We start from the raw sequence: 56,352 nt of genomic DNA, 5'->3' as shown, positions 1-56,352 counted from the left end.
GGAGTGACCACCCACCTGATCGACCGCGACCCGGACCGGCTACGGATCGCCGCCGCCCGTGGTGCGGGAATACCCGGCTTACCCTCGGCGCCGGCGGACATCGCGGTCATCGCCGTCCCGCCGTCGCACACCGCCAGGGCCCTGGCGGACCATCAGAAGGCCGAGCTGGCCCGGACGTACACGGACGTGGCGAGCGTCAAGGAGCTGGTGCACGCCCAGTGCCTGGCGCTCGGATGTGACACCACCAGCCTGGTGGGCGGGCACCCGCTGGCGGGCCGGGAGCGCTCCGGTCCGCTCGCGGCCCGCGCCGATCTCTTCGAGGACCATCCCTGGGTGCTCACGCCCACCCCGGAGACCGGTGAACTCGCCCTGAACCGCGCCCTGGAACTCGTCTCGCTGTGCAACGCGGTGCCGGTGCTGCTGGAGCCGTCCGAGCACGACCGGGCGGTGGCGCTGGCCTCCCATCTGCCCCGTCTGATGGCGAGCCTGACCGCGGCCCGGCTGCTGGAGGGCACGGACCACGCGGTGCGGCTCGCCGGCCGTGGCATGCGGGACGTCAGCCGGGCCGCGGCCGGCGAGCCGGATCTGTGGGCGGACATCCTCGCCGCCAACGCCGCCGCCGTCGGTCCGCTGCTCGCCGAGCTGGGCGCGGACCTGCAGACCGCGGCCGCCGCGCTGGCCCGCCTGGCCGGGGACGATCCGCGGCCGCAGGGCGAGGCACTGGCGGAGCTGACCCGATTGCTGCGCCGCGGCGCCGAGGGCCGGACCCGGGTCGCGGCTCCGCACGGCGGGCCCTCGGCGCAACCGACCGCCGTGCTCTCGGTGACCGTCGGCGCGGACCGGGACCGGGAACTGGCGCGGCTGCTCGGGGACGTGGACGCGGCGCGGCTGGAACTGGAGGACGTGGTCCTGCCGGACGGGGCGGACGCCCCGGCTCCACCCGGTGGCGCGGTCGTACTCCTGGTGGCCCCGGACGCCGCCGATCCGCTTGCCGAAGTCCTGCGCAGCCGGGGTTGGTCGGTCCGCCGCCGGCCGCCCGCTCACCCGACCGAGTCCCACTGAGGAGCACGCACATGCCGCACATCATCGTCGAGTACGACCGGGCGCTTCAGGAGGTCCTCGATCGCCGCCGCTTCGCCCTCGAACTGCACGCGCTGGCCGCCCGTACGGTCGACGGCATCACCGTCGAGACCTGCAAGACCCGCTTCCGGTGCGCCGAGGAGGTCGTCATCGCGCACGGTGACCACCAACAGGCGCTGATCCATGTCGAGTTGGAGATCCTTCCGGGCCGGACGCCGCAGGCCAGGTCGGCGCTGAGCGCGGCGGTCCTGCAGCTCGTGCGCCGTCACACCGCTTCGGCATCCGGCGTCGCGGTCCATGCGTCGGTGGACGTACGGGAGCTGAGCGCGGCGTACGCGAAGTACGTGGCGGTGGACGGACGATGAAGATCTTCGTCTCCTCCGACATGGAGGGCACCGCCGGGGTGGTCGACTGGGAACAGTGCCGGGCGTCCGGCGACCGGTACGCGTACTTCTGCGAGCTGCTGCAGGCAGAGGTGAACGCGGCGATCGAAGGCGCCATGGCCGCCGGTGCCGGCGCGTTCCTGGTCAACGACGCGCACGGGGCGATGGCCAACCTCCGGCCGGACCGGCTCGCGGGCCGGGCCCGCTATCTGTCCGGCCGGCACAAACCGCTCTACATGATGCAGGGCCTGGACGCCTCGTTCGACGGCGTCTTCTTCGTCTCGTACCACGGCTCGATGGACGGCGCCGCGTCCGCCCTGTCGCACACCTACAACCCCCGGGCGATCGCCTGGGTGCGGCTGAACGGGGTGTCAGCGGGCGAGAGCGGCGTCAACGCCCTGGTGGCGCTCGGGCACGGTGTGCCGGTGGTGCTGATCACCGGCGACCGGGCGACGGCCGAGCAGGCCGCACCGTTCTGTCCCGGCATCGGCGCGGCGGTCGTCAAGGACTCGGTGTCACGCTTCGCGGCGGACAGCCTGCACCCGGAGGAGGCACGCGAGGTGATCGCGGAGGCAGCCCGGGAGGCGGTGCTGCGGCTGCCGCACGCCGCCCCGCCCGCGATCGAGCTGCCGGCCACCCTCACCGTCCGGTTCCGCAACGCGGACCTGGCCGAGATGGCGACGTGGATCAACCGGGTGGAGCGCACCGACGAGTTGACCGTCCGGGTCACGGACGACGACCCGATCCGGCTGTACCGGACCTTCGTGGCCGTTGTGCTGCTCACCCGGGGGATCGCGGAGTGACGGCGCGCCGCGACCGGTTCAGCCACCCGAAGAGGACGCAGGACCCCACCGCCAGCAGCGCGCCCGTCCGGAGCAGGGCCGGCGCCCCGAAGGCGGTGGACAGCGCGGTGATGACGTACGGGGCGAACATGCCGAGATAGGCGAGGGTCCAGAACAACGAGGTCAGCCGGGCCAGGGCGGTCCGCGGGGCGAGGGCGGTGACCTCGGTGAGGGCGAAGCTGAGGGTGAGGCCGTAGCCCGCGCCGAGGATCGCGGTGGCGGCCAGTGCCCACCAGGGCTGCGCGGTGGCCGCGGCGGTCGCGGCCACCGCCAGCCCGAGCGCGATCGTCAGGGGTCCGGCTGTGCCGCGGGCGAGGCGGTGGCGGGCGGCCAGGAAGCGGGCCAGTGGCTGGACGGCCAGCCCGCAGCCCGGTGCGAGGGCGGTGGCGACGCCGGCGTAGACGGTCTGCCAGCCGGTCAGCCCGCCGGCGACCAGACCGGGCAGGGTGACGAAACCGATCGCCGGGGCGGCGAAGACCCAGGGCGCCAACGGCAGGATCGTCCGCCGGAAACGGGACCACGGGACCGGGTCCGTCGGCGGTACGGCCGCGCCGGGCCGGGCGCGCGCCGGCAGTGATTCAGGAGCCCGGTACGCGGCCGCGCCCGCGCCGACCGCCAGGGCGAGGTGCGGCAGATACGCGGTCACCATCGGGGCCGGCGCCCACTGGGCGATCAGTGCGGCGGCCAGGCCGCCGGAGGCGAAGCCCGCGGAGACGAACATCCCCGACCGCTTCGCGGCAGTGGCCGGCGCCCCGTCCGGGTCGTACGGCGGGGAGGACAGCTCCTTGACCCAGGCGCTGCCGGCGGCCAGCAGCGCGCCCGCGCCGACGCCGGTCACGAAGCGCCCCGGCAGCAGGCACCAGGGGGCTGCCGCGCCCGCCATCAGCAAGCAGGTGGACAGCAGGTTGAGGCCCAGCGCGGTGAGCGTCACCGGGCGGCGGCCGTAGCGGTCGGCGAGCGGGCCGCCGGCCAGCAGCCCGGGGATCAGGCCGACGACGTACACCGCGAAGAGGCCGGTCACCGCGGACTGCGACAGTCCCGTCTCGGTGCGGTAGGCGCCCAGCAGGGCGGAGAACTGGTTGGCGCTCCAGCCCGAGGCCGTCATCGTCCAGGCCACCCGCGGCCCGTACCGGCGCGGGGGTGGGGAGGTGGCGGTGGAAGTCCGGGCGGTGACGGGGGCTTCGGGCCGCCCGCGACGCTTCGTCGTGGTGCTCATGGCGGTCAGTTTTCGCGCCGGGGGCCGCCGGGCGCAGCACGCGTTCAGCATTCCTGAACGCCGCTCCGGCCGGTGGGGAGCGGGCCAGTAGGGTGCTCGGCATGGATCTGCGCCTGCTGTCGTCCTTCCTGGCGGTGGTCGAGGAGGGGCACTTCAAACGGGCCGCCGCCCGGCTGTTCCTCTCGCCGCCCGCGGTCACCCAGCACATACGGCAGTTGGAGAGCCAGTTCGGCACCCAGCTGCTGCACCGCAACCCGGTCTCCCCCACCCGCGCCGGGGCCCGGCTGGCGGGGCACGCCCGCACGCTGCTCGCCGCCGCGAACGCCGCGATGGACGACCTCGCCGACGTCGTACGGGAGCCGCGGCCGGACGCTCCCCGCCCGCTGCGGGTCGGCATCATGGGCCACGGCTCGGCGGAACTGACGCCCGCCGCGGTCAACGCCTTCCGCCGGGCCCGCCCCGAGGTGCCCGTCGAGCTGCGGATCCTGGATTTCACCGAACACGTCACCGCGCTGACCGAGGACCGGGTCGATGTCGCCTTCGTACGGCCGGCGCCGGACGATCCGCGCATCGCCGTGGACGTGCTCACCACGGAGCAGCGCGTCGTCGCGGTGCCGGCGGCCTCCGCGCTCGCGGACGCCCGGGACGAGGGGGTGCGCATGGCGGACATCGTCGACCTCCCGTTCGTCCGGGTGCCGGGCCATACCCCGTCGCCGTTCACCGATTACCTGTATTTCCAGCACGTGGCACGGCGGCGCGGCCCCGATGTCGCGCTGACCCCGCAGGACGTACTGACCGGTGTGGTCGCGGGACGCACGGCCGGTTCGGGCCTGAAGTCCTTCGCCCGCTACTACGCCTGGCCGGGGGCGGCGTTCGTCCCCGTACTGGACGCCCCCTGGGAGAGCAGCTATCTCGCGGTGCGCGCGGACGACGCCGATCCGGAGGTGACGGTCTTCCGCGCGCTGACCACGGCTCTGGCCCCGGAACTGCGCCCGTTGATCGCGCGGTGACCGGGGCCGGTCCGGCATGGCCGGCCGCGGTGCGTCAGGCGTTGCGGGTGGGCCGCAGGGCCTGCCCGGGAGCGGTGCCCAGGTATCCGTAGGCGGAGAACGCGCTGGCCACGAACGCCTCTTCCGGGCGGGCGAGTTCGGCCGGGGAGTCCTGGCGGCAGGCGGTCTGCGGGGCGGTGGTGCTCTGTCCGAAGCGGCAGGCCACCGCGACGAGCTTGATGGTGATGAAGTCGGCGATCTGGGCGCCGAATTGGAGGGCACGGCCGTTGATGGTGATGTCGCCGACGGTGAAGCCCTTGTTCGCGGGGACCTCGTACACGGCGCGTACCCGGTGCTCCGCGTCGCCGCGCTCGTAGCTCCAGTAGCTCTGCGGGTCGGAGCCGTCGGGGGTTTCCCAGCCCTCGGTGGACAGGCCGTCGAAGTAGAGGCCGACCGGGTCGGCGAGGCTGATGTCCGCCTTCTGGCGGGCGAGGGCGTTGACCGAGCCGCCGATGTGGGGGTCGCTGTTGCGCTCGGCCTGGCCGTAGCGGCTGCACTTGATGAGTTCTTGTTCGGCGGTGAGTTCGGTGCCGTCGATGACCCGGCGGAGGGTCGCGGCGGCGGCCAGTTCGATCTCCGCGGCGAGGGTGTTGTTCTTCTGGATGAGGTGCATCGCCCCGTTGGTCGTGGTGCTGTTCCACTTGTTGAAGCGGTCGTAGGCGCCGTTGACGAAGAGGTCGCCCTCCTGCACGTCGGGGCTGATGTGCCGGCGGTAGAGGCGCAGCACGGTTTCGGGGCTGGTCTTCGCGAGGACGTCCCAGTATTCGGGCCCCTCGCAGGTGAAGGTGGCCCGGGTGATCTTGCCGTTGGTGCGGGTGACGCTCCACTCGCAGTACTCGTCCTGGACCTTGCGGCTGGCCTCGGCCTTCTTCCAGCGCTGGAGGTCGGAGGTGGAGTTGACCTTGAGGAGGCGCGGGAACGCCGTCCAGCTGACGGTCGCGGTCTGCGCGTCGGGGGCGGTGTCGGTCTTGGTGAGGTTGTAGAACTGCGACCGCGGGCCGTCGTTGAGCACCTCGGCGGGGTCGGGGCCCTTGATGGCGGCGTCGATGTTGTCGGAGACGAAGACGTCCCACGCCTTGCGGCCGAAGTCGCTGAGGTCGGTGAGCCCGCCGGGTGGCCCGTAGCTGCTGAGGGTGGTCATGGTGGTGCTCCTCGGTGGATGGGCGCGCGAGGGCGCGTTCAGGGCTGGGCGGTGAGTGCGGTGACGGTGGCGTCCTCGCGCATCCGCAGGGTGGGGGCGGTCTCGGGGATGTCGGTGACCGGCAGGGTCAGCTCGAACTCGTGGAGCTTCATGGCCTTGAACTGCCGGCGGCGGGACTCGGCCAGCCGGACGTAGTCGTCGAAGCCGTCCGCAGTGGTGATCCGCTGCTGGACGTGCTCCAGGTAGGCGGTCAGCCGCTGCGCGAAGTCGGCGCGCCAGGTGTCCTCGGGACGGCTCCAATGTGCGGCGAACCGCCCCTCGGGGCTGTCGGCGGGCAGCTGGCCGGCGGCGGCCACGATCCGCTCGGCGATCCGGTCGCCGAGCCCGGCGGCGGCGGTGGCCTCGGTGGGCACGTACCGCATCAGCCGGGCGCGGTCGGCGCTGAAGACCGGGTTGGGGAAGTCGACCATCAGCGCGGCGGCCGCGAACTTCGGTGTGATCAGGCCCTGTTGCCACAGGGCCCGGATGACGGCGTTGTCCTCCAGGGCCGCTTCGGGCACCACGAAGGCGAAGAAGGTGTCCCCGGGCCGGCTGAAGCCGCTGGCCTTCTCCTCCAGCCGGAAGCCGAAGCGGTCGAGGCCCTCGGTGTAGAGGGCGGCGGGCGCGGCCGGGACGGCGGCGTCCACCTCCAGTTCGAGGTCGTCGAGCAGCGCGTCGTTGTTCAGCCAGAAGCCCATGGGCAGGTGCAGCGGGTCGTCGTCGGGGCGGACCGCGGCGCTCTGGGTGGCGGTGCTGGTGAGGTTGACCGTCGTCGTGGTGAACAGCTGGCGCAGCAGGTGGTCCGGGTGCTGCACGGTGCCGCCGTCGGTGACCGCACGCAGCCGGCCCCGGGTCCACCGGGTGATCTGCGAGCGGACCGTCGGCTCCAGGTTCTCCGCGCCGATCACCCTCCGGTACAGCGGGTCCTCGCGCAGCGGGTCGTCCTCGGCGAGCTGGATGGCGGCCGACTGGGACTGCCAGTTGAGCCAGGGCTGCTTGAGTTCCTTCATCACGACGCTGCCGTTGATGTGGCTGTCGAAGCATCCCTTGCCCCGGGACGGGGCGGCCAGCGCGTCCCAGGAGCTGCCGGTCCACACCCAGCTCGGGGTGACCCGCATGTAGTAGTTGAAGACCTCGTTGCGCTCGTCCCAGGAGGCGACCTGGAGGAAGGTCGTCCGGGGGTCGCTGTTGGCGCCGGTGCTGATCAGCAGGTCGGCTTCGTTGCCCTGGACGGCGTAGGTGATCGCGAAGCGGATGTCGCGCCGGAGGTGCGGTGCGGCGTCGGGCGGAATCGTGCCGGCCTCGCTCACCAGATAGACCTTGGGCTGGCCGGGTGCGGCGGGGAGGCCGTCGAGCAGCTCCTGCACGGACATCGGGAAGGCGTTCCGCCGGAAGAACAGGGTGGCCATGGGGTCGCCGAGGGTGTCGAGTTCCTGCGGGGTCACCTCCCGCGCGTGCCGGTCGGCCCCGCTCACCCTGCGGTAGAGCCGGCCGGGTCCCAGTGCGGGGTGCCCGGGCCCGAGGTCGTCGTCGAGGTGCTCTTCGGCGGGCCCCTCGGCACGGTCGTCGAAACTCGGCCCGGCGGTGCGCCGCAGCCAGGCCGTCGCCCGGCGCCGTTCCGAAAACTCCTCGGGCATTCCCGTCCTCTCGCCGCTCGCCCGGACCGGGAGAAGCGCATTCCCGCCGGTCACGGTTCCGGTATCCGGCGGCAGTATGGAATGCTTTCGACAGAAGATCGGATAAGCCTCGCCGTTGCCGGCGTGATGCCATGCGAATGCTCCGATGGTTGACGGGGAAACAGACTTCCCGGTGGACACCGCGGCACGGAGCGTCGCCGCGGCGGAACCCGCACTCCGGGACCGTGATCACCCCGCGTAAGCTCGCCCCGTGCGCCCACTTCGTCCTTTTGTCGCCATCACCGGTGTCCTGGCCCTCGCGCTCGGCACGGCCTGCTCCCCCGCTCGATCCCCCAAGGAATCCGACGGCTCGGTGCGGCTCCCGGCCGCGAACGCGATGTTCGACTACCAGCTCGGCGGCGCCTATCCGCCGCCGGCCGACGTGCGGGCGGTCTCCCGTGACCGCACGGCGAAGCCCGCCGCCGGCCGCTACAACGTCTGTTACGTCAATGCCTTCCAGGCGCAGCCCGACGCCACCGGCTTCTGGAACGCACACCATCCGGATCTGCTGCTGCGGGACGGGCACGGAAAGCCCGTCGTCGACGAGGACTGGCACGAATCGCTGCTGGACATCTCCACCGCCGCCAAACGCACCGCCCTCATGGACGTCGTCGGCCCGTGGATCGACGGCTGCGCCACGGCGGGATTCGACGCCGTGGAACCGGATAACCTCGATTCCTACGAACGGTCCCACGGCCGGCTCACCGCCCGGCACGCGGCCGCGTTCGCGCAGCTGCTGGCGCGCCGCGCCCATCAGCAGCGGCTGGCCATCGCCCAGAAGAACACCACCGATCTGCTGCCGCGCCGCGGCGCGATCGGCTTCGACTTCGCGGTGGTCGAGGAATGCACCCGCTACGACGAATGCACCGACTTCGCGGACGCCTACCACAACCGCATCTTCGTCATCGAATACACCAGGAAGGGCTTCACCGCCGCCTGCCGCGCCTGGGGCAGGAAGCTGTCCGTCACGCTGCGGGACCGCGAGGTCGTTCCGGCCGGCGCCGAGGGGTACGTCGACGAGCGCTGCTGAGGCACGCCCGGGGGCCGGAGGTGTCAGCGCTCGCCACTGTGGTCCGGTTCGGTGCCGCGCAGATCGGCGTCCGAGAGCGGCTCCAACTCGCCGTGCGTGTCGAGCCAGTACAGGAGGCCCACGGCCGGCGCGATCAGCACCACGGCGACGAGGATGACCAGGCCCAGCCAGCGCAGCGCCGAGGGAGCGCCCGCCCCCTCGGCCACCGTCAGGGAAGTGGGGATGAGGTAGGGCCGCTGGGCGACGCCCCAGGCGAGCACCGCCGCCGCGACCACGCCGACCGCCGTGGCCCGTGACCACGCGCCGGACCTGCGCACCAGCAGCCACCCGGTGACCAGGGAGCAGACGCCGGCCAGGAGAACGAGGGCGAGGCCCGCGCCGTGGGTCAGTCCGTGCCAGACGTGCGGGGCGTCGGTGCGGGTGACGGTCAGCATGACGGCCGTCAGGGCGACGAGCGCGACGAGGCTGCCGAGCGCCCGCCGCCGGAAGTAGCCGACGAGGTCGGGCGCGTCGAAGCGGTCGGCGTCGCGGGCCAGGAAGACCGCGCCGAGAAAGGCGGTGGTGACGACGGCGAGCAGCCCGAAGAGCACGGAGGTCGGGTTGGACCATGCCTCCGCCGACGCCTCGGTGCCCGGAGCCGCCCGGCCGGAGGCGATGCCTCCGACGGCCGCGCCCAGGAAGAAGGGGGTGAGGAGGGAGGCCAGCGCGAACACCGCGCCGTAGAGCCGGCGGCCGGCGATCCGGCGTACGGGCTTGCGCAGCGCGAAGCCGGCACCGCGCAGGACCATGCCGACGGCGGCCAGCGCCAGCGGGACCCACATCGCGGAGAACACCGTCTGGAAGAGGACCGGGAACCCGGTCCACATGATGACGAAGACGAAGACCAGCCAGACGTTGTTGACCTCCCACACCGGAGCCATGGCGTGGTCGATCAGCCATCGGGGCCGCCGCCCGCGCTCGGCTCCGCCGGCGGTGAGGTCCCAGAACCCGGCGCCGTAGTCCGTTCCGCCGGCGCAGGCGTAGGCGGCGACCACGAGCAGCAGCAGGACGGCGATGAGGTCGGCGATCATCCGCCACCGTCCCGGTCGGGACCGGCCGGCACCCGGGAGCGGGGCCCGTAAGGGGTGTCGCTCTCCGGCCCCTCGTCCCGCGCGGTTCCGGTGCGTCCGTCGGCGGCCCGCCAGCGCGTCCGCATCTTCAGCAGTACGGCCAGCAGCGAGCCGAAGATGAAGACGTACACCAGCAGCACCAGGCCGAACATGATCCACAGGGTGAGGGCCCGGGTCGGGGTCACCGCCTCGGCGATGCGCATGTGCCCGTAGACGATCCAGGGCTGGCGGCCCACCTCGGCGGTGATCCAGCCGCATTCGACTGCGACGACGGAGGCCACGCCGGCGCAGGCCGCGCCGCGGAAGAACCACGGTGAGGCGGGCAGCCGACGGTGCCGCAGCCGGCTCCAGGCGAACCAGAGCGCGAGCAGGACCAGCAGCGACCCGATGCCGACCATGAGGTCGAAGGCCCAGTGGGCGAGGGTGGCCTGGGTGGCCGTCGGGCGGGCGTCCGCCGGCACGGAGGTCAGCCCGGTCACCTTCGTACCGGGCGTGAACCCGGCCAGCATCGAGTCGAGTTGGGGAATCCTGATGCCGCCGGAGACATGCCCGTCGGGGTGCAGCCGGCCGAAGATGTACTCCGGCACATGGGTGTCGGTCCGCCACACGATCTCCGTCGCGGCGAATTTCACCGGCTGTTCGTGGAAGACGGAGCGGGCGAGCGAGTCCCCCAGGACGAACTGCACCGGGGTGAAGACCGCGGCCAGGGTGAAGGGAACGGTGAAGCCGAGCCGGTGGTAGCGGTCCCGGCGGCCGCGCAGCCAGCCGACGGCGTAGACCCCGGCCACCACGTACCCCGCGGTGACCAGCATCGCCACGACGAAGTGCCAGTACTGCGGGCCGAGCATCGCGGTGAAGAGCGCCGCCCGGACGTCAACGTCCATGGGCTTGCCCTGCGCGTCGAGGGTGAACCCTCCGGGCGTGTTCATCCAGGCGTTCGCCGCCAGGATCCCGAAGGCACCCAGCAGCGCGGCGGCGGGCAGCGGCAGAGCGAGCAGGAAGTGCGTACGCGGCTTCAGCCTGCGCCAGCCGTAGAGGTAGACGGCGATCAGTACGGCTTCGAGGAAGAACGCCCACGCCTCCACGCCGAAGCCGATGCCGAAGACCGCGCCCCATTTGCCCATCAGCCCCGGCCAGAGCAGCCCGAACTCGAAGGACAGCACGGTGCCGGTCACCACGCCCACCGCGAACTGCACCGCCATGACGGCCGACCAGCGTCTGGCGAGGAGCAGGGCCACCGGGTCGTTGTGGCGCAATCCGCGCCGGTGCATGATCAGGGTGATCAGCGGCAGCGCCACACCCAGGGGCACCAGGGTGATGTGCGAGGCCAGAGTGAACGCCATGAGCTGCCTGGCCGGCAGCAGTTGGGCCGGGGCGGTGTCCGCCAGCAGTGCGCCGGTGATGTGCACGGGTGCCTGCCTCCTCGGTGCAGGGCCCCAGTCCTGCGGGACACAGCGCCGGTCGGGCCCGGCTCGTCACACAATCACCGGCGGACGGCCGGCGGCACGCTGCCTCGGCGGGCGTTGCGCCGTTGGGCCGATGATCTTCGCTCCGTCGGCCCAGCCGCCGTCCCGCTGTCCGGCTACGCCGTCTCGTGCCCGAGCGCGCTGCCGTTGATCTTCTCGATCGCCTGCCGGGCCTGTTCCTGGGGGGAGCGGGCGGGCAGCGGTGACACGGTGGTGGTGGCGGCCGCCACGGCTGGCTGCGCCCGCTCCTGCGCCACCGTCGTGGGATGGGGTGGCGCGGCCCGCCGGATGCGCAGCCGGTGGCTGGCCGCCTCATCGAGGCCGACCGGACGCTTGTAGCGGGCGGCGAGCCGGGACGCCTCCTGGCCGAGCGCGGCCACGTCCTCCCACTGAAGCCGGACCACCAGCGACAGTTCGGCGTCTCCGTCCGGCATGGCCTGGATCGGCACCGGGTTACCAGATTCACTCATGGGCCCTCCTCGCATCGTGGACGAACCCCCATGGGGCACGGCTACGAGGAGATACGGGCAACCACCCGCCGCCGTTCAACTCTTGTTCACGCGTCACAGGCCCCGCGGCCCCCACGCAGCCGACGGCTTCCGCGGTGCCCGGCCTCCGGCGCCCGGTTCCGCCGCACCACTCCTGCGGACAACGGCGCGCCACTGGCCCATGCCAGGGGCGCGTTCACCCCTGTCCCCGTGCGCCCTGCCGGGCGTCACACCGTGCGGCCACCATGGGTGCAGCAGCCCACAACCGGCTTGGAGGCCGACTGATGGACGCAGGTCACCTCACCCGACTCGACGACGCCGGCTACGAGCAGCTCGTCCTCGACAACGCCCACCCTCCCGCGCGTGACCAGGAGACCTGGGCGGCACTCATCGACCCCGCCCTCATCGACCGCACCCGCGACGCACTCAACACCCTCTTCCAGCGGAACTCCTCGGTGCTGCGCAAGCGTCGCGAGGAGCGTGAGCAGTTCCGGCTGGAGTGCTTCGCCCGCGGGCAGGCCGGCAAGGAGGAGTGGTTCGCCTCCAAGCGGGAGTACGACGCCTGGCGGCACCGGGCGGCGAACTTCAGCCGGACGGTGCAGAACGCGCTGGCCGAGATCAACCGCGTGAAGAAGGAGATCAACCGGTCCATCAATCACCAGGTGGCGCAGAACCACCGGGACCGCCTGCGCGACCTCGCCCTCGCCGTGCACAAGCACCAAGCGGCACACGCCAGGAGCAGCGGCGTCGCCGAGCAGGCGGACTACGAGCTGTGGCAGGCGCTGGACAGCATCACCGTCCCCATAGGGCCGATGAGCGAGCCGACGTCGCTGCGGACGATGCTCGACATCTACTGGACCGATGTGACGCCGGTGGACGAGGCCGCTGAGCGGCGGGCCCGCGCGGAACGCACGATGCGTACGGCTCCGGCCGGGCAGGCCGCGCGGTTCAGCGGCGTGCCGAAGGCCCGGCACGTGGACAACGGCAAGCACCTGGCCTGACAGCGGCCGGCGCCCCGCACACCGCCCTTCGGTACGCTCGCCCCCGTGCGCAAGGATCGTCAACTCCGCCGTCTCGTCGTGGGTGAGGACGTCTGGCTCTGGTCGGTCCGGCACCGTCACGAGCCGGGGCCGGAACGGGGGCCGCGGCGGCCGTTGGATCAGGCCGGATCAGGGAGCGGGGTCTGGTGCCGTGCATCGCAAGGCGGAGGAGGGAGTCAGGGCGGAGCCCTGGCGACCGACGACAACGCGGCGTGGGGGCACCCCCAGCGTTAGCTGGGGGAGTGCGGTGCCAGACCCCGCGAGCCCGGCATGATCCAAACGACAGCCCCTAGGCCACGGCGTGGAAGAGGGCCGCTGCCTCGCCCCGCGACGCGACGCCCAGTTTGGTGAGGATCTTCGCCACGTGGAACTTCACCGTCGACTCGCTGATGTGCAGCTCCTGCGCGATCGCCCGATTGCGGTGCCCGAGCGCGAGCCGCGCCAGCACCTCCAGTTCCCGTTCACCCAGGGCGATGAGCGGGTCGGGCGCCGGGTCCTGGGAGACCCGGAGCGGGATCGTCGCCGCGATCGTGGTCCCCCAGCCGGGCACGGCGTCGACGTCGAGCCGCCCGTCGAGCACGTCGAGCCGTTCCGTGACCCGGCCCGGCGCCAGGACGTCGTGGGTGAGGGTGCCGGGCCCGTCGTCCCGTAGGGTCGCGCGCAACTCGTCGTCGGTGAGCTGCCAGCCGACGTGCACCCGGGTCACCGTTTCCTGCTCCAGCACCTTCAGCAGCACGGCCCGGACGATCACCCGCGCGGTGTGCGCCACGTCCGCGGCGACCGTCCGGGTGGAGTCGGGCGCGCCCAGCTCCAGGCGGACCGGGCTGTAACGCACCAGCGGCCGGAGCGAGTCGGCGAGCCGGGAGAACGCCTGCCCGGCCGGCTCCTCGGCGATCTCCTGATCCCGCTCCGCCTCCGCGCGCAGCTCCACCAGGGCCGAGACCGCCAGGTCCGTGGCGGTGGCCCGGGCCGCCGCGTCGCCGAGGGTGCGGCTGCGCAGCACGCCCAGCAGCGCGGTGAGCGACGCCGAGTACGCCTCGCCGAGTTCCGCGATCACCCGCGCCCGGGTCCCGGCGGCGGTCCGCGAGCGAGCCAGCGCCCCGGGCATGGCCTCCGACGCCAGCCGGTCGAAGTGGCTGGTCACCACGTCCCAGAGGGTCTGGGCGAGCGCGGTCGCCGGCTCGTCGACGGGCGGCGCGTCGGCCTCGCGTACCAGCAGCAGGACCGCGCGCCGGGGCGTCGCATCGCTCGTCACGACGAGGACGGGCCGCTCACCACCGGCGAGGGGAAGTGTGCCCTGCCACGGTCGGCCCGGGACGCCCGAGGCGAGCAGTGGCGCCATGTCTGCGGTGGAGAGCCGGTCGATGATCTCCGGATCGCCGTAGGTCTTGAACGGTGAGTGGACGCAGTGCGTGGAGAGTTCGGCGGCGGCGCGGTGCGGGACCAGCTCGGCCAGGACGGCGGAGAGCCGCGGCAGGATCTCGCCCAGTGGCTGGCGGATCACCTCGTATGCGGCGGTCAGGGCGGGTACGGCTCCGGGTCCGGTCAACTCCATGTGCCTCAGCGTAGTCAGCGGCGCGAACGGCGGCGCTGGCCTTTCGGCCAGGCCGGACTGTCCGGATGGCCGGCGAGCGGTCAGCTCCCCGGCGACGAGGCTGAAGCCGTCGGCGGGAGCGGCCTGCCGGCCGGCTCATTCATTGCCTTCAGCGGGGAGTTCTGCCATGCGAGCGATCATGTACAACGAATTCGGCGGCGCGGACGTGCTCGCCCTCCGAGAGACCGGGAAGCCGGAGCCCGGCCCGGGGGACGTACGGGTGAAGGTGGTGGCCGTCGGCGTCAATCCGCTGGATTACAAGCGCCGTTACGGGTGGGTGGAGCAGTTCTATCCGACCACGTTTCCCGCCGTGCCCGGCCTGGAGTTCGCCGGGATCGTCGATGCGCTCGGCGAGGGGGTCACCGAGGTGGCGGTCGGTGACGAGGTCTTCGGCTGGACCAGAACCGGCGCCTACGCGGAGTACGCCCTCGCCGGGGACATCGCGCCCAAGCCCGCCGAGCTGTCCTTCGCGACCGCGGCGGCGCTGCCGGTCGCGGGTGAGACCGCTCAGCGCGTGCTCGACGAACTGGGCGTGGTGGAGGGCGAGACCATGCTGCTGCACGGGGCGGCCGGTGCGGTCGGCCAGGTCGCGGTGCAGCTCGCGGTGGCCCTCGGTGTGACGGTGATCGGGACGGCCTCCCCGGCCAACCACGACTTCCTGCGCACCCTCGGCGCGGTCCCGGTGACGTACGGGGCGGGCCTGGCCGACCGGGTCAGGGCGGCCGCCCCGCAGGGTGTGGACGCGGTCTTCGACGCGGCCGGGCACGACGCGCTGCCGGTCTCCATCGCGCTGCGCGGCGGAACGACGGACCGCATCGTCACCATCGCCGCCACGGACGCCGCCGAGCACGGTGTCCCCTTCTCGGCGGGCGGTACGCCGTCGGAGCAGGTCCGGGCGGGGCTGGTCAAGCACGCCCGGCTCGCCGTCGAGGGGAAGCTGACCGTGCCCGTCGCCGAGACCTTCGCGCTCGCCGACGCCGCCAAGGCCCAGGAGCTGAGCGAGGCCGGCCATGTGCGCGGCAAGCTCATCATCGAGGTCTGACGACGTGGTTGCCCGGGGCCGTCGGCGATGCGGCGGCCCCGGGCCCGAGCGCCGCCCCGTGCGCCTCAGCCTGAACTCAACCTTCCATTTTGTCACTTGGGCACCATCCGTTGCCTGGAGCCTCCGGAGCCCTTACGTTGAGCCCGCCTGAATCCGGCTCAACCCGCCGTCATCGCGGCGGGCTTCGGAAGGAAACCCCCCATGCACAGACGTACCTCCGAGCACACCCCCGAAGGCCGCGGTCCCGCGGACCCCGTCTCCGGACGCGGCACCCGGCGCGGGTCCCGTCGTCGTCTCTCCCTGCGGACCGCCGTGGCCGCCGGCGTGGCGCTGGCGGCACTCGGTGCGGCAACCGCCGCCGCGGCCACGGCCGACGGCGCGACTCCGGCCGCCCCCTCGCCCTCGCAGGCCCACCACACGCAGCGCGTCGAGTACTTCACCGGCACGTCCGGCCACCCCCGGCACACCACCGTCCCGGCCTCCAAGCCGCTGTCGCCGTCCGCCAAGGCAGCGATCACGGCCGGGGACGGCGACGTGACGCCGATCGTGCAGAACGGCCCCGTCGGCAGCAAGCTCGACGTGGTCTTCATCGGTGACGGCTACACGGCCTCCCAGCAGGAGGACTTCCACGCCGACGTGCGCGCCAAGTGGGCCAGGATCACCGCCGTCGAGCCCTACGCCTCCTACAGCGGTCTGTTCAACGTCTGGGCGGTCGACGCGGTCTCCAACGACTCCGGCGTCTCCGGCGACCCCACCAAGGACGTGGTCCGCGACACCGCCCTGGACTCCGCCTTCTTCTGCGACGGCACCGAGCGGCTGCTCTGCGTCGACACCGGCAAGGTCGAGTCGTACGCCTCCAAGGCCCCGGCCGCGGACCTTGTCGTGGTGCTCTCCAACTCCACCAAGTACGGCGGCGCCGGCTACAACGACATCTCCTCGCAGGTGGGTTACGACGGGATCGCCACCGCCTCCTCCGACAACGACCGGTCCGACCAGATAGCGGTGCACGAGACGGGACACTCCCTCGGCAAGCTCGCCGACGAATACGCCTACGGGGAGTCCGGCACGTACACCGGACCGGAGCCGGGAGAGGCCAACCTGAGCACGCTCTCCGCCGACCAGATGGCCGCTCAGCGGCAGAAGTGGTACCGCTGGCTCGGCCAGGAGTCGCCGGACGGCGGACAGGTCGGCGCGTACGAGGGCGGCGGCTACTACGAGCACGGGCTCAACCGCCCCACCGACAACTCGATCATGCGCACGCTGGGCCGCGAGTTCAACCTCCCGGGCCGCGAGGCGATGATCGCGGGCTTCTACCGCTTCGCGAGCGTGCTGAGCAGCCCGGTGGCCACCGACCGCGTGCAGCGCCGAGGGGACCGGATCCGTGTCGGCGTGCCGGCGTCCGCCCAGGTGAGGTGGTACGTCGACGGCCGGGAGCGGCGGTCCGCACGGGGCAAGTTGTCGGTCGTGCCACGCACCCTGGGCGTTCCGGCCGACGGCCGCCGGCACACCCTGACCGCCCGCGCCACCGACCGTACCGGCGCGGTCCGCGACCCGGCACTGCGGACCCGGCTGTCGACGTCGCTGAGCTGGCGTATCGCCCCGTAAGGCCCGGTGCCGCCGGCGTTCCGAGTGCCCCGGGCGGGCCGGGTACCGTAACCCTCCCGCCCGGGGCACTGCTCCGCACCGAGGGCTCACCTCGGGGCGCAAGAAGGTGAGGACGCCTGTGAGTTCGCGCAAGATGCACGCCGATGAGGCGGACATCGATGTCTCCTTGGTGCACCGGCTGCTCGGTGCGCAGTTTCCGCAGTGGGCGGACCGGCCGCTGACCCGGGTCGATTCCGCCGGCACCTCCAACGCCATGTACCGGCTCGGTGCGGACATGGCCGTACGGCTCCCGCGGATGGCGGGGGCCGCCGGTGACGTGGCGAAGGAGCACAGGTGGCTGCCGCGTCTCGCACCGGCACTGCCCACGGCCGTTCCCACGCCGCTGGGCAAGGGAGAACCCGCCGAGGGTTACCCCTTCCCCTGGTCCGTCTACAGCTGGCTGGCGGGCGAGAATCCGGTCGTCGGGCGCCTCGCCGAACCCGAACTGCTGGCCAAGGACCTGGCTGCGTTCGTCGTCGCGTTGCACGGAGTCGATCCGACGGGCGGGCCTCCTTCGTACCGCAGCGAACCCCTCCTGGCGCGCGACGACGCCACGCGGGACGCGCTCGGCTCACTGCGCGGCGCGGTCGACGCCGACGCGGCGACAGCCGTGTGGGAGGCGGCGCTGCGGGCCCCGGAACGGCACGGGCCGGCCGTCTGGATCCACGCCGATCTGCAGCCGGGGAATCTGCTGACCACCGACGGCCGGCTCGGTGCCGTCATCGACTTCGGCTGCCTGGGCGTGGGCGATCCCGCGGTCGACCTGATGGTGGCGTGGTACGTGCTGCCCGCCGAGGGGCGCCGGGTCTTCCGTGCCGCGGTGGCCGCCGATGACGCGGCGTGGGCGCGGGGGCGCGGCTGGGCCCTGTCGGTCGCGCTGATGGAGCTGCGTTACTACCGGGACACCAACCCGAGGATGGCGGCCATCGCGCGCCACGTCCTCGGTGAACTCCTCTCCGGCGACGGGGACGCCGGGTGACGGGGGCGGCGGGGGCCGGGTAACCGGGCCGGTTCGGCGGGCACTTGGCGCGGGCAACGCGGCGGCGGCCGGATGTCAGTGGTGCCTGCGACACTCGGCTCGTACCAGCCGTGACGGATTCAGGAGGCGAGCCGGTGGCCGAGCCAGGCGTTCCCCAGCACGCGACACCCCAGCACTACGCACCCCAGCTGAGCAGCGACAACCGTCGTCCGACACCCTCGCTCGGGAGTGAGCGGGAGACCCTCGGGGCGGTGCTGGAGTGGCACCGGGCGACGTTCGAGCTCAAGTGCGCCGGCCTGCCGCCGGGCCGTCTGTCGGAGCGCGCGATGCCGCCCTCGTCGCTGTCCCTGCACGGACTCGTACGGCACCTGGCCGGCGTCGAACGCTGGTGGTTCCGCATCCAGTTCGCCGGCGAGGACCTGCCCCTGCTCCATTACTCGGACGACGACCCCGACCAGGACTTCGACGACCTGAGCGGCGACGTCGAGGAAGCCTTCGCCCTCTGGCGGGCGGAGTGCGAGCGCTCCCGGCAGATCACGGCCGCGGCCGCGTCGCTCGACGAGACCGGGATCCGTAAGAGAACGGGCGAGCCGTTCTCGCTGCGCGCCCTCCTGGTGGACATGATCGCCGAGTACGCCCGGCACAACGGCCACGCCGATCTGCTGCGAGAGGCGATCGACGGTTCCATCGGCCGGTGACGGCCGCTGCACTGCCGTCGGCAGCTTGAGGGGCCAGCGGGTGTGGTGACGCGGCACCCGCCGTTCCTCAGGTCCGGCAGGCGCCCTGCGTCCTCAGGAGTGCGCTGCCGATCCCTCCCTCTCCATCAGGTGGGCCACGGTACGGACCACGCGTTCCAGCAACGCTTCGTCATAGGGCAGAAAGGGCAGCGGGACGGCCTGGCGGCCCGTGGGGAGCGCGATCTCGACCGGGTCACCGGACCTCGTGACCCGGCCGGTGGCCAGGTGGATGTCGTGTCCGTCGAGCCGCAGATGCCGGTCGTCCAGCTCCATGCGGCCGGACGTGAGGTGGTCGGCGAGGATGCGGCGCAGCGCCGCCCGCCGCAACTGAGCGGTCCGGCCGAGGGGTTGGGCGTACAGGCGGTTGAGTTGCCGCCGGCCTTCAGGACCGTGCGCGTGGGTGTCGTCGCACCAGGCGAAGCTGCCGGCGCTGATGAGGAGGTCGACAGAGCGGAGGACCTCCGACAGCCGGACGGCATCCAATTCGGCCAGTGCCTGGGGGCTGCCGTCCGCACGGCGGAGGGTGACCTCCCCGACCTCCGCCCAACCCGCGGCCCCCGGGTAGAGGCTCCCGGCGATGCCGAGCCAGGCGGTGAACCCGTCGAGCGGCAGGACGAGTATGTCGTCCTCGATGTTCCAGCCCTGGCGCACGGCCAGGCCGAGGACCGCTTCGATCCGGACCAGATGGCCCTGGAACATGGTGGTGGAGTGGCCGGACTCCGGGGCCCGGTAGTGCTCTCGGTATGCCTGGCGGAACGGCTGGTGCAGCCGTAGGTCCGCGATCCGGTCGCGCCAGAGGTCCCGCTCGGCCGGCGTGGCGCGGGCCGGGTGCCAGAGGCGGACGGCGGCGGACGGGTCGGGAGCCGGATCGGGGTGGTCCGCCGGACCGGCCGCGGGCAGGAACGCCCGCCAGTCCCCCGGGGCGTGCTCGACCTCCCAGATGAGGCGACCGGCGGTGCCTCGGGCCACGGGGTGGGTGGCCAGGGCGTCGCGCCAGCGGTCGTAGCGATACACGGCGCCCGCGAGGTAGCCGGCCTCCAGTGCGCGCGTCAGGGTGCGTATCTGGGCGCGGGCCTTCCCCAGCAGGTCACGCGCGGCCGTGACGTGGTCGGGGTGGTCACGGCGGGCGGCGGCCGGGAGGGACTTCAGGGCGCGGCCGTCGGCACGTTCCCAGGTGAGCGTGGCTTCGTCGGTGACGGTGAGCACGGCGGTGTGGTCGCCGCACGGGAGTCGTCGGCTGCCGTCGGGGCCGAGGCCGAGGTCCGGGAGGCGGAGCGCGGCCTCGGGCCGTCGGCCGAGGTTGCGTTCGGCGCGGCGCAGCAGGCGGTCGAGTTTCTTGGTGACTCCGGCGTGCCGGACGACGCGGCGGGCCTCGCGCAGCGCGGCGACGGATTCGGGGGTCGGCCATGCCTCGACGACTTGCGCCAGGGCGATACAGGCGCGCTGCGAGGGCAGGGTCTTGGCGGCGGTCGGGGCGACCGCGAGCTGGGGCAGCAAGGTGCTGAAGACCTCCCCGGCCCACGGCTCGTCGCGCCGCAGCGCCAGCCGGGCGGCGCGACGCAGGGTGTCCGCGTCGGCCGTGGTGAACGCCTGGTCGGCGGCGTACGGAAGCTCTCCGGCGTGCAGGGCGGCGAGGTGGGCGGCGGCGGAACGCAGCACGTGGCGGGCCAGTTCGGCGTGCAGTGCGTCGGCCGTCCGCTCCGCCACCGGATCCGTCAGGGGCGGCCAGTCGCCCGAGAAGGGGCCGTGCCACTGGTCCTCGGCGAGCACGGCCCGCTCACGTGGTCCGGTCGTGAGGATCACCTCGATCTCCGCGAGCCGCAGCGGGCTGTCCGCATGGACCGTCCGCAGCCGGGTGACGAGCGTCTGCTCGGTCTTCGGGCCGGCCACGGCGGCCACCGCCAGCGCGGCGTCGGCGTACTCGCCGGGCTTGCGCAGCGCCGCCGCCACCAGGACCGCCGCGGGGGCGGCCAGCTCCCGTTCGTCCCAGGGTTCGGTGCAGCGCAGCAATCCGCCCGCGGCGTAGCGGACATCGGTGGGGCGCGGGGAGGCGGCCAGCCCGGTGTAGAGAGCGGTGAGAGTGGCGGCGGTGAAGGACGGGGACACCTTGCTCCAGGTCACCTGGCGGGCGACGAGCCGGGCGTGGTCGGGAGCACTCTCGTCGGCGAGAGTGCGGTAGGCGTCCGGCAGGAGCGCGCCCAGTTCCCATGAGGTCAGCTGGTCACAGGCGGCCCAGAGGCCGCCGGGCCAGTCGGCGTCCTGCTGCGGCCCGGCCATCGCGGCACGCAACTGCGCGGCGTGTGGTGACAGTTCGTCCATACCGACCGACCGTAGCGGCAGGGTCTGACAATGCGGTCCGGGCGGATGCGAGGGGCGATCCGTCGCGGCTGCTCCCCGCGGGCGAGGGCGCCTTCCTGACGGCTGATCAGGTCGCCGACCGCGCGTGGGCCCTCCGGCAGCCCCGCGAAGTCGAGGCCGTCGACGAGGTGCTCCTGAGGCCGGTCGGCCGACCCGTGTGACAGCCGTGTCGGAGACGTCGTCCGGGCGAGGGGTCACGGTGTGCCGCGCTCGGGTGGGATCACCGCCCCTGCCTCGTCCGGGCCCCGGCGACCGCCGTGGCCCGGGTCAGCGGCGTCGCGTTCCCGGGGTTCGCCGCACGGCTGCCCCCGGCCGGCCGCGGCTGAAGGCTCCGGGCAGGGGCGCCGACGCGCGGGAGAGCACCCGCACCGGTGGGACGAGCCCCGATCCGCCTCCGGCCCACACGCCGACGCTGTAGGTGGTCGCCGCGGAGGGCTGGACGCGGCGCCCGCCGGATGCCGTGGCGCGCGGCCCGGACGGCAGCACCGGCCGGAGCCATGCCGCGGCCGCGCGGACCCGCGGGCCGGACACTGCGGTGCGCGGGCCGGACGCCGGGGCGCGCCCGCGGGACGCCAGCAGCCGCGCCCCGGTGAAGACCGCCGCGGTGGCCGCCAGATAGCCCAGTTCGAGGATCGCGGCGTGCACCGGAGACACGTGCGCCGACCAGCCCGCGTCCCGGCGGCCGCCCTCGAACACCACGCGGTTGACGCTCAGGAAGGCCACGTGCGTGCCGATGGCCGCCCACAGCGGGGCGCGCCCCGGAGCGGTCCGTGCCGCGATCAGCGTGAGGCCGAAGACCGAGAGCAGCACCGGATACGCGACGGGGTCCTGCCCGGCCGGCGCCAGGCCCATCGGCGGCGCGTCCACCCCCACCGCCTGGGCGACCCCGGCCTGCACCACGGTCGAGGCGGCCGGCACCAGCAGGAAGACCAGGGTGGTGCCCAAGGCGGAAAGCAGCCCGCCGAACCGGTCACGCAACGACGCCCAGGCGTACCCGCGCAGCGTCGTCTCCTCCGGCAACGCCTCCAGCAGCACGGCCACCAGGGCGTTGCCCACCAGGAACGACACCAGCGCCGCGGGGTCCGGCCCGGACCACCGGACCCAGCCGGCCGCCGTACCGCCGCCCAGTACGAGGGCGGCGCACGCCGTGGTGACGGCGAGGCCGCGGGCGAAGCCGTGTGCCGCGGAGGCGGGCGTCCCGAGGCCCAGTGGCCGCCCGCTGCCCGGCCGCCCGGTGCGTAACGCCAGCACGACGGGTACGGCCAGGGCGCTGACCAGCGCGGCGGGCAGCAGCTGCGCCGGGTAGCCGTCGAGGTCGAGCGCCCTGACCAGCGCTTCCCCCAGGGCGTTCCCCGTCCCCAGCGCGACCGCCATCACCGCGCCGCCGAGCAGCGCCCTCCCCCAGGCCCGCCACGCGGGCCCGGGCTCCGTCGTGCCCCTCTTCTCCTTCGTGGCCATCGGCTCCTCCTCCCGCCAGGTCTCCGGGCCTACGTGTGCCCGCAGCTCCGGCGCTGAAGCGACAGCCGCACCCGTCCGACACGAACGGCGCGCCAAACCCTCCTGGGGTACGAGGCGACACCGCCGGCTGCTCCCTCCTTCGGCCGTCCCCCGGTCGTCCCTGGGGTATGTCGCCAGGTCCGGGGGCGTACGCGGAAGGCCGGAGGTCACCCGAGGGCGGACGTCTCTCGCACGGGGCCGCCCGGCCCCGCGACGCGCCGCAGGAGGGCGTAGACCGCCACGGCCACGACGAAGGCCACGTAGTAGGCGAGGTCCGCGCCGTGCAGCGCCGCCGCCACCGGCCCGACGTACAGGGTCGTGTCCATGAAGGGCACGGCCGCGGCGAAGGCGGCGACGAACGCGGCACACGCCGGCCACCACGGCTGCGGCCGGGCGAGTTCCGCGGCGACGTCGAGCGGTGCGCCCCGTCTGGCCCTGGCCCGCAGCCGCGCGTCGACCAGCACGATGCCCACGAATCCGGGGATCCAGTAGCCGACGAACAGCAGCAGGTTCTGGAAGCGGACCGTGGTGTCCGCCGCGTGCAGCCACAGGACCAGCAGGAAGCCGAGGACGGCCGCGGCCGCGGCGGCGAGCGGCCGGGGAACCCGCAGGCCGGTGGCCTGGAGGGCGAGCGAGCCGCTGTAGTCGTTCATGGCGTTGCTGCACACCGCGGCGGCGGCGATGGACAGCAGCCCGAAGGCCCCCAGGGCGCCGCCGCCCAGCAGGCCGTGCACTCCCGCGGCGGTCTGGTCGGTGAACAGCCCGGCCCCCCACAGCCCCAGCGTCTGGACCCATGCGAAGGAGAGCACCATGCCGAGCAGGGAGTACCAGAACATCCGGGGCCGGGACGTGCCGGCCGGCAGATAGCGGCTGAAGTCCGAGGCGTACGGTGCCCACGACAGCGCCAGGCTGAGCGCGATGGTGCTGGTCAGGACGAAGGCGCCGAGGCGGTCGGCACCGTGCGCCGAGCCCGTCGCGGGCAGCGGGACACCGGACAGCAGCTTGGCGCCGATGACCAGGAAGGCCGCGCCCAGCACGAAGGTCATCACCGTCTGGAGGCGGTGCAGGACCTCGTAGCCGAAGACCCCGACGACGCCCTGGAGCAGCAGGATCACCAGCGCACCGAGCCAGAACGGCCAGCCGAGCAGCTGCGCCAGCGCCTCGCCGCCGAAGAGGCCGATGAGCGCGTCCCAGGCGACCGAGGAGAGCCACTGGGTGACGCCCGGCAGCACCACCCCGGCGCCGAAGGCCAGCCGGGACAGCGGTAGCTGCCCGGTCCCGGTGCGGCTGCCCCAGGTGCAGAGGTAGGCGGCCGGCAGCGCGCCGAGGAGGGTGCCGAGCACCATGGCGGTGAGGGCCGTCCAGAAGTCCAGCCCCAGGGAGACGCCCACGGTGCCGGTGAAGACCCCGGTCATGGTGAGGTTCGGGGCGAACCAGACGGTGAAAAGCCGGGCAGGCTTCCCGTAGCGGTTGCTTTCGGGCACCGGCTCTATCCCGTGCCGCTCGACCGCCAGGTCGCCGGCCCGGGCGGGCATCCGCCCACGGAAGGCGGACTCATCGATGATCATGACTCTCCAGACGTCAACAGACCCGCCCCACGGTAGGCCGGACGCCCGCGCCGCCCTCAGGGGCCCCCGCGACGGCTCGCCCTGGAGGCGGCGCGCAGAAGGCTGCCCTTCGATGTCTGCTCGTGTCCTACGAGGGCGCGCCGGCGGCGGCTGCCCCTCGTCCTGAGCGGCCGGGAGGAATCCCCGGCTCCTCAGCCCAGCGCCCGGTCCAGATTGAAGGCGGCGCTGATGAGCCCCAGGTGGGTGAATGCCTGGGGGAAGTTCCCCGTCTGTTCGCCGGTGCGGCCGATCTCCTCCGCGTAGAGGCCGAGGTGATTGGCGTAGGTCAGCATCTTCTCGAAGGCGAGCCGCGCCTCGTCCACCCGGCCGGCCCGGGAGAGCGCCTCGACGTACCAGAACGAGCAGATCGAGAAGGTGCCCTCCTCGCCGCGCAGCCCGTCCGGGCTCCGGCGCGGGTCGTAGCGGTAGACCAGCGAGTCGGACACCAGCTCCTCGCCCAACGCGTCCAGGGTGGAGAGCCATTTCGGATCGGTGGGCGAGATGAACTTGGCCAGCGGCATCATCAGGACGGCGGCGTCGAGCACGTCCTCGCCCTCGTGCTGGACGAACGCCTTGCGCTTCTCGGACCAGCCGCGTTCCATGATCCGCCGGTAGATCGCGTCCCGTGTCTCCGCCCAGCGGAGCACATCCGCCGGCAGGCCGCGGTGATTGGCGATCCGCATCGCCCGCTCGATCGCGACCCAGCACATCAGCCGCGAGTAGAGGAACTTCTGGGCCTTGCCCCGGGTCTCCCAGATGCCCTCGTCGGGCTGGTCCCAGTTGTCGCAGACCCAGTTCACGAGCATGCCGACGGTGTCCCAGTGGGCGCTGGACAGCGGCTCTCCCCACTTGTCGTAGAGGTAGAGGGAGTCGATGAGGGCGCCGTAGATGTCCAGTTGGAGCTGAGCGACCGCGTCATTGCCGATCCGTACCGGGGAGGATCCCAAGTGGCCCTGGAGGTGGGTCAGTTCGGTCTCGGGGATATCGCTGCGGCCGTCGATGCCGTACATGATCTGCAAGGGCCCGTCGGGGCCGGACTGCAGGCAGATGTTCTCGGACAGGAAGTGCGCGAAGGCCCGGGCCTCGTCGGTGAAGCCCAGCCTGAGCAGCGCGTAGATGCAGAATGCGGCGTCGCGCACCCAGGCGTAGCGGTAGTCCCAGTTCCGCTCGCCACCGATCTGCTCCGGCAGGCTGGTAGTGGGGGCGGCCACCAGGGCGCCGGTGGGCGCGTAGGTCAGCAGTTTGAGGGTGAGTGCGGAGCGGTGCACCATCTCCCGCCAGCGTCCCCGGTAGCGGGAGTGCGACAGCCATGAGCGCCAGTACCGCACCGTGGCCCCGAACAGCTCCTCCGCCTCCGTGACCGCGCAGGCCCGCGGCTTCAGCCCGTCGCCGATCCGGTCCAGCGCGAAGACCGCCGCCTCGCCCTCGTGCAGGGTGAAGGCGCCCCGGGCGTCCGGCCCGTCGATCTCAACCGGGACGCTGGAGGTCAGGGCCAGCGAAAGGTCCGGGGAGTCGAAGACCGTGTGGCCCTGCTCGGTCCGTACGGCGTGCGTCTGCCGGCCGTAGTCGAACCGGGGCGCCACCCGTACGGTGAACGGCAGCGACCCGCGGACGCACAGCACGCGCCGGATCAGCCGGTGACGGTCCGCCTCGCGCGAGTCGTCGACGATCGGCATGAAGTCCTGCACCTCACCGACGCCGTTGTCGGCGAAGAACCGGGTGATCAGGATGTTGGTGTCGGGGAAGTAGAACTGCTTCCTCCGGGCGGGCACGTCCGGGGCGAGTTCGAAGGCCCCGCCGCGGTCGGCGTCCAGGATGGCCGCGAAGACGCTGGGGGCGTCGAAGCGCAGGGGGCAGTACCAGTCGATGGTGCCGTTCGTCCCGACGAGCGCGGCGGTCCGCATGTCGCCGATCAGGCCGTGCTCGGCGATGGGCAGGTAGCGGGGCTCGTCCGCCCTGCTGGGGCGGAGGCTCTCGCAGGTGGTCATAGGACCTCCCCGGCGCTGGGGAGCAGGAGCACTGGGTTCAGATTACCTCCGGCCGGTTCCGGGCGGCGAACGACGACCGGAACGGCCCGGAGGTGGTGCCGGGCGCGGCCACGCCGTAGAGCCCGCTCACACCCGGCCCACACCCGACCGGTCCGCCGACCCGGCGAACCACGCCACTCCTTCCCCCGCAATTCCGCCCGGCCTCTCGCCACGCACCGGCCCGCCGTAGGACCATGGCTCGCTTGCCCTCTCCTGTCTCTCGCCCGCCGCAGCCGTCGCTCGCCCGTCACGCCTGCCCCGTACGTCTCTCGTTCCGTACGCCGTGCCCTCGGGAGGACCCCGGACCATGAGCAGACCCCTCGCCGTACGCGCCCGCCTCACGCTCGTGCTCACCACCTTGCTTCTCGGCCTGCCGCTCGCCGTCCCGCCCTGGTCGCCGGCCCGCGCGGCTGGCACGGACGCCCCGTCGCCCGCCTCGGCGGCGGAGGAGTACTGGAGTCCGCAGCGGATGCGGGCCGCCGAACCTGCCGTCGCCACCAGGGCTGCCGCGGCCACCGGCACGGCGCGGCCGGGCGCCGGACAGGGACGCAAAACGGACCTCGCGGCGGATCCGGTCCCGCCGAGCCATCCGTTCGACGGACTCCCGCAAGTCGGCACGTTCTTCTGGACGGACGGCAGCAACACCGGCCGGTTCTGCGGCGGAACGGTCATCCACAGCCCGAACCGCGATCTCGTGGTGACCGCCGGACACTGCCTGCGCTCGCCCGACCCCAAGCGCCATCTGTCGTTCGTGCCTCAGTACCACGACGGGCTGAAGCCGCACGGGATCTACCCCGTCGACCGCATCTACCTCGACCAGCGCTACTACGACCTCGGGACGGCGGCGGGTGCCCGCTGGGACTACGCGGTGGTACGGCTGGGGGCGCGCGCGGACGGCGCCGAGGTGGAGGAGGTGACCGGCGGCTTCGACCTGCTCCCCTACCCGGGCTACCGCCACCCCGAGGTACGCCTCATCGGCTACCCCGGCAGCAGCGACACCACCCATCCCAAACCGCTCGACTGCACCTCGTCCACCCACCGGTACACCAGCACCGACCCGGCGGCGCCCGGTGACTTCCTGGAGATCGCCTGCGCCGGCTACATCGGCGGCACCTCCGGCGGTCCTTTCCTGGTACGGGACTTCACCGGCTACGCGCTGATCGGCGTCATCGGCGGCTATCACACGGGCGGCGACTTCCCGGACGTCTCCTACAGCTCGTACTTCACGCTCGACACCCTGGCGCTCTATCTGCACGCCGTGCGCGGCGACACCCCCGCCGGCCCCCGTCAGGCCGCGTCCTCCTCGGACTGACCGCCGGCGTCGGAAATCCGGGAAGGCCGGAATTCGGTAAGGGGAATCCGGGAACAATGTGACGCCTCGTCACCATGCTCGCCGATATCGCCGGGCATGGTGACGGTCCCTGTTAATGTCGGCGGCGGGGGAAGGCCGGTTGTCCACCAGGTCAGCAGGAAAAGGTGACGCCCCGTTGGTGCCTTCGTTTCTCGTCTCCGTACTGAATCGCCTCTTCAGGAATGAGGCGTGGCGTCGACTGCACGCACAGGCGGTGTTCTGGGTCTCCCTCGTCATGACCGCGATGCTGCTGGGGGGTGCCGCGCTGGTCCTGGTCGCCGAATCGGGGGCGCCGCACGCCAATATCACGTCGTACCCGAAGGCATTGTGGTGGTCGTTCGAGACGGCCACCACGGTGGGTTATGGGGATTTCTACCCGGTGACGTTGTGGGGCCGCGTCGTCGCCGCCCTTTTGATGCTCAGCGCCATCACGGCGTTCGGTGTCATCACGGCCGCGCTCGCCACCTGGTTCGTCGGACAGGCGGAGCAGGACGTGGCCCGGCTGGGGAAAGCGGTGGGGAATCACGCACGTGAGGACGCGGAGGCGTTCCACTCGGAGCTGCACACCCTGCACGCGCGCTTCGACCATGTGGAGACCCTGCTCAGGGACCGGGGCTCGCACCCCTCCGCCTGACGGAAGAAAGCCGTGTCCGCGCAGGCGTCGGCGCCTCTAAAGTGGTGGCGTGATCGATTCCGCTGATGTCCGCCGTATTGCCCTCTCGCTGCCGGAAACGGTGGAGAAGGAAGCCTGGGAGATGCCCACGTTCCGGGTCGCCGGGAAGATGTTCGTCACGGTCCCCGACGACGAGACCTCGTTCGCGGTGCGGTGCCCGGTCCATGAGCGGAAGGAGCTGATCGCCGCGGAACCGGAGAAATTCTGGGTGCCGCCGCACGAGGCGGGCTCCGCCTGGGTGCGGGTCCGGCTGGCGGAACTGGACGACATGGACGAGCTGCGGGACATCCTCGTCGACTCGTGGAAGCAGGCAGCCCCGCCGCGGCTGTTGGAGACCTTTTCCGGGTGAGGGCGCGTTTCCCGGCCGGAATGCCCGAGCAGCCACCGTCACCGACGGAATCGCCACGCCGTCACTGGTGGCGACGTCGCAGATCGCTCCAGTCCAGGGCCTGGGAAGCCTTCAGCTGGGAATGCTCCGCGGCCTCGCGGGTTTCGGCGAGGACATCGCCGTGCTGCTTGACGAGCTCTTCGTAGATAGGGGTACGGCCGGATGTGTGTGTCGCAGTAGTCATGTCGCTGTTCCTGGTCCCAATCCCGTGTCTGTTGTGGCTGCGGCTCAGCAGTTTCGCCGCCCCGGGAAGAAGGGAGCACCTCAGTTGTCAGCTGAACTCTTGGTGCGCGAAGGGAGGTTGCCCGCCACTCGTGCGCCGCTCCCCCGCGCGGCCCGGACATCCTGTCATGGGCGTGCCGAGCACGCAAAAGATCATCCCAGAGCCTGAGACCGCTGAGCGGTATTGATGGCTATTGCAGTCCAATGAGGGTTAACGGCTTCCCTTTGGCGAGGTTCCCGACCGCTTGATGCGCGTATAGGACGTTGCGGCCGTCGATAAACCTAGGCAACATTCGCGCCCTGCAGTCACGTTCATGGTTTTGCTGGCCATTCACCGGTGAATGTGATGTTGCGTGCCGTCTCGCGCGCTTTGCCTGGGCCTGAGGTGCACCGGCTGTCGCGGGGTGGCTCCCGTGGCGGAACGGGCGGGGTGCGCCGCTGCGCTGGTCGGGGGACGGTGCGGCTCGGCATGCCGGGAGACGGCGGTCCGCTGCCGATACTGGCCGGATGCCGGAGATCACTGGGGCAGGTGCGCTGGTAGTGGGGGCCGGATGAGGGCGCGGGAGGTGGCCGTCACGGGGCTGGGGCTGGTCACGCCCGCAGGAGTGGGGGTGGCGGCCACCTGGCACGGGCTGCTGTCCGGCGAGTCCCCCGCCGCGCGCGATCCGGCGCTCGACGGGCTGCCGGTGGACTTCTGCTGCCGGGTGCCCGGCTTCGACGCCGCGGAGCGCCTGGGGCGGCGGCTGTCGTGGCGGCTGGATCGGTGCGCGGCGATGGCGCTGGTGGCCGCCCGCGAGGCGGTGGCCGACGCGGGCCTCGGCACGGACCACTGGGACCCGCTGCGGGTGGGCGTCGTCCTGGGCGTCGGCACCGCGAGCATGGAGCGGTACGAGGAGGAGTTCGCCAAGCTCACCAGTGGGCGGGCCACCGAGATCTCCCCGCTGGCCATTCCGCGCAGCGTGCCGAACATGGTCGCCGGCGAAGTGGGGATGGACCTGCGGGTCCGCGGGCCGAACCTGACGGTCAGCACGGCGTGCGCCTCGGGTGCCACGGCGCTGGGCACGGCACGGCAGTTGCTGCTGGCGGAGGCCTGCGACGTGGTGGTGGCGGGCGGCAGCGAATCGCTGTGCAGCCGCATTCCCGCGGCGTGCTTCCATCAGATGGGCGCGCTCTCCCGTCGTGGCGACGACCCGGCGGGGGCCTCCCGGCCGTTCGACGCGGACCGCGACGGCTTCGTCCTGGCGGAGGGGGCCGGGATGCTGGTGCTGGAGCGGGCGGAGCACGCCCGGGCCCGCGGGGCCCGGGTGCGTTCCTATCTGGCGGGGTACGGCGCCTCGTGCGACGCGTACCACTTCACCGCGCCGCACCCGGAAGGGCGCGGGGCGGCCGAGGCGCTGTCGGCGGCGCTGGGCGATGCCGGGCTGGAGCCGGGGGACATCGGCCACGTCAACGCGCACGGCACCTCGACGGTGCTCAACGACCGGGCCGAGGCGCTCGCGTTGCGGCAGGTGTTCCGCCGGCCGCCGCCGGTCACGGCGGTGAAGGGCGCGCTGGGGCACGCGGCCGGGGGCGCGGGGGCGATCGAGGCGGCCTGCACGGTGCTGACACTTCAGGAGCAGGTGGTCCCGCCGACGGCGAATCTGCGGTGCCTGGATCCGGACATCGAGCTGGACGTGGTCAGCAAGGTGCCGCGGCCGGTGCGGATGGCGGCGGCGGTGAGCAACGCGTTCGGCTTCGGCGGGCAGAACGCGGTCCTGGTGTTCCGCGCGGCGCAGTAGCTCCGTACGGCGGGGCGGTCGGGGCGGCCCCCGGAGACTTCACGCGAATGCCCGTCCGTCGCCTGTGCGCCGAGGAGCGCGTTCCCTGACGCTCCGACATACTGCAACGTACTGCACATAAATAGGACAATCATCCGTTGTGCGGGTGTTGTGGGGTGCGGCTCGGCGGCGCTGCCGCGTCCTGGCCGGCACGCCGTCGAAGGAGTGAGTCGTTGATCACGGTCACCGGTGCCACCGGCTTCCTCGGAGCCCATCTGCTCGCCGCGCTGCTGCGGAGGGACGACCGACCCGTCTGCGCCCTGGTACGGGGCGATCCGGAGACAGCCCGGGACCGGTTGCTGCGGGCCGTCCGCAGTACCGGTTCCCGGTGCGAGGAAACCGACTTCCGCCGGCGGGTGACCCCCGTACCGGTCGAACTCACCGCGCCCCGGCTGGGGCTGTCCGCCGCGGAGCACAGCGCGCTGGCGTGGCGGACGCAGGAGGTGTGGCACTGCGCCGCGGACACCAGTCCGCTGGGTCGGGCGGCGGCGCTCCACCGGACCAATGTGGAGGGCACCGGGCGCATCCTGGAACTGCTCGCCGCGGGTGCGCGCGGGACGCGGCTGTTCCACATCAGTACGGCGTTCGTGGCCGGGAAGCGGCGCGAGGGCGTGGTGCCCGAGGACGCGCTGGAGGAGCGGTACGGGTTCGCCACCGCCTACGAGGAGTCGAAGTACCGGGCCGAGGTGAGGGTGCGCCGCTGGGCGCAGGACACCGGCCGGGCGGCGGTGGTGTTCCGGCCGGCCCTGCTGGTCACGGGCCGGCCCGCGGAGCCGGGCGAGCCGCGCCACTGGCTGGCGGTGCAGGCCGCCCGGACCAGTCTGCTCGGTCAGCAGGACCGTGCGCTCGTGCTGCGCGCCGCCGGTCTGGCCGCCGAGGACCTGAGCTTTCCGTACACGGCGCGGATGCCCGGCCGGCCCGATGCCCTGGTCAACCTGCTCCAGGTGGACTGGGCGGTGGCCGCGATGCTGCGGTGTGCGACGCGCGAGGCGGCCGGGGTCGAGACGTTTCATGTGACCCACCCTCAGGACTGCTCGGTGCAGAGGCTGCTGCGTCTCGCGCTGGAGCCGTGCGACTGGCTCGACATCGAGCTCGATCCGGAGCTCGCCCCGGAACGGATGCGGCCGCTCGAACGGTCCCTGATGCGGCTGGCCGCCGGACTGACCCCGCACTGGTGGTCCCGGCGCCGCTACGACCGGACGCGGCTGGCAGCCGCGACGGCCGGCCTGGATCCGCCCGGGGAACTCACCGCGGAGTACGTGCGCGCCGGCATGAGCGACGCCGTGTCCGCCGCCCCGTCACCTGCCGGCTCCGCTCGGGCCGGTTCCGTACGGAAGGGAGCTGTGAACGCTCGTGTCTGATCCCGTGTCCGCCCCCCTGCCCGGTCCCGAGTCCGCCCCTGGCTCCCCGCCCGGATCCGCCGCGGTGTCTCCCGGCGCGTCCGAGGCGTACGCCGCGATCTGTACGGCGCTGACGGAGACGTTCGGCTTCCTGGAGAGCGAGCTGCGGCCCGGCGCGACGTTCGAGGAGCTCGACATCGACTCGCTCGCACTGCTGGAGTTCGCCCTCGTGATGGGCGCCCACCTCGGCGTGCACAGCGCCGACACCGAACTGCGCCCCGGGATGACCCTCGGCGAGGCGGCCGAGTACGTCGCGACGCTCCGGTCGGAGTCCGAGACGGCGGGCACGGCCGCGCGGCCGGAGCGTACGCCCACGGGGTGAGCGGGCCCCTCATCCGGCCCGGCCGGCGGCCGGCAGCTCCGGCGCGGCCGACGGCTCGCCTCCCGGGCACGGGTCCGCGGGCGCCGGTCCCCGGCCCCGCCCCGGCCGGACCCGGGCGGGCGCCCACCAGTTGGCGCGCCCGGCCAGCCGCATCACCGCCGGTACGAGCACACCGCGTACCACCGTGGCATCGACGAGTACGGCCAGCGCCAGGCCGAACCCCAGTTCCTTGAGCAGCAGGACCCCCGAGGTGGCGAGCGCGCCGGTCGCCACCGCGACCGCGAGGGCCGCCGCGGTGAACAGCCGGCCGGTGCGGGCGATGCCGTGGACGACCGCGGCCGTGTTGTCCCCGGTGGCCCGGTAGTGCTCCTGGATCCGGGACAGCAGGAACAGTTCGTAGTCCACGGACAGCCCGAACGCCACGCTGAACAGCAGCAGCGGAATGGTCATGTCCAGGGTGCCCGTGACGGTGAAGTCCCCCAGCAGCCGGTGCAGATGGCCGTCCTGGAAGACGTGGACGACACCGCCCAGCGCGGCGGTGAGGCTCAGTGCGGCCACGGCGAGGACCTTCAGCGGGATCAGGACGCTGCGGGTGAACAGGAACACCACCGTGAGGGTCCCCGCGGCGATCAGCGCGAGCGCCGGCGCGAGTCTGCTCGTCAGCGCCGCGCGGGCGTCGACGACCTGTGCGGCCCAGCCGGCGAGGTGCGCGGGGCCGGGGGACGGCAGGCGGCGCACCGCGCGGACCAGGCCGGCGGCCCGCTCGGACTGCGGGTCGGGCGTCATCGTCAGCGTCGCCACGGTGCCGCCCGGCCGGCTGCCGGCACCGGCCGGCACTCCCCCGCCGACCCGTCTGCCGCCCTCGTACCGTCCCGTCGCCGTGACCGCCTCGCGCACACCGGGCAGCGCGGACAGCCTGCGTCCGTACGCGTCCAGTGCGGCGCGCCCGGCCACCGGATCGGCCCGGGGCAGGACGACCGTCAGCGCCCCGTCGGCGGAGGTCCCCCACTCGCGGCGGATGAGATCGGCTGTCGCATGGGCCTCCACGCCGCCCGGCAGGATCCGCTCGTCGGCCAGTCCCAGGCGCCCGTGCCCGAACGGCACCACCAGCACCGCCAGCAACAGCAGGCAGCCGGTCCCCCACCGCAGCGGGCGCCGGGTGACCGCCCGCGCGACCGCGCGCCACAGGGTGCTGTCCGCGCCGATCGTCGGTGCCGGAGCCCACCGCAGACACGCGAACGGATCCGACGACTCCACCCGCGGACCCCAGCACGCCAGGACGGCCGGCAGCACGATCACCGCCGTCAGCGCCGCCAGCACCACCACCGCCATCCCCGCGTACGCCATCGAGCGCAGGAAGGAGAAGGGGAACACCAGCAGGGCGGCCAGCGCGGCGGTCACCGTGCCCGCCGACACCGCGACCGTACGGCCGGCGGTGCGCATACTGGCCCGTGCGGCATCCGGCGGTGTCAGCCCGCGCGCCCGTTCCTCCCGGAACCGCGCCACCATGAACAGTGCGTAGTCCACCGCGAGGCCGAAGCCCAGCGCCCCGATCAGGTTGACGGCGAAGACGGAGACGTCGGTGACGGCGGTGAGCACCCTCAGCACCGCCAGCGCGCCGACCGCCGACACCCCGCCGACCAGCACCGGCAGCAGCGCGGCCAACAGCGACCGGAAGGCCACGGCCAGGATCGCGAAGGTCAGCGGTGCCGCGATCAGTTCGGCCCGTACCAGGTCCGTGTGCGCCTGTGCGGTGGACTGTGCCAGGCTCCACGCGGCGCCGGTGGCCCGCACGTCGAAGGGGCCGCCGCGGGCGGTGTAGCGCGGCACCAGCCGCTGCGCGGTGCGGGCCGTGTCGGTCTCGCTGCCCCGCAGATCGACCCGTACGAGCGCGAACCGCCCGTCGGGCGACTGCAGTTGGCGGTCCGGGCCGGTCCAGTACGAACGCGCCCGCAGCACCCCCGGTTCGGCAGCGAGCCGCTGGGTCATCCGGCGTCCCGCCGCCCGTACCGCCGGGCTGTCCAGCGACTCACGGGCGTCCCGCGGGTGCAGTACCAGGAGGAGTTCCGGGCTGTCGGCCCCGAACCGGGCGGCCCACTCCTCGGCCCGGGCGGAGGGCGTCCCCGAGGCGACGAACCCCCCGACGGAGAGCCGCTGGTCCAGCCCGGACGCCGTCCAGCCGAACAGCACGCACAGCATTCCGGCCACGATCAGCACCCGGCGCGGAGCCCGTACGCACCAGTCCCAGGGGCCACGCCCCCGCCCCTGCCCGCTGTCGCCCGTTCCCGTCCGCATCGCCGCCATGGGCCCGATGTTCCAGCCGCCCTCCCGCCGGGCCGGGGTGACGCGCCGTCGGCGGGGACGGGCGTGGAACGGATGGCGGACGGCACCGCGCGGGCCGGGCGTTTTCGCCCCGCCGGCCACGCCCGGGTCGTCGCGGGCCTGGCAGACTCCCCCGGAAGACGGCCGGGTGAGGTGGAGGCAGACGCGTGGGTGAGACGGTGTACGTGCGGTTCCAGGGGACCACGCGCAGCCCTCGGGGACACTTCCCCGGGATCTTCGGGCTGGCCAACGGTCTGGCGCGGGACGGCAGGCTGAGCGAGGAGCAGTACCGGTTCTGGCGTGCCGGCAACGACTGGTACGACACCCACTACACCAACCCGTCGGAGGTCGACCCCTCGGTCTACGACCACGCGGTGAACCCGGGCGCGGTGGCGTGGTTCAAGTCCACCGCGGTGCATCTCCTCGCGCGCGTGGACGGCTACCTGGACCTGCTGGCCACGCACGCGGTGGACTGCGAACGGGTCGAGTCCACCGACCCCGGGCGGATCATCTACGAGGACGAGGACCAGGTCGTCGTGGTGCCCTGGCGGCGCGACCACCCGGACTCGTGAACCCTCCCGTCACCCCGTAACAGCGCCTCGCCCAGCGCGCTGAGCGTGTGGTGCACGCTGCCGCCCGTGCGGCACGAGGCGATCAGTCCGGCCTCGCGGAGTATGGCGGTGTGGTGGGTGGCGGTGGCCGGTGAGACGCTGAGCCGGCGGGCGAGCTCGGACGTGGTGCAGCCGCCGGCCACCATCTCCAGGGCCGCGGCCCGGGTGGGACCCAGCAGGGCCGCACACGGACTCTTCGGTTCGCTCCGCCAGTGGTGTCCGTCGCGGGCGTCGTCCGCCCAGTCCGTGCTGCGTTCGACGGGGTAGACCAGGACCGGCGTCAGGTCCGGGTCCCTGAGCATGATGGGGCTGCGCCAGCAGAAGAAGGACGGGATCAGGCGCAGCCCGCGCCCCTCCAGGTGGACGTCGCGGTCCACGCTCAGCGTGCTGAATTCCAGCACCGGCGACTGCCAGTGCAGCTTGGGGTGCAGGGTGTTGAGGAGCCGCTGCACCCCGCCGCTCTGCAGGTCGCGGCTGCGCCGGGTCCGGTCCGCCTCCAGATCGCCGCGCAGCCGGTTCTCGTACGGCTGGATGGCGAGGGAGTAGTAGGTGCGCACGGCGTCGGCGAGGTGCGGCAGGTTGCGCTGGCCGAACTGCCGTACCCACAGCGGAGCGTGGTGGGCGTGCGCGAACCGCGTGAGGTCGGTGCGGAGCCGGGTGCGGGAGGTGGACGCCAGGCTGTCGAGGCCCTCCTCCAGGCCGTGGGCGGACGCCTCGGGCGTGAGGAAGTCCGGGCTGTAGCCGCGCGGCGGGGCGAGGGCGAGCAGTGCGCGTGCCGGTTCGTCGAGCCGGGGCAGCGTGTTCCGGCGCCAGCGGGCGAAGGTCGCGGCCCCGTCCCGGTTCTGGAGCAGGTGCAGGCTGAGCAGGACCTCCCACAGCGGATCGAGCCGTTCGGCGATGTGCGTCCTGGCGAGATCTTCCAGACTGAAGTGAATGCGCACGGCCATCCGTGCCCCCCGTTTTCCCGGTCACAGAGCGCCGCCGAGCGGCGATGACGTACCCCCGGATGCAGCGTACGACGTGACTCTCCGCGGTCAAGGAACGTGTGCGCGCGTCGGCGGGTCGGGTCGTCGGCGGCCGATTCACGGGTGGCCGATTTCAGCCGGTGCGAGGGGAGTTGGGCAGGTCGGCCGGTGCGTCGCGGCCCCGGTCGGGGGCGCTGGTGCGGCTGTCGAGTGTTGGGCAGGATGCCGGTGTGGCGGAGGTGCGGGAATGTGAGGTGTGTGGGGCGCGGCTGGCGGAGCGTGCGCGGGGCGGCGGGGGCCGGCCCGCGCGCTACTGCTCCCGGGCCTGCCGGCAGGCGGCGTACCGGCGGCGTGCGGCACGGCAGGTTCCGGTTGGCGCGAAACCGCCGGACGTGGAAGCGGTGGAGGTGGAGCCGGCGGACGCGGAACCGGCGGGCCGCGGGCTGCCCGTCCCGCTCGACGCGTTCGTCGGACGCGAGCGGGAACTGACCCGCTTGCGCTCGCTGCTGCGGTCGGCGCGGCTGCTGACCCTGACCGGCCCGGGCGGAACGGGCAAGACCCGGCTGGCGGTGGAGCTCGCGGGCGGTGTGCGCGGCGGACGGACCGGCCGTGCGCAGCTGGTGGAGCTGGACGGGCTGGCGGAGGGGGCGCAGCTTCCGCAGCATGTGGCCGCGGCTCTGGGCGTACGGGAGCGCGGCGGCCGGGTGGGAGTGGAGGCGCTGGTCCATGCGCTGACCGCGCGGAGCACGCTGCTGGTCCTGGACAGCTGTGAGCATCTGGCCGCCGCCGCCGCCCGGCTCGCCGCGGACCTGCTCGCCCGCTGCCCCCGGCTGCGGATCCTCGCCACCAGCCGTGAGCCGTTACGGGTGCCGGGCGAGGTCGTCTTCCGCGCCGGTGAACTGTCGCTGCCGCCCGTCGCCGACGACCACGACCCGGCCGCGCTGCTGCGCTCGGAGGCGGTCCGGCTGTTCCTGGAGCGCGCCAGGTCGTGCGACGCGGGGTTCGATCCGGCGCCCGGTGACCTGCGTACGGTGGCCGAGATCTGCCGTCGGCTCGACGGATTGCCGCTGGCCGTCGAGCTCGCGGCGGGCCGGGCGGGGTCGCTCCCGCCGGCCGGCATCCTGCGCGGGCTGGACGACCAGCTGTCCCTGCTGACCGGCGGCAGCAGAACGGGGCCGGGCCGCCATCGTGAGCTGGCGGCCACCATCGACTGGAGCCACCGGTTGCTGGATGCGTCGGAGCGGGTGGTGTTCCGGCGGCTTTCGGTGCTCGGCGGCGGCTTCGACGCGGCGGGGGCCACCGCGGTCTGCGTCGACGGGCCCGGGGGGCACGAAGGCGGTGGGCCGGCGGGCGTGCGACGGGAGCAGGTGCTGCCTGTGGTCTGCGCCCTGGAGGCGAAGTCGCTGGTCGTACGGGTACGGGGGGACGGGCCGGGCGCGGAGCGGTTCCGGCAGCTCGGTGCCGTCCGGTCCTACGGGTTGGACCGGCTCGCCGAGGCCGGGGAGCTGGCGGGTACCTGGGACCGGGCGCTGGACTGGCTGGCCCGGCAGGCGGCGGGCGGGCTCGCCGGCCCGGTGTTCCCGGACACCGCGGAGCTGCCGCTCGGCGGTGAGCAGGAGAACCTGGCCGCGGCCGTTTCCCGTGCCGCGGCGCTGCGCGGTGACGGTCGCCGGTTGCCGCTTGCGGTGGCGCTGGCCCGATCGCGGTACCAGCAGGAGCAGTTGACGGTCGCGCGCGACCTCCTGGCGGGCGCCCTCCGGGACGCGCCGGCCGGCTCCCCGGAGCGTGGCGCGGCGCTGGCGCTGGCCGCGCGGTCGGCGTGTCAGCAGGCGGATCCGGCGGCGGCCCTCGCCCTCGCCGAGGACGCGGTCGCCGTCGAGCGCGCCCGGCGGCACCCCGCCGGGCTGGCCAACGCGCTGGACGCGCTGGCCGCCGCCCACCTGTGCCGCGGCGAATTCTCCGCCGCGGTGGCCGTGTTCACCGAGTGCCTCGACGTGGTCCGCGGGCTCGGCCGTCCGCTGGATCTCGCGCTGTGCCGCCACCATCTCGCCTGGGCGCTGCTTCAGTTGGGGCGTACCGGCCGGGCGGCCCGGCTGATGGCGGAGTGTCTGCCCGTACTGTCGGCGGGCGCCCCGCCCGGCCAACTGGCGGCCGCCCTGCACACCGCGGGCGCGGTCGAGCTGGCGCGGGGCGACACGGACGCCGCCGGGCGCAGGTTCGCCGAGGTGCTGCGCACCGCGCCGGACGGGGAGAGCCTGCATGCGCTCTACCCGGTGGAGGGCCTCGCCGTGGTGGCCGCCGAGCGCGGCGATGCGGAGCGGGCGCTGCGGCTGTACGCGGCGGCGGCCGCGGCCCGCCGCCGGATCGACACCGAGCCTGAGGCGCACTGGCGGGCGCAGGTGGAGGCGGCCGTGGCGCGGGCCGGGGAGCGGTTGCGCCCTTCGGTGGCGGACGCCGCGCTGGCGGCCGGTAGCCGGCTGCGCGGGACGCGCCTGGTCGCCCACGCCCTGGGCGGCCCCCTGGACGCCGGGGCACGCGCGGACCGAAGCGGTGCGGCGGTGCACCGTCCGCTGACCGGGCGGGAGTCGGCGGTCGCGCGGCTGGTTGCCGAGGGCATGACCAACCAGCAGATCGCCGCTCATCTGGGGCTCGCCAGGAGCACCGTGGCCAGCCATCTCGACCGGATCCGGGACAAGCTCGGGGTGCGGTCGCGTACGCAGATCGCGGTCCGGGTCGCGGGCGGACCGGAGCGGCACTGACGACCGCCGTGCCACGGCGTCGCGCAGGGGGTTTCGTCACACCGCAACGCGTCCGTCGTCCGGCCCATGTGCGCCGCGGCGGGGCATCGGAGGCTGGGCGCGGAGCACCGACCGACGACGCCATCCATGCGAGGAGATGCCATGCGGTACGCCGACGACACCAGCCCGGGGGCGGCACCCGGCCCGCAGCCCGCGGAGGTCCCGGGCGAGGAGCGCGGGAGGTCGCGGAGGTCCTTCCTCAGGTCCACGTCCGTGGGCGTGACGTCGGTGGCGCTGGGGGCGGGCGTGGCCGCCGCGGCCGGTCCGGTGGCCGAGGCCACGACGGCCGGCCGGCCCTCGGCGGCGACGCGTGCCGCTGCCGGGCGTCCGCTCGCCGTCACCCCCGCCTGCTCGGGGCAGGAGACCCCGGCGTCCATCGAGGGGCCGTTGTTCAAGCCGCACTCGCCCGAGCGCGGCGATCTGGTCACTCCCGGCACCCGCGGTGTCCGGCTCGACCTGGGCGGCGTGGTGTACGACACCTCGTGCACGCCGCTGCCCGGAACGCTCATCGAGTTCTGGCAGTGCGACGAGAACGGCGACTACGACACCTCGGGGTTCTCCCTGCGGGGCCACCAGTACACCGACAGCCGGGGCGGCTACCGCCTGCGGACGATCATCCCCCGTGACTACTGGGGCCGTTGGGGCCAGCGCGCACCACACATCCACACCCAGGTCCAGGTGTCCGGCGGGCCCCTGCTCGTCACCCAGCTGTACTTCCCCGACGACACCCGGGCGTACGGCCGGGACTTCGCCGCCCTCAACGCCGCCGACCGGCTGCTCAACCGCGCCTGCACCCTCGCCCTCACCGGCCCGGAGAGCGCCGACGGCCACTACACCGGCACCTTCGACTTCGTCCTCAGCACCACGGTTTAGGGCGCGGACGGTCAGGCGCGCAGCCGTACCCTCTCGAAGAGAAGGAATTCGTCATGCCTTCGCACCACCCCACCTCCCGGCCCGGCCGGACATCCCGCCGGGCGCCCCTGCTGGCGGTGCTCGCCGCCACCGTGGTCACCGGGGCGCTGGTCCTGGCCGGCCCGCCCGGCGGCCCGATGGCCTCGGCGGCCTCCGCCACCAAGCCCGGGGCCGTCGGCACTTCCGGCGCGGCCGCCTCCCGCGCCGGACAGTGGCAGCCGCTCCCGGTGCCCGTGACCAAGGGCGATCTGACCGCCGTGGCGGCGCTGAGCGACAGCCGGGCCTGGGCCGTGGGCTACCGGCTGAAGAGCGCCACCCAGCTCGAAGCGGTGGCGCTGCGCTGGGACGGCACGTCCTGGAGCCAGGAGTCCACCCTGCCGGCCAACAGCTTCCCGCAGGCGCTCGCGGTCCGCTCGGCCACCGACATCTGGACGGTCGGCAGCGCCTCCGCCCACTGGAACGGCTCCGCATGGACCACGTACAGACTGGATCGCGACCCGGCCGGGAACGTCGTCCCCGATGCCGTGGCGACCGCCTCGGACGGGACGGCGTGGACGGTCGGCCGCGCCATGGCCCGGTCGGTCAAGGACGGCGTACCGGCCGTCCAGTCGTGGGACGGCACGAGCTGGCACCGGCAGTCCCTCCCGAACGTCGGCAAGGGCGAGCTGAGCGCCGTCACGGTCGTCGCGCCGGACGACGTCTGGGCGGCCGGCGCCGCCTACGCGGCCGATGACACGTCACCGCAGACGGCGCTGCTGCTGCACTGGGACGGCAGCAGCTGGAAACGCGTCACCGCGCCCGGTCCCCAGGGGGCGGACGCCTGGCTGGGCGGGATCACCGCACTCGCCGCCGATGACATCTGGGCGGTCGGCGGCAGCACCGACGCCGGCGCGGAGCGGCCGCTCGCCGTGCACTGGAACGGCACCGCGTGGACGGAGGCGGAGACACCGAACGTGCCGGACGGCCGGCTGCGTGCCGTCGGCAAGGCCGGTGACGGCACGCTGTGGGCGGTGGGCGGCAAGGGGGCGGCGCCGGTCGCGCTGCGCCGGGACGCCCGGACGGGCCGGTGGGAGCGGGCGGCGTCCCCGGGGCTCGTCGTCCGGGGGTTCTCGACGGTGCCCGGGAGTGCCGGCCTCTGGGTCGCCGGTATCTCCGAGCAAGGAGACCTGGTCCCGGCGGTCACGCGCTGGAAGGGCTGAACGGCCGGAGGTGTGCCCGCCGCGGGGGCGGCAGCGGCCCGTCCCCGCGGCGGGCCGCTGCGCCTCAGTGCGCGATGCCGTCGATCAGTTCCCGCGCGCCCTGCCGCAGCAGCGCGACGGCGACGGAGGTGCCGAGCGTCTCCGGGGTGAGCGGCCCGGCCCATTCGTGGGCGTTGAGGACCGTCTTGCCGTCCGGGGTGAAGACGCAGGCCCGCAGGGAGAGTTCGCCGCGCCGGTCGGTCGTGGCGTAGCCGGCGATCGGGCTGTTGCAGTGGCCCTGGAGGACGTGCAGGAGCATCCGCTCGGCGGTGGTCTCCCGGCACGTCTGCGGGTGCCCGAGACCGCTGACCGCGTCGATGGTGGCGGTGTCGTCCTCGCGGCACTGCAGGGCCAGCACGCCCGCGCCGACCGGCGGGCACATCTCGTCGACGGACAGGATCTGGGTGATGACGTCCGTCCGGCCGATGCGCTCCAGTCCCGAGACGGCCAGCAGCAGCGCGTCCGCCTCGCCGGCCGCGAGCTTCTCCATGCGGCGGTTGGCGTTGCCGCGCATCGGCACGCACTCCAGGTGCGGGTGGGAGCCGGCGAGCTGGGCGATCCGGCGGACCGACGAGGTGCCGATCCGGGTTCCCGCGGGGAGTTCGTCGAGAGTGAGTCCACCCGGGTGGATCAACGCGTCGCGGACGTCGTCGCGCGCCAGGAAGGCGGCGAAGGTGGTGCCGGCGGGCAGCGGGCGGTCGCCGGGGATGTCCTTGACGCAGTGCACCGCGAGGTCCGCCTCACCGGCGAGCAGCGCGGCGTCGACCTCCTTGGTGAACGCCCCCTTCCCCTCGACCTGGGACAGCGCGCCCATCCAGCGGTCGCCGGTCGTCTTGACCGGGACGACCTCCGTGGCGATACCGGGGTGCAGCGCACCGAGTTCGGCGCGGACGCGCTCCACCTGGGCCAGAGCCATCGGCGAGTCGCGGGAGACGATGCGGATCAGTTCAGGGGCGGACATGCGCCCACGATAGACCGTCAGTTCCCGGCTACGGCCACCGGCAGGTTGCCCGGTTCCCCGGCGCGCCTCGCCTGCCGTGCCGCGTCGTACGGTTTCCGCAGGCCGGGCCCTCCCGCTCGGCCGCGTCGGCGATACTTCCCGGCATGTCCCCATCACGCGATACCGCCGTCCCGCCGTCGCCCGTCACCGCGGACGATCTCGACCGTGCCGTCCAGCTCTCCGTGGCCGTGCTGCGCCAGGCGCCCCCGGCTGCGTGGCAGGGCGCGGCAGGTTCACTGGAGTGGGACTGCTGGGAGACCGTCGAGCACCTCAGTGACGACCTGTTCGCCTACGCGGCCCAACTCGGGCCGCGGAAACCGCCGTTGGACGGCCTCGTGCCGTTCGTGTGGGAGAGCAGGCGGCCGGGCGGGCCCGCGAACGCGGTGCATGCCGACCGTGCCGCGGGGCCGGCCGGGCTGCTCCAGGTGCTGGAGGCGAGCGGTGCGCTGCTGGTCGCCATGGTGCGTACGACGCCGCCGGAGGTCCGCGCCCACCATGTGTTCGGGGTGTCGGACGCCGCGGGCTTCGCCGCGATGGGGCTGGTGGAGACGCTGGTGCACACGCATGATCTCGCGGAGGGGCTCGGGCTGGCCTGGGAGCCGCCGGCGGAGCTGTGCACCCGGGTGCTCGGCCGGCTGTTCCCCGACGTCCCCCTGGACGCGGATCCTTGGCTCACCTTGCTGTGGGCCACGGGACGTGCCGCGCTCCCCGGACGTCCCCGGCGCACCAGCTGGCGCTGGGACGCGACGGTCCGCCGATAGATCCCGGCGCTTGCGCCGACCGGGTGAGGGGGTGTCAGGGCCGTGTTCCGCCGGTGCGGCCCCTTCGCCCGTTCAGTGGTGCGACCAGGGGTGCCGCAGCCGCACCCAGAGATCCCTGGCCCGCCGCCCGGCCTCGGTGCGGCTCCGGGCGACCAGCTCCTGCGCCTGCTCCTCGGTCTCCACCATCGGGCCGGAGCCCCGCAGCGGCTTGCCCGCCGTCTCGTGGAGGAAGAACGTGGAGACCAGTCCGATGACGCCGGCGACCATCAGGTAGTAGGCGGGCACCATGGTGTTGCCGGTCGCCGCGACCAGCCCGGAGGCGATCAGGGGTGTCGTACCGCCGAAGAGCGACACCGAGATGTTGAAGGAGATCGACAGCGCGCCGTAGCGCAGCCGGGTCGGGAAGAGGGCGGGCAGGGTGGCGGCGGAGGTGCCCGCGAAGCACACCAGCAGCAGCCCCAGGATCAGGCATCCGCAGGCCGGCAGCAGGATGCCGCCGGTGCGGATGAGGAGCACCGCGGGTACGGCCAGGACGATCAGGGCGGCGCTGCCCGCCATGAAGAGCGGCCGGCGTCCCCACCGGTCGGAGCTGCGGCCCACGGTGGTGATGGTGAGCGCCACGACGATCATGGTGCCGAGGACCAGCAGCTGGGCGGTGAGCGAGTCCTGACCGAGGGTCTCGGTCATGTAGGTCGGCAGGTACGAGGTCACCATGTAGTTGGTGACGTTGTAGAGCAGGACCAGACCCATGCAGATCAGCACCGCCTGCCAGTGCCGGGTGAAGATCTCCTTGAGCCGGCCGTGGCCGGACTGCCGGGCCTCCTCGACCGGGTCCTCGCCGCCCGCCACGCGGGCCTCCTCCGCGTCCTGGTGGGCCGCTTCGGCCTCGCGCTGGAAGGCGGGGGTCTCCTCCAGCCGGAGGCGCATGTACAGGCCGATCAGGCCCAGAGGCCCGGCGAGGAGGAACGGCAGCCGCCAGCCCCAGGCCACCAGGCCGTCGTCGCCGAGCACGGCCGTGAGGAGGGTGACCAGTCCGGAACCGAGCGAGTAGCCGACGAAGGTGCCGAAATCGAGCCAGCTGCCGAGGAATCCCCGCCGGGTGTCCGGTGCGTATTCGGCGATGTAGGTGGTGGCTCCGGCGTACTCACCGCCGGTGGAGAATCCCTGCACGAGACGGCAGATCAGCAGCAGAATGGGTGCGGCGAAGCCGATCGTGTTGTAAGAGGGCAGAAATCCGACGGCAAAGGTGCTGATCGCCATCATGATCATGGTGGCGGCGAGTACCCGTTTACGTCCGATACGGTCGCCGAGCGGGCCGAATACGAGGCCACCGAGCGGCCGGACGAGAAATGCCGCGGCAAATGTGGCAAAGGCCGACACCACCTGGGCCCCGGGTGAACTCGACGGGAAGAACACCTTTCCCAGCGTCCCGGCGAGGTAGGCGTAGACGCCGAAGTCGAACCACTCCATGGTGTTGCCCAGCGCGGCCGCGGACACCGCCCTGCGGACCGCCGGGCGGTCGGTGACGGTGACGTCCTCGGCGCTCAGCGGCTGCTTGCGGCGGCGCAGCAGAATGCGGAGCATGCGGTCGGTGGCGGCGGTGCCTCCACGGGCCGGCTTCCGGCCCTTTCGCGGATTCGACGGTTTCTGGCGTCCGGCGCTCATTTCATCCCGTCAACTGGGCGGATTCGGTGCCTTGGGAAGTGGGCTTCACCGAGGGCCTTGGACAACCGGCCGAGGGCTGATCGGCCGTTGATCGCGGGCTCATTATTCCCGGCCGTTCCGTATCGGAGGATGAAGCGGTGAGCCGCGTGTCGTGGGGCCCGGCGGCATGACGAATGCCCGGGCCGGCGAGGTCCGGCCCGGGCATTGTCCGGTTGCGTCCGTATGGAATGCGGGGCACGCCCTCGCACAGCGAGGGCGGTCCGCTCAGGCGCGTCGGAAAGAGTCGAGGTGGGCGAATACCACGACGTTGTCGACGTAGTCCCTGACCTTCCTGTCGTAGGCACCGCCGCAGGTGATGATGCGGAGTTGTGCGGTGGGTACGTCGGCGTAGACCCGGTCGTTCGGGAACTTCGACTTGCTGAAGGTCTCCACGGTGTCGACCTTGAAGGACGCCACCATGCCGTCCTCACGGGTGATGTTGACGAGGTTGCCGGGCTTGAGGGCTTCGAGCTGCAGGAACACCGCGGGCCCGGTCTTGGTGTCGACGTGTCCCGCGACGATCGCGGAGCCGCGTTCGCCGGGCGAGGCACCGTCCTTGAACCAGCCGACGAGGTTCTTGTCGCCGGCGGGCGGCGCTTCGAGCTGTCCGGTCGGGCTGATGCCGAGCTGGGTGAAGGGCGCGTCCACGGCGATCGTGGGGATCTGGATCCGCTTCGGCACGGAGCGCGGCAGCGCCAGGCCCGCGGAGGCTTGGGAGGGAGTGGTGGCGGAAGCGTTCGCCCTGGGGGTGGCGGACGCGGCGGCCTGGTGGGCCTGCGGCTTGGGGTCTGCCGAGGTGTCCACCGAGTTGTAGACGAGCAGGGAACCCAGCAGAAAAGCCGCCGCGGACCACAACAGGCCACGCCCGACGGGACGGGACGCGGGGGCGGTTCGGGAGGAGTGCTGTTTCTGCTGGTGCGGCGACTGCTGGGCGGTCATGTGCGGGTGCCTTTCATGAGCGGTACGGCGGCGGGGCGTGGGAGGTGCGCAACGCAGTCGCCGCGGCCACCGTCCGCGAGGAACGGTGGCCGCGACGGCACTGCGGCCTCCGTACGGTCAGCCGGAATCAGGCCGCCGCAGAGCCCGCGGCGTTGCGACGGCGCAGCATGTAGGCACCGGCGCCGAGGCCACCGAGCATCAGGACGGAACCGGCGGCCATGCCGCTGCCGGCGGCCATGCCGCCGCCACCGGTGTGGATGCCACCGTGCGGCTTGCGGTGGTCGCCGTAGCCGCCGTACCCGCCGTCACGCCCGTAGCCGCCGTACCCGCCGTCACGCCCGTAGCCGCCACCGTCACGCCCATGGTCGCGGCCACCGCCGTCACGGCCGTGGTCCCGGCCCCCACCGTCACGGCCGTGGTCGCGACCGCCGCCGTCACGGCCGTGGTCCCGGCCGCCACCGTCACGGCCGTGGTCCCGGCCGCCGCCGTCACGGCCGTGGTCGTCGCCGTAGCCGCCGCCCTGGTCCCAGTCACCCACGACGGTCTTGGCCATGAAGCCGCCACCGGTGTGCACACCGCCGCTCGGCTTCCTCCGGTTGTCGCGGCAGTCCCTGTCGCGGCCGTAGCCGCCACGGCCGTGGTCGCGGTCCCGACCGTAGTCGCGGCCGTTGTCACGTCCGTTGTCGCGACCATCCCGGCCGTTGTCGCGTCCGTTGTCCCGACCATCACGGCCGTTGTCACGTCCGTTGTCCCGGCCGTCCCGGCCGTTGTCGCGACCGTTGTCGCGGCCATCACGGCCGTTGTCCCGACCATCACGGCCGTTGTCACGGCCGTCCCGGCCGTTGTCGCGACCGTTGCCGCGTCCGTAGTCCCGGCCGTGGTCCCGACCGTGGTCACGACCGTTGTCGCAGTTGTCGTGGTCGGAGGACGTACCACTCGGAGCGGCGATGTCCTCCATGATCATGGCGTGTGCAGCGGGTGCGGAGATGGCCAGGGCTGCCGTGATGGCAGCCGAGGCGAACAGGGTGCGAGCAGTGCGCATGGGGACAGGTTCCTTTCGGCGCGACTGCGATGGCTGACTCTTTGTCGGCACATCGGATCGCAGTAGCGACGTGATCACCGTCAGCCGAATCGCGGCGGCGCACCACCGGAGAACGTCGCATTCGAGGGAGCCGCTGGGCTCTTCGGGTGGTGGAAGACGACGGATTCACCCGTTGGACGGCGCGCGTCGTCGGCGTGTCGCGCAACGAGTGGGCTAGGGGGTCCACGGCGGGTGCGCACGCCGGATACTTCATCGCTCAACGAGGGCACGGCCCTCACGTGCGGCGGCTGCCCGGTGCGCTCCTTTCCGCGACACGCCGACGGACCGCCGTCGCCGCCAGGGGCCGGTCGCCACCCGGGGCCGGCAGCTGTCCTCGCCGGACCCGCTCGACTCACCTTGCGGATACGGCCGGTACCCGGTGCGCCGAGGCAAACTCCACGGCACGCAAAGGGACTTCATGAGCCGGATCACGAGCGAGGGCTACCGGGATTTCCCAACGGGCCGCCCGCACTGCCCTGTTCGTCACCAGGGGCCCCGGACGTTCACCTGAGGCCCATGCCTCCGCCGGGGGCCGCGCACCGCACGACCCGCGACCCCGCCCGGCGGACCCCGCCCCGAGGTCCCTTCCCACCCGGGCGGAGGAAAGGCGTACGGCCGTCGGGGTGACCGGGGTGGCGAGACGGGGGTCCACAGGTACCCTCACAGCGCCCACCCCCGTTCCGTACCCCGTACGGCACCGAACGCCCCGCTGCACCCACCGTCCCGCGTGTCAGGTGGTGCTGCCCCTGAGCGCCTCGTCGACGATCGCCTCCAGACGGGCGTGGTGCGCGCCGCGCCAGTAGACCCGGCCGCAGGCGGTGCACTGTGCGAAGACGTCGTAGGTGCGCTGCGTGCCGTGTTCGAGGTGCTCGCGGACGGAGTCCTTGTCGGCGTCCGCGAGCGGGCCGTTGCACGCGGTGCAGCGCGTCCACGGGGCGAGCGTGGGCGCGAAGCGCTCCAGTACGTCCCGGAGTTGGTCCTCGGGACGGTCGCTGTAGACGAACGCGCCCGCCCAGATCTCCCGTCGGCGCAACAGCCCGCGGTCCCGGGAGAGCAGCACCCGCCGTTCCTCCGCCGACAGCGCGGCCAGTGCGGCGTCGCCGGGGTCCTCGTTGGTGTACGCCGCGTCGACGCCGAGCAGCCGCAGCCGGCGCGCGAGCGTGCCGAGGTGGACGTCGAGCAGGAACCGCAGCGGTGCGCCGGGGACGCGCTGGGGGCGCTCGACGGCCCGCACCTCGACGCCCTCGCCCGCGCTCGGGACGTGGGCGGTGGAGACCTCGGCGCCGTCCACGACGAGCCGGCCGACCTCGGTGAGCGGGACGCCGAGCGACTCGACGACATGGCCGAGCGTCGACGACCCGTCGGTCACCACCGGCGTGCCGGGGGTGCGGTGCTCCGCCGCGACGAAGACGTGCAGCTCAGGCGCGAAGCTGATGGGGATCTCGGGACCGTTCACGCCGGCCAGCATGTCATCGTGCGGGCCGCGCCAGCCAGTGGATTCCCGCCGGTCACAGGCGTGCGGTGGCCGGCGCGGGACGGCGGCCCGCTGGTTCGCGGCCGGAGCGGACCGACCGGGCCGCGTACGGATCTGGCTACGTACGGACCGTAGCGGTGCCGGCGCCGGATTGTGCACGGTGGAGCAGGACCCGCTCCCCGACCGCCCCTAGCCTCACTGCCACCACATCACCAACATCACCAATGAGGGGCGGACCGGTGAACTGGCTCATCCACGATTACCGCGAGAAGGATCTCGCCGAGGTGGTCCACCTGATCGACTCCACGGCCGAGCTCGGGCAGGAGTCCGTGTTCTCGCTCGCCGAGTGCATCAGCGCGCTGACCTCCCGGCAGCCCGCCGTGGTGGCCGTCCACCAGGGGGCTCCCATCGGTGCGGCGCTCGCGTGTGTGGCGGGTGAGCGGGGCTGGGTGATGCGGATCGCGATCTCCTCGGCCTGGCGCGGGCGCGGGCTGGCGAGCGCCCTGCTGGTGGAGCTGGAGCGGCGGCTGATCGCCGCCCGGGTGAGCCGGATCGCGTACGTACTGCCCGAGGAGGACCTGCTCGGGGAGGGCCTGCTCAACGCGGGCTACACGCGTCAGCCCGCGGTGGCGTACTTCGAAAAGGTCGAGCCGCACCACGGGCCCGCGGCCAGCCTCCTGGAGGACCTCGGCGGCCGGTTCCTGCCGACCGACCTGTGGTCGAAGGTGGCCGGCATGGAGGCGGAGAAGGACCTCATCGAGCGGCGGGTGGTGCTGCCGCTGGCGGAGCCGGAGCGGGCGGCCCGGCACGGGGTCCGGCCGCCGCGGGCGATCGCCCTGTTCGGCCCGCCGGGTACCGGGAAGACCACCTTCGCGCGGGGCATCGCCGCCCGGCTGGGCTGGCCGTTCGTCGAGCTGCTGCCGTCCCGGCTGGCCGATGAGGGCAATCTCGCGAACGCGCTGCGCAGCGCGTTCGCCCGGATCGCGGAGCTGGAGCGGGTGCTGATCTTCATCGACGAGGTCGAGGAGATCGCGCCGGTCCGCAACGAGCCGGCGCAGCCCGGCGGACTGCACGGGGTGACCAACGAGCTGCTGAAGCTGATACCGGGCTTCCGGGAGCGCGACGAGCGGCTGCTGGTGTGCGCCACCAACTCCATCCGCTCGCTGGACCCGGCGTTCCTGCGGCCCGGCCGCTTCGACTATGTGATCCCCATCGGGACGCCGGACCCGGGGGCCCGCTCGGCGATCTGGTCCCGGTACACGGACGGGCGGGCCGAGGTGGATGTCGCGGCCCTGGTGGCGGCCAGCGAGCTGTTCACCCCGGCGGACATCGAGCACGCCGCGCGGATGGCGGCGCAGGCGTCGTTCGAGCGGGATCTGGAGGCGGTCGGGGTCGGTGCGGGCGTCCACGGTCGGCTCGGCGCGAGCACCGAGGACTACCTCGCCGCTCTCGACCGGTGCCGGCCGACGGTCACCCCGGCGATGATCGACGAGTTCACCGCGGACATCACGGCGCACGCCCGCTGCTGACGCCGGTGCACTGCGTACGGAGGACACCGCCGCCCGCGGCTCCTCCGCTGGGCCGATGCCGAGGACCGGGCTGTTACGTACGGTGCTGATGAGGGCCGGGGGACGGACTTCCCGGGAATCGTCGAGAGGGGCGGACCACACATGCCGGAGATTGTGGATCTGGGCGCTTACGGTGAGGACTTCACCGCGAACCCGTACAAGTACTACGCCAAGCTGCGGGCGCAGGGGCCGGTGCACCGGGTGCGTGTCCCCAACGGCCCGGACGTGTGGCTGGTCGTCGGCCACGAAGCGGTCCGCGGCGCCCTCACCGACCCCCGCCTGAGCAAGAACTGGCGGGCATCGGGCCAGCTCGGCCCGGCGGGCGAGGAGTCCGCGCTGTTCACCAACATGCTGGACGCGGACCCGCCCCACCACACCCGGCTGCGGAAGCTGGTGGCGAAGGAGTTCACCGCGCGCCGGGTGGAGGCGCTTCGGCCGCGGGTGCAGCAGATCACCGACGAGCTGCTCGACGCGATGCTCGCCGCGCCGGACGGCCGTGCCGATCTCGTCGAGGCCCTCGCCTTCCCGTTGCCGATGACGGTGATCTGCGAGCTCATCGGCGTCCCCGCCATGGACCGGGAGGCGTTCCGCGGCTGGTCGAACGAGCTCGTCGCACCGACCGGCGAGGAGGCGGCGTACGCGGCCACCGTCGCGATGTCGGACTACCTCGTCGGTCTCATCGAGGCACGGCGCAAGGATCCCGGCGAGGGCCTGCTCAGCGACCTGATCCGGACCAGCGACGAGGACGGTGACCAGCTCTCGCGGGAGGAGCTGGTCGGCACGGCCTTCCTGCTGCTGGTCGCCGGGCACGAGACGACGGTCAGTCTGCTGTCCAACGGCGTACGGGCGCTGCTCCAGCATCCGGCCCAACTGGCGGCCCTGCGCGCCGACTTCTCCCTCCTCGACAACGCCGTCGAGGAGATGCTGCGCTACGACGGGCCGGTGGAGACGGCGACCTGGCGGTTCAGCTCCGAGCCGGTCGAGATCGGCGGCACGCTGATCCCCGCCGGTGAGACGATCCTGGTCGCCCTGGCCTCCGCCTCCCGGGACCCGGAACGCTACAGCGCCGCCGACGACTTCGACATCACCCGTGACGCCCGCGGCCATGCCGCGTTCGGCCACGGCATCCACTTCTGCCTCGGCGCGCCACTGGCCCGGCTGGAGGCCCGGGTCGCCCTCCGGTCCCTGCTGGAGCGCTGCCCCGACCTCGCCCTGGACGTCGATCCCGGCGCCCTGACGTGGCGCACCGGGATGCTCATCCGGGGGACGGAGCAGCTGCCGGTGCGCTGGTAGAGCCGAGCCGGGGCCACCGGTACCGGCCGGATCCGCCTCCACAGGGGCCCGGCCGGTACCGCCGTCAGCAACTCAGGTTGTCGCCGGGGGTGGTCCCCAGGATCTGGACGAAGTTCTTGTAGTTGTCGATCCGGCTCTGCACCTGGCCGGGATTGCCGCCGTTGCACTCCAGTGAGCCGTTGATGCTGCGGATCGTCTCGCCGAAGCCCGCACCGGTGACCATCGCCGTGTGCGGCGTCATCCGGCCCGGGCCGGTCTGGGTGTTCCAGTACCAGAGCGCGGTCTTCCAGGCGACGGCGGCGTCTTGCTCGACGAGGTACGGGTTGTGCAGCAAATCGATGCCCAACGCGTCGCCGGCCGCCTTGTAGTTGAAGTTCCAGCTGAGCTGGATCGGCCCGCGCCCGTAGTAGGCGGCCTGACCGGCCGGGCATCCGTAGGGCTGGGTGGCGTCACAGTAGTGCGGGTAGTTGCCGGTGTTCTGCTCCACCACGTAGACCAGGCCACCGGTCTCATGGCCGACGTTGGCGAGGAAGGCCGCGGCCTCCTGCCGCTTGACGGTGTCGCTCCCGGTGTTGGCGAACTCCGGATAGGCGCTGAGCGCCGCGGTCAGCCCGCTGTACGTATAGAACGGGTTCCGGTTCGGGAACATCTGGTTGAACTGCGCCTCGCTGACGACGAATCCCTCGGCCCGCGTGTCGGTACCGGCCGGGGCCACGGAGCAGGACGGACAGTCCGCTGTCGCCGCGGCCGGGCCGGCCGGCACGACGAGGGCGAGGCCCACGGCAACGGTGGCGGCACTCAGCACCGCGGCAAGACGAGAGCGCATGGCGGAACTCCTTCGCACGGCCGGTCTCCGGGCAGGCGAAGGCAGGGCCGCTGTGGGGGGTAATTGCCTTACGGAACCCGCGCGTCGGGCATGCACGGGCGAGGACGGTGGCGGGGCACCGCGACCACCGAGGGCTGCGGTCTAGACCAACCTCAGGCTAGGGGCGGCCGGTTGAGGTTGTCCATACCAATGCGCCGCCCTGTTGCCGGAGTGCCTCGACGGGTCCGGGCGGGCATGTGCGAGAGTGACGCAATGATGCGAACGATCGGGCTCCTCGGGGGCATGAGCTGGGAGTCCACCGCCGAGTACTACCGCCTGCTCAACGAGCTGACGCGCGAGCGCCTGGGCGGTCTGCACTCCGCGCGCTGCGTGCTCTACTCGGTGGACTTCGCGGAGATCGAACGACTGCAGGCCGAAGGCCGCTGGGAGCAGGCCGCCGAGGTACTCGCCGAGGCGGCCAGGGCACTGGAGTCGGCCGGCGTGGACATGCTGCTGCTCTGCACCAACACCATGCACAAGGTGGCCGACGAGGTGGCCGCCGCGGTGTCCGTCCCGCTGCTCCACCTGGCCGACACCACCGCCGAAGCCGTGCGCGCACGCGGCCTGCGCCGCGTCGGACTGCTGGGCACCGCCTTCACCATGGAGCAGGACTTCTACCGGGAGCGCCTGGAACGCCACGGGCTGACCGTACTGGTGCCGGATGCGGCCGCGCGCAGCACCGTCCACCGGGTGATCTACGAGGAGCTGTGCCTCGGCGTGGTGCGCGAGGAGTCCCGTGCCGCGTACCGGGCCGTGATCGACGACCTCGTCGACGCCGGCGCGGAGGGCATCGTGCTGGGATGCACCGAGATCGAGCTGCTCATCGGCCCCGAGCACAGCCCGGTGCCGGTCTTCCCGACCACCAGACTCCATGCCGAAGCCGCGGTCACCCGAGCCCTCTCGTCTGCCCAGTTGCCGACGTCCTGACCCGCAACTGGTGTGCTTCGACAGATTTTTGAGTCAGGCCGAGGTTTGAAGTGACGGCAGGTACTCTGACGTGGTGTCGCGTACCGAGTTAGAACGACTGGCCAGAATCCGGATGCAGGTCACCGGAGAGACTCTCGAACGCGCCATGGCCGTGCTCGCGGGACACCCGACCACCCCCGACAGCGAACCGGAACCCGAGACCGCACCCCCGGCCGGACTCGGGGCCGACGCCGATGAACAGGGCGAGCAGCCGGACGGGGCAGACACTTCCGAGACCACCCCCGAGGGCGGGCCGGCCCCCGGCACCGGCCGGTCGGCCGGCCCCGACACGGGCCACCCCCCTCGCCGCCGCAGCCACCTGCGCGGCCTCTGACCGCCGGGCCGGTCGCCCTGCCCTGCCGGCCGGGAGATCACCTGACGCGCCCGGAAGGCCGCGCCCCACGCCCGGCCACCACCCCCATAGCTCCGTGAAGCCGGTCCACTACACCACGTAATCACCTTGACGCGTCCCGGACCCCCGACCGTGCGGGCGGTCCGGCGCCCGCCGCGGCCTCACGGTCCCGGGGCGAGCGGCCGCGCCAGCATCGGCGTGCGGAGCATCTGGTGGCCGCCGCTCGCCAGCATGCGGACCTCGCCCCGATCGCTGATCTCCGCGCGGACGATTCCCGACTCGTCCTCGTAGACCGGAAACCCGCCGGCTCCCGCCCGCTCGGTTCGCCGGACGACCACCACGTCGTCTTCCACGGCCGGAGCCTGAAATACCAGCTCATAGCGTTCCGGGTAATCCATCGGAGCCTCCCGATACGGCTCGGCGAGTGCTCCGGGCGACGCTCAGCGCCGCCGCCGCACACGCGTCGTTGCACCTCGGCTCTTCCATCGTGGCCCACCCTCGCCGAGCGCGCCTCAGGAGAATCCGGGCGGCTGCGCACAGCGAAACCTGACATTTGTCATGCGGACTCGGGATCAAGGTCGTTCTCAGGGTTGACGGCCCGGCGCGGTGCCGCCAGCAGAATCGGGACAGTCAAGATCAACGCGGGCCGCAGGCCCTCAACTGACGGAGATTCCATGTCCGTTCCTCCCACCGGCCACCGCCGAGTGCGGTTGGCCGCCACCGCCACCGCCGCCTTACTCGCGCTGACGGTTCCGACCGCCGCCTCGGCCGCCTCGACGGCCGGACGCCCCTCCTCCCCCGGTGCCGTGGCCCACCCCGACCGGGCCGGGCTCGACCGTGCGGCGCTGTCCCGGACGCTCAAGGCGTTCCACGACGCGGGGATGTACGGCGCCTACTCGGCGGTGCGGGACGGCACCGAGGAGTGGCAGGGCGCGGCGGGCGTCGCCGATGTCGACACCGGCCGCCCCGCCACGCCCCAGATGCGGCACCGCATCGGGAGCATCACCAAGACCTTCACGGCCGTCGCCGTCCTGCAGGAGGTCGCCAAGGGGCGCATCGCGCTGGACGCGCCGATCGGCCGCTACCTGCCCGACCTCGTCCCCGGGCAGCGGGGCCGGACCATCACGGTCCGGATGCTGCTCAACCACACCAGTGGCATCGGCGAATACTCCCCGGCGATCTTCCCGACGCTGGAGAGCATCGAGGCCAACCGCTTCCACCAGTTCGACCCGCGGGAACTGGCCCGGCTGGGCCTCGCCGCGAAGCCGACCGGCAAGCCGGGGCAGGCCCATCACTACGCCAACACCAATTTCGTGCTCGCGGGCCTGCTGCTGCGCAAGGTCACCGGCCAGTCCCCGGAGGCGTACATCACCGATCACGTCATCCGGAAGGCCGGGCTGCGGCACACCTCCTTCCCGCGCTCGCCGCACCTCACCGGGCCGCACGCCAAGATGTACGAGGCCGCGTACGGCTTCTTCCAGCCGCCGCGCGACTTCTCCGTCTACAACATGTCCTGGGCCGGCACGGCCGGCTCGCTGGTCTCGACGATGCCCGACCTGAACCGCTTCTTCCGTGCGCTGCTGGGCGGCGAACTGCTGCCCGCCGCCCAGCTGCGCCAGATGAAGACGACCGTGCCGATCGAGGGCAGCAAGATGCGCTACGGCCTGGGCCTGTTCGAGATGCCGCTGCCCTGCGGGAAGGTCTGGGGACACAACGGCCTGGTGCCCGGGGCCATGACCTGGTCCCTGTCCACCGCGGACGGCCGTCGGCAGATGTCCCTCGGCTTCAACCTGACGCGTTATCAGAAGCTGAACGCACACGGCGAGGCCCAGCTCGGTCCGATAGACACGGCCATGGACGCACACCTGCTCCAGGCGATGTGCGGAACCGCCGGCCACTTCCGACCGGAAGCCTTCGGCGACCTCCGACGCTGACCGGGCGGCGGTGCCCCGCTCCCGTGCGCTGTCACGGGAGCGGGGCGGGTCCGAGAAGCGCCAGCAGCTCGGATAGTTACGGGCACCACCGTAAGGGCCGCCACTGACAACGGCGGTCCGGCGAAGGCGACGGCCCACCCGCACGGCACCCCGGACCGCCACAATGGAGTGCCCCCCGGGGACGGGCCCTCACCCGATCAGGGGACGGCACCCCTGACGAGCGGCAAGACGAGACGGCGGAGAGTGTGACCCCATGAGACCTCGGTTCTCGCTGGCGACGGTGGTCCTGGACTGCCCCGACGCGCATGCCCTTGCGGGTTTCTACCGGGCGCTGCTGGGGTGGGAGGTGAAACTCAGCGAAGCGGACTGGGTGCTGCTCCGGAACCCGGAAGGGGGCACCGGGCTCTCGTTCCAGTCCGAGCCGGGCTACCGGCCACCGGTGTGGCCCGAACTCCCCGAGGAGCAGCAGAAGATGCTGCACCTCGACATCCGGGTCGACGACCTGGACGAGGCCGAGGCGTACGCCGTGGCACTGGGGGCCGTCCGCGCCGCGTGGCAACCGCAGGACGACGTACGGGTGTTGCTGGACCCGGCGGGCCACCCGTTCTGCCTGTTCCTCGCGTGAGGAGCGGCGTCCCGGCCCCGTGGGGCGGACTCCGTTCCGCGCGCGCCGCGGGATGACCGCGGAGCGTGTGGGACTGGACACATGCGGGTAGCGAGGGGCAGCGGGTGGTCCGACGGTCTTGGCTGGTCAGGGAGTTGAGCCGGAACCCGGGCGGCATCGCTGAAGCCGTCCGCCGGCCGGCGGACGCCGTATATGGAGAGGCATTGTCAGTGTCTGCCCCTAGCATTGCTCATATGTCCCCGACTCCTTCTGCGCATCCGCGCCTGCCCTCCCCTGCCTCCGAAGCCAACGAATCGATTCGCCGATTTGTGCGCGCCCGGCGCGGCCTGGCATGGACGTCGCAGGACATGGCGGAGTACGCGGTGCTGCTGGAGATCTGGACCCTCGCGGTCCGCGCCGAGGTCGTCGAGGCAGCGTAGCCGGAGAACGGGCCGCAGCCGGAGGGCGCGGCGTAGCCGGAGGGCGCGGCGGGGACCGGCGAAGACGGTGCCGACCGGGACCCCGGGCCGGGCCGGACCGGCTCGCCAGGGTGACGTCTGATTCCCGCCAGCCGTAACGCCGGCGAAGCCACACACTCGACGTACGACACCTCCTGTACGCCACCCCCTCCGGCCCCAAGGCCGGCCCTTCCCCTGCCTCCCCTGTCTCCCCCCGTCTCTCCTATCTCCCTCCCGCCTTCCGCGTTCGCACGGAGGCACCACCCCATGGCTGTCTCTTATACACATCT

Annotated in this window: 49 protein-coding genes (1 of these 49 only partly in view); 28 read left to right on the top strand and 21 right to left on the bottom strand. The window is 72.9% G+C overall.

Annotation, left to right across the window (positions count from 1 at the left end; translation table 11 throughout):
• The 3 genes in view from OO62_RS31440 to OO62_RS31430 are tightly spaced (at most 11 nt apart) and all read left to right on the top strand, a layout consistent with a single transcriptional unit that may run on beyond the window.
• On the top strand, positions 1-1,062 hold the 3' portion of the coding sequence (locus OO62_RS31440) for a prephenate dehydrogenase (protein ID WP_033271051.1). It extends 69 nt beyond the left edge of the window; 1,062 of the gene's 1,131 nt are visible here — the last part of the coding sequence; the start codon falls outside the window, past its left edge; it ends in the stop codon at positions 1,060-1,062.
• 11 nt (positions 1,063-1,073) lie between these two features.
• Entirely contained in the window at positions 1,074-1,445 is a 372-nt protein-coding gene (locus tag OO62_RS31435; RefSeq protein ID WP_033271050.1) for a 5-carboxymethyl-2-hydroxymuconate Delta-isomerase, read from the top strand.
• The gene (locus tag OO62_RS31430; RefSeq protein WP_033271049.1) at positions 1,442-2,266 is read left to right on the top strand and encodes a M55 family metallopeptidase; all 825 of its coding nucleotides are present in this window, start codon (positions 1,442-1,444) and stop codon (positions 2,264-2,266) included. Before OO62_RS31435 ends, OO62_RS31430 begins: the two co-directional genes overlap by 4 nt.
• On the opposite strand, the gene OO62_RS31425 is transcribed toward OO62_RS31430, so the two are convergent.
• A complete protein-coding gene (locus OO62_RS31425; RefSeq protein ID WP_228332343.1) occupies positions 2,244-3,521 on the bottom strand; it encodes an MFS transporter in 1,278 nt (425 codons plus the stop codon). The two genes, OO62_RS31430 and OO62_RS31425, sit on opposite strands and share 23 nt — an antisense overlap.
• 101 nt (positions 3,522-3,622) lie before the next feature.
• Between OO62_RS31425 and OO62_RS31415 the strand changes: the two genes are divergently transcribed.
• Entirely contained in the window at positions 3,623-4,531 is a 909-nt protein-coding gene (locus OO62_RS31415; RefSeq protein WP_033271103.1) for a LysR family transcriptional regulator, read from the top strand.
• A gap of 34 nt (positions 4,532-4,565) precedes the next feature.
• Here OO62_RS31415 and OO62_RS31410 read toward each other — a convergent pair whose 3' ends face one another.
• Positions 4,566-5,711: a hypothetical protein gene (locus tag OO62_RS31410; protein WP_033271047.1), complete on the bottom strand. Its 1,146-nt coding sequence runs from the start codon at positions 5,709-5,711 to the stop codon at positions 4,566-4,568.
• A 38-nt stretch (positions 5,712-5,749) separates the two neighbouring features.
• On the bottom strand, positions 5,750-7,387 hold the full coding sequence (locus tag OO62_RS31405) for a hypothetical protein (protein ID WP_051733774.1): 1,638 nt from the start codon (positions 7,385-7,387) through the stop codon (positions 5,750-5,752).
• A gap of 250 nt (positions 7,388-7,637) precedes the next feature.
• On the opposite strand from OO62_RS31405, the gene OO62_RS31400 reads away from it, so the two are divergent.
• Entirely contained in the window at positions 7,638-8,456 is an 819-nt protein-coding gene (locus tag OO62_RS31400) for an endo alpha-1,4 polygalactosaminidase (protein ID WP_033271046.1), read from the top strand.
• A 23-nt stretch (positions 8,457-8,479) separates the two neighbouring features.
• Here the strand turns inward: OO62_RS31400 and OO62_RS31395 are convergent, their stop codons facing one another.
• From OO62_RS31395 to OO62_RS31385, 3 genes are all read right to left on the bottom strand, one after another.
• Positions 8,480-9,526, bottom strand: coding sequence for a cytochrome d ubiquinol oxidase subunit II (locus OO62_RS31395; RefSeq protein WP_033271045.1), 1,047 nt, complete (start codon positions 9,524-9,526; stop codon positions 8,480-8,482).
• Entirely contained in the window at positions 9,523-10,908 is a 1,386-nt protein-coding gene (locus OO62_RS31390) for a cytochrome ubiquinol oxidase subunit I (RefSeq protein ID WP_078617461.1), read from the bottom strand. Before OO62_RS31390 ends, OO62_RS31395 begins: the two co-directional genes overlap by 4 nt.
• 239 nt (positions 10,909-11,147) lie before the next feature.
• Positions 11,148-11,501: a hypothetical protein gene (locus OO62_RS31385; protein WP_173675669.1), complete on the bottom strand. Its 354-nt coding sequence runs from the start codon at positions 11,499-11,501 to the stop codon at positions 11,148-11,150.
• A 302-nt stretch (positions 11,502-11,803) separates the two neighbouring features.
• Between OO62_RS31385 and OO62_RS31380 the strand changes: the two genes are divergently transcribed.
• Positions 11,804-12,520 (top strand): hypothetical protein, encoded by a 717-nt coding sequence (locus OO62_RS31380; protein WP_033271043.1) that lies wholly within the window; start codon positions 11,804-11,806, stop codon positions 12,518-12,520.
• Positions 12,521-12,848: 328 nt separating this feature from the next.
• Here the strand turns inward: OO62_RS31380 and OO62_RS41440 are convergent, their stop codons facing one another.
• Positions 12,849-14,114, bottom strand: a complete 1,266-nt coding sequence (locus tag OO62_RS41440) for a helix-turn-helix transcriptional regulator (protein WP_033271042.1) — start codon at positions 14,112-14,114, stop codon at positions 12,849-12,851.
• Between the two features lie 166 nt (positions 14,115-14,280).
• Between OO62_RS41440 and OO62_RS31370 the strand changes: the two genes are divergently transcribed.
• The 4 genes from OO62_RS31370 (at position 14,281) to OO62_RS31355 (ending at position 18,516) form a co-directional block, all read left to right on the top strand.
• Positions 14,281-15,195 (top strand): NADP-dependent oxidoreductase, encoded by a 915-nt coding sequence (locus tag OO62_RS31370; RefSeq protein WP_033271041.1) that lies wholly within the window; start codon positions 14,281-14,283, stop codon positions 15,193-15,195.
• Between the two features lie 201 nt (positions 15,196-15,396).
• The gene (locus OO62_RS31365) at positions 15,397-16,800 is read left to right on the top strand and encodes a M64 family metallopeptidase (RefSeq protein WP_078617453.1); all 1,404 of its coding nucleotides are present in this window, start codon (positions 15,397-15,399) and stop codon (positions 16,798-16,800) included.
• 133 nt (positions 16,801-16,933) lie between these two features.
• Complete coding sequence (locus OO62_RS31360; protein ID WP_033271099.1) at positions 16,934-17,818, top strand: aminoglycoside phosphotransferase family protein; 885 nt, start codon at positions 16,934-16,936, stop codon at positions 17,816-17,818.
• Between the two features lie 134 nt (positions 17,819-17,952).
• The gene (locus OO62_RS31355; protein WP_033271040.1) at positions 17,953-18,516 is read left to right on the top strand and encodes a DinB family protein; all 564 of its coding nucleotides are present in this window, start codon (positions 17,953-17,955) and stop codon (positions 18,514-18,516) included.
• 93 nt (positions 18,517-18,609) lie between these two features.
• On the opposite strand, the gene OO62_RS37210 is transcribed toward OO62_RS31355, so the two are convergent.
• From OO62_RS37210 to OO62_RS31335, 4 genes are all read right to left on the bottom strand, one after another.
• Positions 18,610-20,874: a DUF4132 domain-containing protein gene (locus OO62_RS37210; RefSeq protein WP_129322910.1), complete on the bottom strand. Its 2,265-nt coding sequence runs from the start codon at positions 20,872-20,874 to the stop codon at positions 18,610-18,612.
• A gap of 306 nt (positions 20,875-21,180) precedes the next feature.
• Complete coding sequence (locus tag OO62_RS37205) at positions 21,181-22,371, bottom strand: CPBP family glutamic-type intramembrane protease (RefSeq protein ID WP_051733772.1); 1,191 nt, start codon at positions 22,369-22,371, stop codon at positions 21,181-21,183.
• Positions 22,372-22,577: 206 nt separating this feature from the next.
• Positions 22,578-23,978 (bottom strand): purine-cytosine permease family protein, encoded by a 1,401-nt coding sequence (locus OO62_RS31340; RefSeq protein WP_051733771.1) that lies wholly within the window; start codon positions 23,976-23,978, stop codon positions 22,578-22,580.
• Between the two features lie 191 nt (positions 23,979-24,169).
• Positions 24,170-26,005, bottom strand: a complete 1,836-nt coding sequence (locus OO62_RS31335; RefSeq protein ID WP_033271039.1) for a glycoside hydrolase family 15 protein — start codon at positions 26,003-26,005, stop codon at positions 24,170-24,172.
• Between the two features lie 346 nt (positions 26,006-26,351).
• Between OO62_RS31335 and OO62_RS31330 the strand changes: the two genes are divergently transcribed.
• From OO62_RS31330 to OO62_RS31320, 3 genes are all read left to right on the top strand, one after another.
• On the top strand, positions 26,352-27,356 hold the full coding sequence (locus OO62_RS31330) for a trypsin-like serine peptidase (protein ID WP_033271038.1): 1,005 nt from the start codon (positions 26,352-26,354) through the stop codon (positions 27,354-27,356).
• Positions 27,357-27,534: 178 nt separating this feature from the next.
• The gene (locus tag OO62_RS31325) at positions 27,535-28,029 is read left to right on the top strand and encodes a potassium channel family protein (protein ID WP_248782306.1); all 495 of its coding nucleotides are present in this window, start codon (positions 27,535-27,537) and stop codon (positions 28,027-28,029) included.
• 49 nt (positions 28,030-28,078) lie between these two features.
• Positions 28,079-28,417, top strand: a complete 339-nt coding sequence (locus OO62_RS31320) for an MmcQ/YjbR family DNA-binding protein (RefSeq protein ID WP_033271036.1) — start codon at positions 28,079-28,081, stop codon at positions 28,415-28,417.
• Between the two features lie 61 nt (positions 28,418-28,478).
• Here OO62_RS31320 and OO62_RS40090 read toward each other — a convergent pair whose 3' ends face one another.
• A complete protein-coding gene (locus OO62_RS40090) occupies positions 28,479-28,640 on the bottom strand; it encodes a hypothetical protein (RefSeq protein ID WP_164993242.1) in 162 nt (53 codons plus the stop codon).
• 589 nt (positions 28,641-29,229) lie between these two features.
• On the opposite strand from OO62_RS40090, the gene OO62_RS31315 reads away from it, so the two are divergent.
• From OO62_RS31315 to OO62_RS37200, 3 genes are all read left to right on the top strand, one after another.
• Positions 29,230-30,456 carry a beta-ketoacyl-[acyl-carrier-protein] synthase family protein gene (locus tag OO62_RS31315; RefSeq protein ID WP_033271035.1) on the top strand — a complete coding sequence of 409 codons (1,227 nt, stop codon included), beginning with the start codon at positions 29,230-29,232 and terminating at the stop codon, positions 30,454-30,456.
• Between the two features lie 212 nt (positions 30,457-30,668).
• On the top strand, positions 30,669-31,856 hold the full coding sequence (locus OO62_RS31310; protein ID WP_051733770.1) for an SDR family oxidoreductase: 1,188 nt from the start codon (positions 30,669-30,671) through the stop codon (positions 31,854-31,856).
• On the top strand, positions 31,849-32,217 hold the full coding sequence (locus OO62_RS37200; protein ID WP_106974919.1) for an acyl carrier protein: 369 nt from the start codon (positions 31,849-31,851) through the stop codon (positions 32,215-32,217). The genes OO62_RS31310 and OO62_RS37200 overlap by 8 nt, the downstream gene beginning before the upstream one ends.
• A 9-nt stretch (positions 32,218-32,226) precedes the next feature.
• Here the strand turns inward: OO62_RS37200 and OO62_RS41435 are convergent, their stop codons facing one another.
• On the bottom strand, positions 32,227-34,521 hold the full coding sequence (locus OO62_RS41435; RefSeq protein WP_078617450.1) for an MMPL family transporter: 2,295 nt from the start codon (positions 34,519-34,521) through the stop codon (positions 32,227-32,229).
• Positions 34,522-34,706: 185 nt separating this feature from the next.
• Between OO62_RS41435 and OO62_RS31295 the strand changes: the two genes are divergently transcribed.
• On the top strand, positions 34,707-35,111 hold the full coding sequence (locus OO62_RS31295; protein WP_033271034.1) for a hypothetical protein: 405 nt from the start codon (positions 34,707-34,709) through the stop codon (positions 35,109-35,111).
• Here the strand turns inward: OO62_RS31295 and OO62_RS31290 are convergent.
• Positions 35,051-36,097, bottom strand: a complete 1,047-nt coding sequence (locus OO62_RS31290) for an ArsR/SmtB family transcription factor (protein ID WP_033271033.1) — start codon at positions 36,095-36,097, stop codon at positions 35,051-35,053. The genes OO62_RS31295 and OO62_RS31290 overlap by 61 nt on opposite strands.
• A gap of 410 nt (positions 36,098-36,507) precedes the next feature.
• Here OO62_RS31290 and OO62_RS31285 point away from each other — a divergent pair, with 410 nt between their 5' ends.
• The 3 genes from OO62_RS31285 (at position 36,508) to OO62_RS31275 (ending at position 41,024) form a co-directional block, all read left to right on the top strand.
• Positions 36,508-38,874, top strand: a complete 2,367-nt coding sequence (locus OO62_RS31285) for an ATP-binding protein (RefSeq protein ID WP_228332345.1) — start codon at positions 36,508-36,510, stop codon at positions 38,872-38,874.
• 141 nt (positions 38,875-39,015) lie between these two features.
• Positions 39,016-39,786 carry a dioxygenase family protein gene (locus OO62_RS31280; RefSeq protein WP_033271031.1) on the top strand — a complete coding sequence of 257 codons (771 nt, stop codon included), beginning with the start codon at positions 39,016-39,018 and terminating at the stop codon, positions 39,784-39,786.
• Between the two features lie 53 nt (positions 39,787-39,839).
• Positions 39,840-41,024 carry a hypothetical protein gene (locus OO62_RS31275; protein ID WP_033271030.1) on the top strand — a complete coding sequence of 395 codons (1,185 nt, stop codon included), beginning with the start codon at positions 39,840-39,842 and terminating at the stop codon, positions 41,022-41,024.
• A 64-nt stretch (positions 41,025-41,088) separates the two neighbouring features.
• Here OO62_RS31275 and hemC read toward each other — a convergent pair whose 3' ends face one another.
• Complete coding sequence (hemC, locus tag OO62_RS31270) at positions 41,089-42,024, bottom strand: hydroxymethylbilane synthase (RefSeq protein ID WP_033271029.1); 936 nt, start codon at positions 42,022-42,024, stop codon at positions 41,089-41,091.
• Between the two features lie 143 nt (positions 42,025-42,167).
• Here hemC and OO62_RS31265 point away from each other — a divergent pair, with 143 nt between their 5' ends.
• Positions 42,168-42,824: a maleylpyruvate isomerase N-terminal domain-containing protein gene (locus OO62_RS31265; RefSeq protein WP_033271028.1), complete on the top strand. Its 657-nt coding sequence runs from the start codon at positions 42,168-42,170 to the stop codon at positions 42,822-42,824.
• Between the two features lie 72 nt (positions 42,825-42,896).
• Here OO62_RS31265 and proP read toward each other — a convergent pair whose 3' ends face one another.
• From proP to OO62_RS31245, 4 genes are all read right to left on the bottom strand, one after another.
• Complete coding sequence (proP, locus tag OO62_RS31260; protein WP_206738450.1) at positions 42,897-44,408, bottom strand: glycine betaine/L-proline transporter ProP; 1,512 nt, start codon at positions 44,406-44,408, stop codon at positions 42,897-42,899.
• 345 nt (positions 44,409-44,753) lie between these two features.
• The gene (locus OO62_RS31255) at positions 44,754-45,467 is read right to left on the bottom strand and encodes a class F sortase (protein WP_033271026.1); all 714 of its coding nucleotides are present in this window, start codon (positions 45,465-45,467) and stop codon (positions 44,754-44,756) included.
• A 127-nt stretch (positions 45,468-45,594) separates the two neighbouring features.
• Positions 45,595-46,509, bottom strand: a complete 915-nt coding sequence (locus OO62_RS37195; RefSeq protein ID WP_051733766.1) for a hypothetical protein — start codon at positions 46,507-46,509, stop codon at positions 45,595-45,597.
• A 769-nt stretch (positions 46,510-47,278) separates the two neighbouring features.
• Entirely contained in the window at positions 47,279-48,004 is a 726-nt protein-coding gene (locus tag OO62_RS31245) for a Mut7-C RNAse domain-containing protein (protein ID WP_033271091.1), read from the bottom strand.
• 257 nt (positions 48,005-48,261) lie between these two features.
• Between OO62_RS31245 and OO62_RS31240 the strand changes: the two genes are divergently transcribed.
• On the top strand, positions 48,262-49,551 hold the full coding sequence (locus tag OO62_RS31240) for an ATP-binding protein (protein WP_033271025.1): 1,290 nt from the start codon (positions 48,262-48,264) through the stop codon (positions 49,549-49,551).
• Positions 49,552-49,692: 141 nt separating this feature from the next.
• The gene (locus OO62_RS31235; protein ID WP_033271024.1) at positions 49,693-50,883 is read left to right on the top strand and encodes a cytochrome P450 family protein; all 1,191 of its coding nucleotides are present in this window, start codon (positions 49,693-49,695) and stop codon (positions 50,881-50,883) included.
• Positions 50,884-50,947: 64 nt separating this feature from the next.
• Here the strand turns inward: OO62_RS31235 and OO62_RS31230 are convergent, their stop codons facing one another.
• Positions 50,948-51,709, bottom strand: a complete 762-nt coding sequence (locus OO62_RS31230; RefSeq protein WP_033271023.1) for a chitinase — start codon at positions 51,707-51,709, stop codon at positions 50,948-50,950.
• A gap of 255 nt (positions 51,710-51,964) precedes the next feature.
• On the opposite strand from OO62_RS31230, the gene OO62_RS31225 reads away from it, so the two are divergent.
• Both OO62_RS31225 and OO62_RS39215 read left to right on the top strand, forming a co-directional pair.
• Complete coding sequence (locus OO62_RS31225) at positions 51,965-52,675, top strand: aspartate/glutamate racemase family protein (protein ID WP_033271090.1); 711 nt, start codon at positions 51,965-51,967, stop codon at positions 52,673-52,675.
• Between the two features lie 73 nt (positions 52,676-52,748).
• Positions 52,749-53,048, top strand: a complete 300-nt coding sequence (locus OO62_RS39215) for a hypothetical protein (RefSeq protein WP_129322911.1) — start codon at positions 52,749-52,751, stop codon at positions 53,046-53,048.
• 179 nt (positions 53,049-53,227) lie between these two features.
• Here the strand turns inward: OO62_RS39215 and OO62_RS31215 are convergent, their stop codons facing one another.
• Positions 53,228-53,464, bottom strand: a complete 237-nt coding sequence (locus OO62_RS31215) for a DUF6296 family protein (protein ID WP_033271021.1) — start codon at positions 53,462-53,464, stop codon at positions 53,228-53,230.
• 276 nt (positions 53,465-53,740) lie between these two features.
• On the opposite strand from OO62_RS31215, the gene OO62_RS31210 reads away from it, so the two are divergent.
• The 3 genes from OO62_RS31210 to OO62_RS39210 all read left to right on the top strand — a co-directional run bounded on the left by OO62_RS31210 (position 53,741) and on the right by OO62_RS39210 (position 56,044).
• On the top strand, positions 53,741-55,000 hold the full coding sequence (locus OO62_RS31210; protein ID WP_078617448.1) for a serine hydrolase domain-containing protein: 1,260 nt from the start codon (positions 53,741-53,743) through the stop codon (positions 54,998-55,000).
• Between the two features lie 253 nt (positions 55,001-55,253).
• Positions 55,254-55,625, top strand: coding sequence for a VOC family protein (locus OO62_RS31205; protein WP_033271020.1), 372 nt, complete (start codon positions 55,254-55,256; stop codon positions 55,623-55,625).
• Between the two features lie 233 nt (positions 55,626-55,858).
• Positions 55,859-56,044 (top strand): hypothetical protein, encoded by a 186-nt coding sequence (locus OO62_RS39210; RefSeq protein ID WP_099872434.1) that lies wholly within the window; start codon positions 55,859-55,861, stop codon positions 56,042-56,044.
• Positions 56,045-56,352: the final 308 nt, after the last annotated feature.

It is taken from the genome of Streptomyces lydicus, from assembly GCF_000717345.1.
GTDB classification, from domain to species: Bacteria; Actinomycetota; Actinomycetes; order Streptomycetales; family Streptomycetaceae; genus Streptomyces; species Streptomyces lydicus.
This window is presented reverse-complemented; position numbering and strand designations above follow the sequence as displayed.

Excerpts from the sequence above, each read along its gene's own strand:
- OO62_RS31405 (WP_051733774.1), bottom strand. The coding sequence starts at position 7,387 with ATGCCCGAGGAGTTTTCGGAACGGCGCCGGGCGACGGCCTGGCTGCGG.
- OO62_RS31225 (WP_033271090.1), top strand. The coding sequence starts at position 51,965 with ATGCGAACGATCGGGCTCCTCGGGGGCATGAGCTGGGAGTCCACCGCC.
- proP (WP_206738450.1), bottom strand. The coding sequence starts at position 44,408 with ATGCTCCGCATTCTGCTGCGCCGCCGCAAGCAGCCGCTGAGCGCCGAG.
- OO62_RS39210 (WP_099872434.1), top strand. The coding sequence starts at position 55,859 with ATGTCCCCGACTCCTTCTGCGCATCCGCGCCTGCCCTCCCCTGCCTCC.
- OO62_RS31275 (WP_033271030.1), top strand. The coding sequence starts at position 39,840 with ATGCCTTCGCACCACCCCACCTCCCGGCCCGGCCGGACATCCCGCCGG.
- OO62_RS31430 (WP_033271049.1), top strand. The coding sequence starts at position 1,442 with ATGAAGATCTTCGTCTCCTCCGACATGGAGGGCACCGCCGGGGTGGTC.
- OO62_RS37195 (WP_051733766.1), bottom strand. The coding sequence starts at position 46,509 with ATGCGCACTGCTCGCACCCTGTTCGCCTCGGCTGCCATCACGGCAGCC.
- OO62_RS37205 (WP_051733772.1), bottom strand. The coding sequence starts at position 22,371 with ATGGCCACGAAGGAGAAGAGGGGCACGACGGAGCCCGGGCCCGCGTGG.
- OO62_RS31235 (WP_033271024.1), top strand. The coding sequence starts at position 49,693 with ATGCCGGAGATTGTGGATCTGGGCGCTTACGGTGAGGACTTCACCGCG.
- OO62_RS31340 (WP_051733771.1), bottom strand. The coding sequence starts at position 23,978 with ATGATCATCGATGAGTCCGCCTTCCGTGGGCGGATGCCCGCCCGGGCC.
- OO62_RS31210 (WP_078617448.1), top strand. The coding sequence starts at position 53,741 with ATGTCCGTTCCTCCCACCGGCCACCGCCGAGTGCGGTTGGCCGCCACC.
- hemC (WP_033271029.1), bottom strand. The coding sequence starts at position 42,024 with ATGTCCGCCCCTGAACTGATCCGCATCGTCTCCCGCGACTCGCCGATG.
- OO62_RS31315 (WP_033271035.1), top strand. The coding sequence starts at position 29,230 with ATGAGGGCGCGGGAGGTGGCCGTCACGGGGCTGGGGCTGGTCACGCCC.
- OO62_RS31435 (WP_033271050.1), top strand. The coding sequence starts at position 1,074 with ATGCCGCACATCATCGTCGAGTACGACCGGGCGCTTCAGGAGGTCCTC.
- OO62_RS31395 (WP_033271045.1), bottom strand. The coding sequence starts at position 9,526 with ATGATCGCCGACCTCATCGCCGTCCTGCTGCTGCTCGTGGTCGCCGCC.
- OO62_RS31385 (WP_173675669.1), bottom strand. The coding sequence starts at position 11,501 with ATGAGTGAATCTGGTAACCCGGTGCCGATCCAGGCCATGCCGGACGGA.
- OO62_RS31410 (WP_033271047.1), bottom strand. The coding sequence starts at position 5,711 with ATGACCACCCTCAGCAGCTACGGGCCACCCGGCGGGCTCACCGACCTC.
- OO62_RS31425 (WP_228332343.1), bottom strand. The coding sequence starts at position 3,521 with ATGAGCACCACGACGAAGCGTCGCGGGCGGCCCGAAGCCCCCGTCACC.
- OO62_RS31280 (WP_033271031.1), top strand. The coding sequence starts at position 39,016 with ATGCGGTACGCCGACGACACCAGCCCGGGGGCGGCACCCGGCCCGCAG.
- OO62_RS31335 (WP_033271039.1), bottom strand. The coding sequence starts at position 26,005 with ATGACCACCTGCGAGAGCCTCCGCCCCAGCAGGGCGGACGAGCCCCGC.
- OO62_RS31380 (WP_033271043.1), top strand. The coding sequence starts at position 11,804 with ATGGACGCAGGTCACCTCACCCGACTCGACGACGCCGGCTACGAGCAG.
- OO62_RS31230 (WP_033271023.1), bottom strand. The coding sequence starts at position 51,709 with ATGCGCTCTCGTCTTGCCGCGGTGCTGAGTGCCGCCACCGTTGCCGTG.
- OO62_RS31365 (WP_078617453.1), top strand. The coding sequence starts at position 15,397 with ATGCACAGACGTACCTCCGAGCACACCCCCGAAGGCCGCGGTCCCGCG.
- OO62_RS31290 (WP_033271033.1), bottom strand. The coding sequence starts at position 36,097 with ATGGCCGTGCGCATTCACTTCAGTCTGGAAGATCTCGCCAGGACGCAC.
- OO62_RS31205 (WP_033271020.1), top strand. The coding sequence starts at position 55,254 with ATGAGACCTCGGTTCTCGCTGGCGACGGTGGTCCTGGACTGCCCCGAC.
- OO62_RS31265 (WP_033271028.1), top strand. The coding sequence starts at position 42,168 with ATGTCCCCATCACGCGATACCGCCGTCCCGCCGTCGCCCGTCACCGCG.
- OO62_RS31215 (WP_033271021.1), bottom strand. The coding sequence starts at position 53,464 with ATGGATTACCCGGAACGCTATGAGCTGGTATTTCAGGCTCCGGCCGTG.
- OO62_RS31415 (WP_033271103.1), top strand. The coding sequence starts at position 3,623 with ATGGATCTGCGCCTGCTGTCGTCCTTCCTGGCGGTGGTCGAGGAGGGG.
- OO62_RS40090 (WP_164993242.1), bottom strand. The coding sequence starts at position 28,640 with ATGACTACTGCGACACACACATCCGGCCGTACCCCTATCTACGAAGAG.
- OO62_RS31360 (WP_033271099.1), top strand. The coding sequence starts at position 16,934 with ATGCACGCCGATGAGGCGGACATCGATGTCTCCTTGGTGCACCGGCTG.
- OO62_RS41435 (WP_078617450.1), bottom strand. The coding sequence starts at position 34,521 with ATGGCGGCGATGCGGACGGGAACGGGCGACAGCGGGCAGGGGCGGGGG.
- OO62_RS31390 (WP_078617461.1), bottom strand. The coding sequence starts at position 10,908 with ATGGCGTTCACTCTGGCCTCGCACATCACCCTGGTGCCCCTGGGTGTG.
- OO62_RS31255 (WP_033271026.1), bottom strand. The coding sequence starts at position 45,467 with ATGACCGCCCAGCAGTCGCCGCACCAGCAGAAACAGCACTCCTCCCGA.
- OO62_RS41440 (WP_033271042.1), bottom strand. The coding sequence starts at position 14,114 with ATGGAGTTGACCGGACCCGGAGCCGTACCCGCCCTGACCGCCGCATAC.
- OO62_RS31370 (WP_033271041.1), top strand. The coding sequence starts at position 14,281 with ATGCGAGCGATCATGTACAACGAATTCGGCGGCGCGGACGTGCTCGCC.
- OO62_RS31330 (WP_033271038.1), top strand. The coding sequence starts at position 26,352 with ATGAGCAGACCCCTCGCCGTACGCGCCCGCCTCACGCTCGTGCTCACC.
- OO62_RS37210 (WP_129322910.1), bottom strand. The coding sequence starts at position 20,874 with ATGGACGAACTGTCACCACACGCCGCGCAGTTGCGTGCCGCGATGGCC.